The 57,671-nt window shown below is 40.3% G+C and carries 46 protein-coding genes, 1 tRNA gene and 1 pseudogene (1 of these 48 running past the window's edge); 31 read left to right on the forward strand and 17 right to left on the reverse strand.

What is annotated here, in order from left to right:
• From ACTXGL_RS10815 to ACTXGL_RS10855, 9 genes are all read left to right on the forward strand, one after another.
• A partial coding sequence (locus ACTXGL_RS10815) for a copper resistance protein B (protein ID WP_443526824.1) occupies positions 1-276 on the forward strand: 276 nt, incomplete at its 5' end.
• Positions 277-303: 27 nt separating this feature from the next.
• A complete protein-coding gene (locus ACTXGL_RS10820; protein WP_443526825.1) occupies positions 304-789 on the forward strand; it encodes a DUF305 domain-containing protein in 486 nt (161 codons plus the stop codon).
• A gap of 476 nt (positions 790-1,265) precedes the next feature.
• Positions 1,266-1,499: a DUF5676 family membrane protein gene (locus tag ACTXGL_RS10825; RefSeq protein ID WP_443526904.1), complete on the forward strand. Its 234-nt coding sequence runs from the start codon at positions 1,266-1,268 to the stop codon at positions 1,497-1,499.
• A 140-nt stretch (positions 1,500-1,639) separates the two neighbouring features.
• Positions 1,640-4,309, forward strand: a complete 2,670-nt coding sequence (locus ACTXGL_RS10830; protein WP_290176788.1) for a copper-transporting P-type ATPase — start codon at positions 1,640-1,642, stop codon at positions 4,307-4,309.
• A 77-nt stretch (positions 4,310-4,386) separates the two neighbouring features.
• On the forward strand, positions 4,387-4,659 hold the full coding sequence (gene tatA / locus ACTXGL_RS10835) for a Sec-independent protein translocase subunit TatA (protein ID WP_240216650.1): 273 nt from the start codon (positions 4,387-4,389) through the stop codon (positions 4,657-4,659).
• A gap of 58 nt (positions 4,660-4,717) precedes the next feature.
• A complete protein-coding gene (gene tatB / locus ACTXGL_RS10840; protein WP_240216649.1) occupies positions 4,718-5,089 on the forward strand; it encodes a Sec-independent protein translocase protein TatB in 372 nt (123 codons plus the stop codon).
• 113 nt (positions 5,090-5,202) lie between these two features.
• Positions 5,203-5,919: a twin-arginine translocase subunit TatC gene (gene tatC / locus ACTXGL_RS10845; RefSeq protein ID WP_443526905.1), complete on the forward strand. Its 717-nt coding sequence runs from the start codon at positions 5,203-5,205 to the stop codon at positions 5,917-5,919.
• 147 nt (positions 5,920-6,066) lie between these two features.
• A complete protein-coding gene (locus ACTXGL_RS10850; RefSeq protein WP_240216647.1) occupies positions 6,067-7,359 on the forward strand; it encodes an ATP-grasp domain-containing protein in 1,293 nt (430 codons plus the stop codon).
• A gap of 342 nt (positions 7,360-7,701) precedes the next feature.
• Positions 7,702-8,124: an ion channel gene (locus ACTXGL_RS10855; RefSeq protein ID WP_371532716.1), complete on the forward strand. Its 423-nt coding sequence runs from the start codon at positions 7,702-7,704 to the stop codon at positions 8,122-8,124.
• Positions 8,125-8,244: 120 nt separating this feature from the next.
• Here ACTXGL_RS10855 and ACTXGL_RS10860 read toward each other — a convergent pair whose 3' ends face one another.
• Positions 8,245-8,742 (reverse strand): hypothetical protein, encoded by a 498-nt coding sequence (locus ACTXGL_RS10860; RefSeq protein WP_443526826.1) that lies wholly within the window; start codon positions 8,740-8,742, stop codon positions 8,245-8,247.
• Positions 8,743-9,006: 264 nt separating this feature from the next.
• Between ACTXGL_RS10860 and ACTXGL_RS10865 the strand changes: the two genes are divergently transcribed.
• On the forward strand, positions 9,007-9,396 hold the full coding sequence (locus tag ACTXGL_RS10865; protein WP_290176786.1) for a DUF6122 family protein: 390 nt from the start codon (positions 9,007-9,009) through the stop codon (positions 9,394-9,396).
• A gap of 209 nt (positions 9,397-9,605) precedes the next feature.
• Here the strand turns inward: ACTXGL_RS10865 and ACTXGL_RS10870 are convergent, their stop codons facing one another.
• The 5 genes from ACTXGL_RS10870 to ACTXGL_RS10890 all read right to left on the reverse strand — a co-directional run bounded on the left by ACTXGL_RS10870 (position 9,606) and on the right by ACTXGL_RS10890 (position 17,310).
• Positions 9,606-10,199, reverse strand: coding sequence for a hypothetical protein (locus ACTXGL_RS10870; RefSeq protein WP_290176785.1), 594 nt, complete (start codon positions 10,197-10,199; stop codon positions 9,606-9,608).
• Positions 10,196-13,261 (reverse strand): tyrosine-type recombinase/integrase, encoded by a 3,066-nt coding sequence (locus ACTXGL_RS10875; protein ID WP_443526827.1) that lies wholly within the window; start codon positions 13,259-13,261, stop codon positions 10,196-10,198. Before ACTXGL_RS10875 ends, ACTXGL_RS10870 begins: the two co-directional genes overlap by 4 nt.
• Positions 13,261-15,798 (reverse strand): hypothetical protein, encoded by a 2,538-nt coding sequence (locus ACTXGL_RS10880; protein WP_443526828.1) that lies wholly within the window; start codon positions 15,796-15,798, stop codon positions 13,261-13,263. Before ACTXGL_RS10880 ends, ACTXGL_RS10875 begins: the two co-directional genes overlap by 1 nt.
• Before the next feature lie 118 nt (positions 15,799-15,916).
• The gene (locus tag ACTXGL_RS10885; protein WP_371532758.1) at positions 15,917-17,092 is read right to left on the reverse strand and encodes an Arm DNA-binding domain-containing protein; all 1,176 of its coding nucleotides are present in this window, start codon (positions 17,090-17,092) and stop codon (positions 15,917-15,919) included.
• 2 nt (positions 17,093-17,094) lie between these two features.
• Positions 17,095-17,310, reverse strand: a complete 216-nt coding sequence (locus ACTXGL_RS10890) for a hypothetical protein (protein ID WP_443526829.1) — start codon at positions 17,308-17,310, stop codon at positions 17,095-17,097.
• A 136-nt stretch (positions 17,311-17,446) separates the two neighbouring features.
• Here ACTXGL_RS10890 and ACTXGL_RS10895 point away from each other — a divergent pair, with 136 nt between their 5' ends.
• The 4 genes from ACTXGL_RS10895 to ACTXGL_RS10910 all read left to right on the forward strand — a co-directional run bounded on the left by ACTXGL_RS10895 (position 17,447) and on the right by ACTXGL_RS10910 (position 23,330).
• Positions 17,447-17,656: a helix-turn-helix domain-containing protein gene (locus ACTXGL_RS10895; protein WP_057762347.1), complete on the forward strand. Its 210-nt coding sequence runs from the start codon at positions 17,447-17,449 to the stop codon at positions 17,654-17,656.
• Between the two features lie 225 nt (positions 17,657-17,881).
• A complete protein-coding gene (locus ACTXGL_RS10900; RefSeq protein WP_371532712.1) occupies positions 17,882-18,160 on the forward strand; it encodes a hypothetical protein in 279 nt (92 codons plus the stop codon).
• Positions 18,161-18,191: 31 nt separating this feature from the next.
• Entirely contained in the window at positions 18,192-18,512 is a 321-nt protein-coding gene (locus ACTXGL_RS10905) for a hypothetical protein (RefSeq protein ID WP_427568370.1), read from the forward strand.
• Between the two features lie 138 nt (positions 18,513-18,650).
• Positions 18,651-23,330 carry an NACHT domain-containing protein gene (locus tag ACTXGL_RS10910; protein WP_443526830.1) on the forward strand — a complete coding sequence of 1,560 codons (4,680 nt, stop codon included), beginning with the start codon at positions 18,651-18,653 and terminating at the stop codon, positions 23,328-23,330.
• A 298-nt stretch (positions 23,331-23,628) separates the two neighbouring features.
• Here ACTXGL_RS10910 and ACTXGL_RS10915 read toward each other — a convergent pair.
• Positions 23,629-23,705 (reverse strand) — tRNA-Arg (locus ACTXGL_RS10915).
• A gap of 367 nt (positions 23,706-24,072) precedes the next feature.
• Here ACTXGL_RS10915 and ACTXGL_RS10920 point away from each other — a divergent pair.
• From ACTXGL_RS10920 to queF, 4 genes are all read left to right on the forward strand, one after another.
• Positions 24,073-24,738, forward strand: coding sequence for a c-type cytochrome (locus ACTXGL_RS10920; RefSeq protein ID WP_443526831.1), 666 nt, complete (start codon positions 24,073-24,075; stop codon positions 24,736-24,738).
• 311 nt (positions 24,739-25,049) lie between these two features.
• Positions 25,050-26,012 carry an ABC transporter ATP-binding protein gene (locus ACTXGL_RS10925; protein ID WP_319051738.1) on the forward strand — a complete coding sequence of 321 codons (963 nt, stop codon included), beginning with the start codon at positions 25,050-25,052 and terminating at the stop codon, positions 26,010-26,012.
• Between the two features lie 29 nt (positions 26,013-26,041).
• Complete coding sequence (locus ACTXGL_RS10930) at positions 26,042-26,815, forward strand: ABC transporter permease (RefSeq protein ID WP_319051792.1); 774 nt, start codon at positions 26,042-26,044, stop codon at positions 26,813-26,815.
• Positions 26,816-26,904: 89 nt separating this feature from the next.
• Positions 26,905-27,789, forward strand: coding sequence for an NADPH-dependent 7-cyano-7-deazaguanine reductase QueF (gene queF / locus ACTXGL_RS10935; protein ID WP_443526832.1), 885 nt, complete (start codon positions 26,905-26,907; stop codon positions 27,787-27,789).
• A 100-nt stretch (positions 27,790-27,889) separates the two neighbouring features.
• On the opposite strand, the gene ACTXGL_RS10940 is transcribed toward queF, so the two are convergent.
• On the reverse strand, positions 27,890-29,608 hold the full coding sequence (locus ACTXGL_RS10940; protein ID WP_443526833.1) for a proline--tRNA ligase: 1,719 nt from the start codon (positions 29,606-29,608) through the stop codon (positions 27,890-27,892).
• A gap of 579 nt (positions 29,609-30,187) precedes the next feature.
• Between ACTXGL_RS10940 and ACTXGL_RS10945 the strand changes: the two genes are divergently transcribed.
• Positions 30,188-30,928: a DUF4230 domain-containing protein gene (locus ACTXGL_RS10945; RefSeq protein WP_443526834.1), complete on the forward strand. Its 741-nt coding sequence runs from the start codon at positions 30,188-30,190 to the stop codon at positions 30,926-30,928.
• A 21-nt stretch (positions 30,929-30,949) separates the two neighbouring features.
• Here the strand turns inward: ACTXGL_RS10945 and ACTXGL_RS10950 are convergent, their stop codons facing one another.
• Positions 30,950-32,572: a cryptochrome/photolyase family protein gene (locus tag ACTXGL_RS10950; RefSeq protein ID WP_443526835.1), complete on the reverse strand. Its 1,623-nt coding sequence runs from the start codon at positions 32,570-32,572 to the stop codon at positions 30,950-30,952.
• Between the two features lie 263 nt (positions 32,573-32,835).
• On the opposite strand from ACTXGL_RS10950, the gene ACTXGL_RS10955 reads away from it, so the two are divergent.
• From ACTXGL_RS10955 to ACTXGL_RS10985, 7 genes are all read left to right on the forward strand, one after another.
• Positions 32,836-33,507, forward strand: coding sequence for a phosphoribosylanthranilate isomerase (locus ACTXGL_RS10955; RefSeq protein WP_443526836.1), 672 nt, complete (start codon positions 32,836-32,838; stop codon positions 33,505-33,507).
• A gap of 129 nt (positions 33,508-33,636) precedes the next feature.
• Positions 33,637-34,911 (forward strand): tryptophan synthase subunit beta, encoded by a 1,275-nt coding sequence (trpB, locus tag ACTXGL_RS10960; RefSeq protein WP_319051732.1) that lies wholly within the window; start codon positions 33,637-33,639, stop codon positions 34,909-34,911.
• Between the two features lie 141 nt (positions 34,912-35,052).
• Positions 35,053-35,877, forward strand: a complete 825-nt coding sequence (gene trpA, locus ACTXGL_RS10965) for a tryptophan synthase subunit alpha (RefSeq protein ID WP_443526837.1) — start codon at positions 35,053-35,055, stop codon at positions 35,875-35,877.
• A gap of 383 nt (positions 35,878-36,260) precedes the next feature.
• Entirely contained in the window at positions 36,261-37,205 is a 945-nt protein-coding gene (accD, locus tag ACTXGL_RS10970) for an acetyl-CoA carboxylase, carboxyltransferase subunit beta (RefSeq protein ID WP_443526906.1), read from the forward strand.
• Between the two features lie 181 nt (positions 37,206-37,386).
• Positions 37,387-38,745, forward strand: coding sequence for a bifunctional folylpolyglutamate synthase/dihydrofolate synthase (locus ACTXGL_RS10975; protein ID WP_443526838.1), 1,359 nt, complete (start codon positions 37,387-37,389; stop codon positions 38,743-38,745).
• Positions 38,746-38,992: 247 nt separating this feature from the next.
• The gene (locus ACTXGL_RS10980; protein ID WP_443526907.1) at positions 38,993-40,174 is read left to right on the forward strand and encodes an SPOR domain-containing protein; all 1,182 of its coding nucleotides are present in this window, start codon (positions 38,993-38,995) and stop codon (positions 40,172-40,174) included.
• Positions 40,175-40,478: 304 nt separating this feature from the next.
• Complete coding sequence (locus ACTXGL_RS10985) at positions 40,479-41,012, forward strand: DUF2726 domain-containing protein (protein ID WP_443526839.1); 534 nt, start codon at positions 40,479-40,481, stop codon at positions 41,010-41,012.
• Between the two features lie 149 nt (positions 41,013-41,161).
• On the opposite strand, the gene ACTXGL_RS10990 is transcribed toward ACTXGL_RS10985, so the two are convergent.
• From ACTXGL_RS10990 to ACTXGL_RS11000, 3 genes are all read right to left on the reverse strand, one after another.
• The gene (locus ACTXGL_RS10990) at positions 41,162-42,127 is read right to left on the reverse strand and encodes a DUF1853 family protein (RefSeq protein WP_443526840.1); all 966 of its coding nucleotides are present in this window, start codon (positions 42,125-42,127) and stop codon (positions 41,162-41,164) included.
• 390 nt (positions 42,128-42,517) lie between these two features.
• On the reverse strand, positions 42,518-43,441 hold the full coding sequence (locus tag ACTXGL_RS10995) for a hypothetical protein (RefSeq protein WP_443526841.1): 924 nt from the start codon (positions 43,439-43,441) through the stop codon (positions 42,518-42,520).
• A 568-nt stretch (positions 43,442-44,009) separates the two neighbouring features.
• Positions 44,010-44,747 (reverse strand): helix-turn-helix domain-containing protein, encoded by a 738-nt coding sequence (locus tag ACTXGL_RS11000; RefSeq protein WP_443526842.1) that lies wholly within the window; start codon positions 44,745-44,747, stop codon positions 44,010-44,012.
• A 558-nt stretch (positions 44,748-45,305) separates the two neighbouring features.
• Here ACTXGL_RS11000 and ACTXGL_RS11005 point away from each other — a divergent pair.
• The 4 genes and pseudogenes from ACTXGL_RS11005 to ACTXGL_RS11020 form a co-directional block, all read left to right on the forward strand.
• Entirely contained in the window at positions 45,306-46,253 is a 948-nt protein-coding gene (locus ACTXGL_RS11005) for a retron St85 family RNA-directed DNA polymerase (RefSeq protein ID WP_443526843.1), read from the forward strand.
• Positions 46,237-47,871: a retron Ec78 anti-phage system effector ATPase PtuA gene (gene ptuA / locus ACTXGL_RS11010; protein WP_443526844.1), complete on the forward strand. Its 1,635-nt coding sequence runs from the start codon at positions 46,237-46,239 to the stop codon at positions 47,869-47,871. The genes ACTXGL_RS11005 and ptuA overlap by 17 nt, the downstream gene beginning before the upstream one ends.
• Before the next feature lie 5 nt (positions 47,872-47,876).
• On the forward strand, positions 47,877-48,545 hold the full coding sequence (gene ptuB / locus ACTXGL_RS11015) for a retron Ec78 anti-phage system effector HNH endonuclease PtuB (RefSeq protein ID WP_443526845.1): 669 nt from the start codon (positions 47,877-47,879) through the stop codon (positions 48,543-48,545).
• Positions 48,546-48,697: 152 nt separating this feature from the next.
• Positions 48,698-48,802 (forward strand): annotated as a pseudogene (locus ACTXGL_RS11020) (IS1/IS1595 family N-terminal zinc-binding domain-containing protein); the annotation flags it as partial.
• 114 nt (positions 48,803-48,916) lie between these two features.
• Here ACTXGL_RS11020 and ACTXGL_RS11025 read toward each other — a convergent pair.
• Genes ACTXGL_RS11025 through ACTXGL_RS11040 form a run of 4 tightly spaced genes read right to left on the reverse strand, consistent with a single transcriptional unit; the run spans position 48,917 to position 55,456 of the window.
• Entirely contained in the window at positions 48,917-49,324 is a 408-nt protein-coding gene (locus ACTXGL_RS11025) for a hypothetical protein (protein WP_443526846.1), read from the reverse strand.
• A gap of 4 nt (positions 49,325-49,328) precedes the next feature.
• A complete protein-coding gene (locus tag ACTXGL_RS11030) occupies positions 49,329-50,642 on the reverse strand; it encodes a GIY-YIG nuclease family protein (protein WP_443526847.1) in 1,314 nt (437 codons plus the stop codon).
• A gap of 9 nt (positions 50,643-50,651) precedes the next feature.
• On the reverse strand, positions 50,652-52,718 hold the full coding sequence (locus tag ACTXGL_RS11035; RefSeq protein WP_443526848.1) for a DEAD/DEAH box helicase: 2,067 nt from the start codon (positions 52,716-52,718) through the stop codon (positions 50,652-50,654).
• A 2-nt stretch (positions 52,719-52,720) separates the two neighbouring features.
• A complete protein-coding gene (locus tag ACTXGL_RS11040) occupies positions 52,721-55,456 on the reverse strand; it encodes a DNA methyltransferase (protein WP_443526849.1) in 2,736 nt (911 codons plus the stop codon).
• Positions 55,457-55,925: 469 nt separating this feature from the next.
• On the opposite strand from ACTXGL_RS11040, the gene ACTXGL_RS11045 reads away from it, so the two are divergent.
• Complete coding sequence (locus ACTXGL_RS11045) at positions 55,926-56,861, forward strand: tetratricopeptide repeat protein (protein ID WP_443526850.1); 936 nt, start codon at positions 55,926-55,928, stop codon at positions 56,859-56,861.
• A gap of 535 nt (positions 56,862-57,396) precedes the next feature.
• On the opposite strand, the gene ACTXGL_RS11050 is transcribed toward ACTXGL_RS11045, so the two are convergent.
• Positions 57,397-57,671 carry the 3' portion of a hypothetical protein gene (locus ACTXGL_RS11050; protein ID WP_443526851.1) on the reverse strand. It continues 535 nt past the right edge of the window, so only the last 275 of its 810 coding nucleotides appear in the window; its start codon lies off the right edge, out of view; its stop codon occupies positions 57,397-57,399.

Raw genomic sequence — 57,671 nt, forward strand, 5'->3', positions numbered from 1 at the left:
GAGTATGAATGGCGTTTGGATCAGCATTGGGTAGTCATACCAGAAGTAGAACTAAGTGCATTTAGTAAAGATGACCATGATAATGGCATTACCAAGGGCTTTAATGAGATGGAAGCTGAGGTTAGGCTGACTTATGAGACGTTTAGTCGCCAGCTAGCACCTTATGTGGGTGTTAGTTATGAGACAGCGCTTGGCAAGGCTCGTGGTCAACGACGTCAAGAAAATGAATCGGTTGATAGCAGTAGTTTGACTGCGGGAGTTAAGTTCTGGTTCTAATATTATTAAAATAATAGGGGATATACTATGAATACTTCAGATCAAAACACCATGAATCATCAACAGGGCATGAACCCGTATGTAAAGTTCACCCTGATGATTGTGACGTCTACGATTGTGATGTACATCATGATGTATTTCAATACTTATCAATGGGATCATATTTACTTTAGTGAGACCCGAGCTTATATGGCGCTTTACATGGGTGCCGGTATGGCAGTGGTCATGTTGGCATTTATGACCACTATGTATAAGAAGACCAAGGTCAATTTGATGATCTATGGTCTGAGCGTGTTGATGTTTGCTGTTGGTATTTGGGGTGTTAGATCACAAGCAACTGTCGATCAAGTCGATTGGATGCAAGCGATGATACCCCATCACTCGATTGCCATTCTCACTAGTAGTCGCGCTGATATTGAAGATCCGCGTGTACAAAAGCTTGCTGACGATATTATTAAAGCGCAAAAGCGTGAAATCGCTGAGATGAAGCAATTGATTGATGAGCTTGAATAACGATCTATACTGATAGGAATATTTTAAACAAATAAAATAATGGTCTATCAAATGATAGACTTAAGCATATAGGTCTTTTTATTCAAAGCTACTTTCACTACAGAATCAAAACATTGCTCATGAAAAAGCAATAAAAGGCTGAGTATGCATGGTTCACTTTCCCTACTGGCCTTCTGGCTGCTGCAATTGTTGTCTCTTTTAGTGCTTACTCCTATATCAAAATCTCTAACGCTTACCCGTCAGCTGGCGGTGCTGCGACGTACTTGCATCAAGTATATGGAGACTGTTTGACGACCGGTTTTAATGCTCTACTGATGTAATTTTCTATAATTATTGCGCAAAGCTTTCTGGCTCGGATGCTCGGGTCATATACCATACCGTTGTTTGGTAGTGACGAAAGCGGTGTATAGCATCCACCAAGGAGAGTCAAGATAAACGAATTGAATTCAAAAGCGAATACTTTAAGAATTGGTCCTGTGGGCAATAGCGTTTCTCTGTTTCTGCTCATTAGCTATCTCTTGTGCATAGGCTTTGGCCTACTCGCACCTGAGCAGATAAGCATGCATGAGGCTTGGGCACCGCTGCTACCTGGTTTTGAATGGCTGACATGGTCAGGTTTCCTAATTGGATTTGTCGAATCCTATCTTTATGGTTGGTATTTTGCGATTGTGTTTGTACCGCTATATCGCTGGTTTGCTAAAGCAGGATGAGTCTAGCGTAGCCATTGAATCTTCGGCTCAGATAGGTCAGCTATGCTGAGAAAGACGAACAGTGCACCAATCTTGAATGGGATCAAAAGCTAGCGACTTAGCCCTAAACTATCATTGCAATCAATAACGGGAACATAGTCATGAAACACGATACGACAAAAAATACTTCGGACAGCGAAGCCCCTGATTGCTGTGACAGTACAGCGAATACAGGCATAGAATCTAATAAAGATACCACTTACGATAAGGTGCCAACTTGCTACAGTGGAACCATTTATACCTGTCCGATGCATCCGGAAGTCAGAGACATTACAGATAGAGGCTGTCCCATATGCAAAATGTCTCTTAAACCTGAAGACACTGTTGCCGAGATGGTAGCAATGAAAGATGACCATGCAAGCTGCCATAGCATGTCAAATACCGATGCCCATCCTACTAAAGAGAGTAATTACGACAAAGTACCTGAAAATTATAGCGGAACCGTTTATACCTGTCCTATGCATCCAGAAGTGAGAGATGTGGAAAAAAGCGATTGCCCAATATGCGGTATGTTTCTCAAACCTGAGAACGAGGTTACTGATGAAGACAGTCATGCACACTGTCATGGAAAGGATACTTCTAACAGCACTGATGTAAAATCTATCAAAGGCGGTAAATACGACAAAGTTCCTGCTGATTATGATGGCACGGTCTACACCTGTCCTATGCACCCTGAAGTCAGAGATGTTGAGAATAGTGGCTGTCCAATATGCGGCATGGCACTTGAGCCTGAAACGCTTACTATCGGTGAAGAAGATACCTCAGAGCTCGATGATATGACTCGTCGATTCTGGGTTTGTACAGTACTGACTGTACCGCTATTAATATATGTGATGAGCGGTATGTTTGACGTAAACGTAGTTAATTTCAGTCAGTATGGTATCTCATCACAGATCTTACAATGGGCTGAGTTAGTGCTTGCGACCCCTGTCGTGCTTTGGGGCGCCGCCCCGTTTTTTGTCCGTGGTTGGCAGTCTATAAAAAGCCGCAATCTCAATATGTTTACTTTGATTGCGATAGGCGTAGGCGCTGCTTATATTTTTAGTATTGTCGCGACCTTTTTTCCCAATATTTTCCCAGACAGTTTCAGAGACGCTAATGGTCAAGTCGGTGTGTATTACGAAGCGGCAGCTGTCATTGTAACCTTAGTACTTTTGGGTCAAGTATTAGAGCTCAAAGCCAGAAGTCAAACTTCAGGCGCGATTCGAGCATTGCTTGAGCTCGCACCGCCGACTGCAAGACGTGTCGATGAAAATGGCAACGAAGTCGAAGTCTCGCTTGATGAGGTCGTCACTGGCGATAAGCTACGGGTTAAACCGGGTGAGAAACTACCCGTAGATGGTACAGTGATCGATGGCAATAGTAATGTTGATGAATCAATGGTAACGGGTGAGCCAATCCCTGTGTCAAAAGCACAAGGAGATACGGTTACTGGCGGTACGGTAAATGGCACTGGAACGCTATTGGTCGAAGCGGTCAATGTTGGAGCAGATTCGGTATTATCCAAAATTGTACAAATGGTTGCCGAAGCTCAGCGTAGCCGCGCACCTATACAGAAATTGGTAGATAAGGTAGCTGGGTGGTTCGTACCGATCGTGCTTATCTGCTCCGTCATTACCTTTATTGTCTGGGCGATATTCGGCCCTGAGCCCGCTATGGCCTTTGCACTGGTCAACGCTATTGCAGTGTTAATCATCGCTTGCCCTTGTGCTTTAGGACTCGCCACACCTATGTCGATTATGGTCGGTACTGGCAAGGGTGCTCAGAATGGCGTGCTTATCAAAAATGCTGAAGCGTTAGAGAGTATGGAAAAAGTCGATACTATTGTCGTCGACAAGACCGGAACACTGACCGCTGGTAAGCCCGAGCTTACTGCAATTGACGCGCAGGTAGGTCAAGATGAAGACGAGTTCCTCGCATTGGTAGCCGCAGTAGAAAGTGCAAGCGAGCATCCTTTAGCAGAAGCTATCGTTAGAGCGGCTCAAGAAAGATCACTCATTATTCCTAAAGCTACTGACTTTAATTCGACTACTGGCGAAGGCGTACAAGCCGTGGTCGATGGTAAGAAAGTCGCTATTGGTAACTCTAAGCTTATGGAAAGCCTAAATAGTTTTGATAATGAGCTGTCCATTAAAGCTGATGTCCGTAGAAAAGACGGTGAAACGGTAATGTTTGTGGCTATAGATGGTAAAGCTGCTGGTATTATTTCAGTTGCTGACCCTATTAAACCAAGCACCAAAGAGGCTATTTCACTGCTTCATGACGCGGGACTAAAAGTCGTCATGCTAACGGGTGATAACGAAAAAACCGCGCAGGCAGTCGCCAATAAATTAGGTATCGATGAAGTCCATGCCGACGTCTCACCAGAGGACAAAAACCGTATCGTCAAAGAGATGCAAGATAGCGGTAAATTGGTAGCAATGGCAGGTGACGGTATCAACGATGCGCCCGCACTAGCGCAGGCTAATGTTGGTATCGCTATGGGAACGGGTACCGATGTGGCGATGGAGAGTGCGGGTATCACCCTGCTAAAAGGTGATTTAATGGGCATTGCTAAAGCTTATAAGCTTAGCCACGCCACCATGCGCAATATCAGACAGAACCTGTTTTTTGCCTTTATTTACAATGCACTTGGTGTCCCAATTGCCGCAGGTGTGCTCTATCCCGTATTTGGGCTTCTACTTAGTCCAATGATAGCAGCGGCAGCTATGAGCTTGTCGTCATTCTCGGTGATTGTTAACGCGCTTAGACTACGTAGGTTGGACTTGTGATATGAATGTTAGGAAAAATTGTCAAAACGTAATGCCCAATACGGGTTTTATTAGAATTTAAAAATAAGGATACTGTTATGGGTAGTTTTTCTATTACACATTGGCTGATTTTGTTAGTAGTCGTAGTGGTTGTATTTGGTACCGCTAAGCTCAAAAACGCGGGTAAAGATTTAGGCGGTGCGGTAAAGGGCTTTAAAGAAGCGGTAAAAGATGAAGAGACCGAGCATACTCGCAAAAACCGCGCACTTAGTCATGAAGGCAATCTGCCAGTACCAGATACTGACTCAAATACACAGGCTGATGATATAGAAATCAACCCTGCTACCACTGATAATAAGCAGAAAGTATGAAATGCGCCGCTATAGATGGCGATACTCAATAGCCTATTAATTAATATATTTGTCTGTTATGTTTGATATCGGGTTTTCCGAGTTACTCTTGTTTGGCGTCATAGCCTTAATCGTATTGGGCCCAGAAAAACTGCCGCAGGCCGCACGTACGGCTGGGCAATGGTATGCCAAACTGCGCCGTACAGTATCCATTTTACAGTCTGAAATAGAAGCTGAGCTTGATCTGGCTGAAACGCGCCAACAAATGCAAAATGAGCTTGCAAAAATCCGTCAGACTGAGTCAGATATGAAGCGTGAACTAGCAGAGATGCGCGGTAGTATGCAAAAGTTTGAAGACTCGCAGAATCAAAGCTTAGACGCTTCACATCAACCAACCGATCCTCATCAGCCAAATATTTCTTCTTCACCTATAGAAAAGGTGAATGAATGAGCTTATTTAAACGCCAAAAAAATCGACAAAAAAAGTTAGCGGATACAAATATTAAAGCCCCAGACACTGCCCATAGTGATGAGGCTGATAATGTGCTGAATGCGCTCAGTGATATGCCTATTACTGAACACTTGATTGAACTACGCAAGCATCTCATCAAAATATGCGTAGCCGTTTTGATTGTTTTCTTAGCATTGGTAGGGTTTTCGCGTGAACTCTACAACCTTTTATCAGACCCTCTAGTTGCACAGTTGCCTGCGAACTCGACTATGATTGCCACTGACATTACCTCAAACTTTATGGCACCTATTCGCTTGACAATTTTCGTTGCTGCATTTGTAGTGATGCCTTATATTCTGTATCAAATTTGGTCATTTATAGCTTCTGGCTTATATAAAAAAGAGAAGAAAATTGCCATTCCTGTGCTGTTTTCTTCGATATTTCTATTTTATACGGGTGTTGCCTTTGCCTACTTTGTGGTACTCAAAGGCGTATTAAAGTTCTTTATCCTATTCGCTCCGCAGAATGTCATACCTATGACCGATATTGATAGTTATCTGAGCTTTGCACTCAAGTTGTTTATGGTGTTTGGACTGACTTTTGAGATTCCAGTGGTTACTTTACTATTGATAATGTTCGGTATCGTATCCACTCAGAGTCTAGAGAGTAAGCGCCGATATATCATTGTTGGTTGTTTTGCTGTGGCAGCTGTAGTTACACCACCCGATGGTGTCTCAATGCTATTGCTAGCGATTCCGATGTGGCTACTGTTCGAGTTAGGTTTGTTTTTAGCAAAAGTGCTAATCAAAGAAGAGCATAAAACTGTTTAACCTCGCAAAGTAGCTATGGCGCACAATGACTATTTTATAAAACAACTATAAAAACAACCTTATCTTAAACATTTCAAATACCTTTTTTACTTTGGCTGTCTTCTAAACCTTATCAGCATACCCACTAAACTTAGTAATGAGATTTAAATGGAACACCTAAGCAATAACCAAGATAAAGTGAATGACAATCTTGCAGATCAACTTAATAAAGAGTGCTATTGCCGTACTTTAGATCGTAAAGTACTTAATACTAGCCTTCAAAATCAATTGTCAGACACTAGAGACAACCCAATAGGAGCTAATGAGCTTAATAAAATTTTTTCAGCAACACCGGTGTTTGTCCCCAAAACAGAGATAGAGACAATGGTGCGAATTGTCGCAGCTATTGAGTCGGCTGCTAGACTTCCATCTTACCAACAGCAAGTATTGTCATGGGCACCCAAAATTGCTGCTTTCGATCCAGGGCCAATAGGAGCCTTTATGGGTTATGACTTTCACTTAGGTAGCGATAGCCCTCAACTTATTGAGATCAATACTAACGCTGGAGGCGCATTTTTAAACGTAGCACTTGCCCGCGCACAAAAACAATGCTGCCACCCTTCCGAGCAAAGTGCTGATACTACTAAAATGCTTGATGGCTTTGAAGAAGCCGTCACTAACATGTTCATACAAGAGTGGCAGCGACAATCGGCTACTGCCATGCCTAATCGCATAGCTATTATCGATAATGATCCCAAAAGTCAGTTCATGTATTTAGAGTTTCAGCTGGCTTGCCGACTACTTCAAGCTAAGGGCATTGATACCGTTATACTTGATCCGTCTGAAATTAACTATGTTGATGGCAAGCTGACAGCGCATGGTAAGCCCATTGATATGATCTATAATCGGTTGGTCGACTTTGCATTTGAAAACCCTAACCACGCCGTGCTTAAAAGTGCCTATCTAGAGGGTGCGGTAGTAGTAACGCCTAATCCTCATGTCCATGCTATATTTGCGAATAAGCGCAACTTAGCCTTACTATCCGATCCGCAAACTTTGCAGTCGTGGGGACTAGATAATGATGATGCAAAATGTCTAGAAAGGGCAGTGCCAACTACCAAAATGGTTATAAAAGAGGATGCAGCAGAGTTATGGCGTACTCGGGGACAATTGTTTTTTAAGCCAGTTGCTGGATATGGAAGCAAAGGCGTCTATCGCGGTAGCAAGCTCACTCGACGCGTTTTTGAGAACATTCTGGATGAGGATTATATTGCACAGACCTTTATACCTGCTACAGAGCGATCAATAAAAATCGATGATGTTGTGACGACCAAAAAAGTAGATATACGTCTTTATACCTATGCAGGACAGCTGTTACTAACTGCTGGGCGTATCTATCAAGGTCAAGCGACTAATTTTCGCACACCAGGGGGTGGATTTGCGCCTGTTTTCCAAGTGTGATCATTTGGGTTTGGCTTTTAAGCAGTGTTTACTATTTGGATTATTCTAAGTACTAATGCAATAATCAAAATATCATGCTGAACTGGAAAAATGATGATTCAACTCTTTATTCATTACTTTCTGCATCAAAATAATTGGCTTAGGATTACTATATCCGATACTGAATAAAAGGGATACGTTATCTTATGAGGCGAAACGGGCATAAGTTTTTCTGGCTTATTGTGCTTACACCGATAGGAAGAAACAACTACAGTTGATAGATAGAGCGTGGTAATCTGTGCCGTTCCTTCGACTATAACATGACTTTCTTGAAGAGGGTAAAAAGTGGTTCTGGCAATCATAATGGCAGCGATTCTGATCGCTGTCTGCACGACAATACATTACGGCGCGTTAAAGTTCTCGTCACAGTTTGTGACGCCGTCTCGCCGTCTAGGACACTGTCTTGGGGTCGCAGTCGGCTCAATCGTACTTGCCCATACGTTCGAGGCGTTGCTCTACGCTGCTGGCTTCTGGTTTGCTGTGCACGACCTTGAGGTCGGTAACCTCGTATCGTCCTCATCTAGCGATGGTAGCTCTCTTAATTTTATGGACTACTTTTACTTTTCGCTAGTCAACTTCACAACGCTTGGGCGAGGCGATCTCATGCCCAACGGACATCTACGATTCATGACTGCTATGGAGGCTTTCCACGGTTTCCTATTGATTACAGTATCCGGAACCTTTGTTCTTCAGATCATGAGTGGTAAAAAACCCCTTTCAAATTAGCTAAACGCCCTCTCAACGATATATCGAGCAGAGTTTCATACCTCAGGTCAGGTCAGGTCAGGACATGGATGTTGACTGTTCCGGAAGCGCTTTGAGAGAATGTGGTTGTCTTTACTCGATCTACTCGCGTTCGGTACGCTTCGAAACCAGCCACCTAAGGAACATCCATTTGACAGCGTAGATTAATATTATCGGAATGACCATCCACTGAAAGAGCGGCAACGCACCTATGCTTAGTAACGGAACATCAGGCATCAGACCACTATAATTCCACCTTTGGCCAGCTCCAGTTGCCCAGTATTCAAAGAGTATTGTCACAATCAGGCCAACGCCAAGGTATATCGATAAAGTCGACAGAAGCCACTGCTTTGAAATCCAGAACCAGTCTTTTACAAACAACGCCCCAAGCACGTAGGCGCCAAAGGCAATATTGGCATCACCGAAGGTCGCACGTGTACAAAGCCAGACCACCTCCCAGTGGCTCGCTTCTGCCATGCCTGAGAAGAACGGTACCTGTGCCATCTCCCAAAAAAAATGGAGAAAGAAACTTACGCTCCACACCATCAGGGCAAGCACAGCTAACGCTGCTGCTCGGCACGATTGGTTTACAAGAGTCATAATTCCTCCAAAAATAGCCATAGCAATAAATACAGTTGCATGTTTACTCGTTCCTCATTACCAGACCGAGTTACCGTTTACTGGCGTCTCTCAACGGTAGATTAGCATGTTACCTGCTGCGCGTGTTTATCACGGTCAGATGACCAACTTCCGTATGCCAGGTGGTGGATTCGCGCCTGTCTTTCAGGTGTGAAGGTATACCTCAGATCGTGTATGATACTCTTAGAACACTTTCTAAAACACCCTCTTAAATCGGAAAAAGCGATGACTCAAACCGTTATCCATTATTTTCTACACTTTGGTATGCCGTTTATCATCGCCTATATGTTTTTTCGTAGTGACTATAAGCGAGTTTATTTGATCCTATTAGCAACCATGCTAGTTGATTTAGATCATCTGCTAGCGACACCTATCTTTTCGCCCAATCGTTGTAGTATTAATTTCCATCCGCTACATACTTATTATGCGATGGCAGTATATGCGGGCATGTTGTTTTTACCAAAGCCCTATAAGGTAATTGGTTTAGGGTTATTACTACATATGTTGACTGATTTAAATGACTGCATAATGACCTATATTAATTGTCCGCAGTGTTTGAGTCAGGCTCCTGCCCGTGAGTTGGTAGCGTGGTTAGGCAGAGCTATTAAGTTTTAATACGGTTGTGAATACATCCCTTTGTATCTCTCTCATAAATCATCTCTTTAATGACTCCTAGAAGTAGATATATCGCTATCCAATCCTGAATAAGTCCTCGCATTAGATCGCTTGTGTTCCAATTCGAGGATTAAGGTTGTCTAGCTTGTTACTCTAAGCTTAGTGAGATAGCTCTGTTTCTAATCAGGCATAGCGGAAAGAACTAACCGCTACTTCTTTAGTTTAGTATGACTATTCAATGTGCCACGTGTTGTATCAAGCAGATCGGCGACGTTATTTAATAAAATGTAATCTTTTGGGGTTTTTGATTCCCTATTGAATATTTCACTCCATATCTGACTTTTATACTCTTGCGTTATTGTTTTAAGACTTGGATACATAAGCCCAGGTTTAGCTAACGAGAGTATTGATATTGCTCGGATAAAGTCCATGTATATAAAGTCAATCACATCCTGATCAAATTCTTTCTTAACTTGTTTCTTATGCTCAGGCTTAGAGTCTTTTTTAGAGGTTTTATAACTTAAGAAAATAGTGTTGTTGTTATTAAGATCTTTTAGGTTAAATACAGGTAAAAAACAACCACCAATGAGTAAATACTCATTCACATCATTATTCACTAACGATACATTATGAATAGGTACACTGTTATAACAATCAAACTTAGTATGCATAGATTTAATATAGGCTTCTTGACCACCAATTAAGTAGGCTTTCACTATTAGCTTATTTAGTTGGCTAGCCAACGGATGAAGACTAATTTTAGTGCTATTGTTAATGCTGATAGACTTTGCTGACAGATTCATGGCTTGTGATCTCCTAAATTAATTCTTTGCCCTATCATAATGAAAGCGTAATGACAGAAAATTTGTAAAGTTCTAACGGTCCATTGCTTGATTGGGAGATTTGATTTCTCTCTATTATTAAGCCTAGTCTGCTCAGTTTGGCTAGATAGTGATAATTCAGCACGGATCTTCTTTTTGTATACGTTGCCGTTCAATTTATCTGCTACATTACAATTTTTTATTTGAGATGAGGCAAGTAATTTCATTACAGGTTGCCATTCCTTTTTATCGTCATCTTTAGCTTGTGCATAATGGTATATTTTTAAATTAATATTCTTCTTTAAGACTAGTTGTCTCAGTATTTGTATATAACTATATAGATCCAGAGCTTCATTAAAACTAATATGATTTTTGTAGTATTGAGAGTTCGTAAGCGTAAGCCCTACAAACTGAAGCATAGGTTCTCGATTGTCTTTTATCTTATATAAGTCACGAAATTTATTGGTCATCTGCATGAGCATGTGGTTGTCTTCAGCATACCTATCGAGAACTGGTAATAAACTCCTGTTATCATCAGAGGCAAACAATCTGGAATTACCGTGTGTGGTTTTAAACGCAGAATCGTTTCTGAGCCGTCTAGCATTCTCAAGCCACATTTCAAAAGTATTTTGATCAAGTTTATAAACATCCATTTTTTCCTTGAAATCTTCCTCTCTATTATGTACCTCTAGAATCTGACGAACTTCATCGAATGAGTATCTTTTTGGCTTTGTAGATTTTTTATCTGCTCTCTTTAGTCGTTTACTATGTTTTGGTTTAGGCAGTGGTTTAAGTTTGAGCTTGTTAAGCAGATAGTCATTAACTGCAACAGGTGAAGCGGCTAACTGCTTTTTCAAACGTCTAGGAATGCTTATTAATTCATGGTGTTTAGACGTTAGGTGGTAATCCATATGCCAAAGTAACAATCCAATCTGAATGTCAGTCAAATGAACATAAGATTCAAAAGTGGTACTAGGACTGGCATGACCAGCAACCCCTGCTAAGGCATAGATTTTTTTGTATTGTAGTGATGTCTCAATATAAGCTAATATTTCACAAGACTTTTCTTCGTCATAAGGTAATAGGTCTTTTAAAGCCTGAGTACATTTGTGTCCCTTAAAATTATTAGCTTGGTCATACATAAATGACATTAATTGAAAATTAGTCAAAAAGCTGTGTCTTAGATGATGAGTCGTAAGATGAGGAAGTCCTGTAACAGTTTTAATTAACTGAGATAAAATTTTAGATAAATCACTGGCACGATAAGCCATACCCGCTTGGTTAGCGATTAAGGTGTCACCTTTACCCTCACCACGAATAAGCTCGACTTTTCTAAAAAACAACATATCTGAATCTGTCAAAAGTTGTTCTAACAACGTCCGTCTTAATGCAGAACCCGTTTTATTATTACCATATTTGTTGTCACGCACCTCTAGATAAGCTGAAGTTATAGCCACATCTTTTAATCTAATCTTAACTATCTCACCTATTCTAAGTCCACAGCGTTGACCTAAAATCAGAGCGAGCTTTACCGCTTCTAGCTCATCTTTAGTCATTTCAAGATTGTCAGCACTGCTAAGAATAGCCTGAAACATAGTTTCTGAAAGATAACCTGTCCTATGATGTGCTCTCTTGGTAGACGAAAGAGGTGCAATAGGTTCAATATTATGTTGATTAACTAAATATTCATGAATCTCATCAATACGAGTAGCAATAGTATTCTTAGCGTCTTTTGACTTCCCAAGTTCAATAAGTTCGCTATAAAATTGAATATAATCCTCTTCAGTGTGCTCCTCAAGAGCAACACCCTGCGTCAGAGATAACCAACGATTCGTAATAGTGCCGCTGTAAGTCTGAACACTACTTACTTTTTTGCAAGTTACTGTTTTCGTCAGTAACCAACCTACAATTGCGATCTCACTTAAAGGAGCATCGCTCGTGGATAAACGTTCATATAGCTGTTTGAGGCCAGCTGAGAATGTAGTCATTGAGATTTTTTCATCTTTATTCTTTTTGAATAGCTTAGCAATCTCGACAGTGATAGTAGGGTTAGCTTTTCTAGGCTCTACAACGACATCGTTATGATACTCAATGCTAGTAGTTACATTGGCAAGGGTCTCATGAGATATGTTAAAGATTAGAGACTGCCAATTGGCTGTTGACAGACCATAGGTAGAGTCCCAACCAATTAATAGATACCAAGTATGTTCTGGCAGATCTAAAAATAGATAATCTTCTAAAACATAGACTGCACCTATTAAAAACTTCTTTAAAGTCATAGATAGTTGGTTTTGACTAAGAGATTTAGTCATCTGCAATGTTTGGTATAGCTTATGAATATCAGTACTAAGCGATACCTTTTTAGTCTTGCCCTTTTTGTTATAGAGCTTAATTAAATAGCTCGTTAATGGCGATAAAAAGACTTTTACTTCATGTACAGCTGTTGAATCGTTGTAAGTGTTAGTATGGTAGCTATCGTCATCAATAATGAGTGTTGTCACAGGCAGTTCAAATATGCTTTCTATAGTTAATGATTTGTCACTGATGCGAGATATAAGCGTTTGTAATATTAGCTTTTTTAATACAGCACTATGGAAAATTAACGATAGCATTAAATCTGTGATAGTAAGCTCATAAGCTTTGCTAGCTATACCATCTATCCAATACAAATAAAAATCTAATATTTGTTGGTTTTCAGAAAAGGTTACTTCATTTCTAAAAGACTTTGGACGGTATGAGGTAACAATAAGCTTTGGAAAACCAATATCAATGTCCTTATTTTCAATATAATCTTGACAGCACTTTACTGCTTCGTTATATCCTTCTACATAACCAAGATAGCCCTGAAAATGTTTGTTTTCTAATAATCTTTTATCAAGCTGCTCCCACATAGCATTAAATATTGTTTGAGGATCATTTGATGCAATAATTTTGTCAAAATCTATAGACTCTCTAACTATTCGTTTAGACAAGTTTTTACGCTTTAAGGTTTCTTTGCTTCTATTCTCTGCACGCTCCTTGATACCTGATTTACGCTGAGCCATTAATTATTCTCCAAATAGATAATTTTAAAGCCGTTATACTCAAGTATTTTATTAAGCTCATAAGCAAACCTGCGCAACTCACTTCCTTTAAGACCACTATGCTTATCGTAGTAATCGAAACCAAGTTCATCAGCATGCCCCATCCAAGCTCCAATAACATCATGACCAAAACTATCAGATAATGATGAACTGCTTTTAGCAGAAAAGATTCCAACTTCTGGGCTTTTATATGAGCGTATAAAATGACGATGCCAGTTTGACGGTAACTCTAAAATCCTAGATAGTCTTTCTTGAATAAATGTTTGAGTGAGACTGACTTCAGTAATAGTATTAGTTTTTTCATCCAGCTTTAGATAACTGATAAGTCCAATATTGCTAGCAAGAATATTTGAATAAATATCGCATAGACTATTATCTAGATTATTTAAAATAAAGACATTTGTCTTTAAATACTTGATGTACTGCTCAATCTGATGATTTGCTATATCAGGTAGATAAATATATCTACCTCGAGTATGTTGGCGGTTTTCCTTGTCGCTGATGAAATATTTCTTGGTTCTAACATCTATATCTATAAGCCTACCAAAAGGTTCACGCACTGGACGATAACCACTTGAAACCGATAGCAAAATATATAAGTAATCAGTAAAGGTATTATGTAGGTCAACTATAGATCTAGAGTTTAGGGTATTCCTATCTAGCAATGAAGAATTGATCCGAGTGATTAAATCGCTAACTATAGATGTTAAGCGGCCTTCTTGTACGGCTAAAACACTACCTATCTGTTTGTCCCAGTAATTTATTTCTCTATCATCAGGTAATTTAAAAAATAGATATTCCTGATTTTTTTTTGATTCATCGTTGACCTTATCAAATGTTATTTCATACAAATGCTCATTAAAGTCGTCCTGGCAAAGGAATAAATCTAGTTGGCTAACATTGAAATAAGGAAGTGCCGAAGAATGGTGTATTGGTTTACTAATTAGGACATTGATTAAAGCGTGATCTCGTCCACTGTGTATAAGGAAGTGCTCTAAATAATTCTTAATTTTATTAATAGTTAATCTAGTTTTGCTTTTCTTATTTAGAGCTTTTAAATTTTCATTAGCCTTGTTTCTAATTTCTTCTAGATCCTTTATGCTTATGTCATGTAATAGATAATAGTGTATATCACCAATAACGGTAGGGTAGATAAGATGAAGGATGGAACTATTTTCTGCATATAGTTTAGAGTCCCAGCTTTCTTGAGCTTTACTACGAGTAGGTGTGAATTCCAGTGGATACCGATAGCACAGGTAACTCTTCTTTAAATCTTCGGATATTAATAATTGAGGTCTACCTGTCAATAGAACTATTAGTAAATACAAAGAAGCTTGATGGTCCAGATCATATTCAATATTTGAAGGTTTTTTTTCGCTGTTCTCATTATCATTTATCCTTCTGAGATCTAAACTCATCAGATTTCTCAGCAAGTATTTGACTAAAACCTGTATTTCATCAGCATGTGCAACATTTACATCAGTTACCTGACTTAAAGTCCGTTGATGTCTACAGTTAACTTGTTGTTCAGCTCTAATTTTATCTAAATAGTAGTTTGTAGGCTGCTCGAAACTGACTTGTTCAAATGATTGCTCTTCATCGTCTTGTCGTTCTCGATCTTCAAATCCGTTTTCTTCGCTAGTATTTTCTGATATGTAGGTAAGATCGCTAACGGTATTACCAGTGATGTCATCCTTATCTTGTAAGATAGTTATAATCTTATGAGTCTCAGTCGTTACTCGGGTAATACCTGAGTCATTTTTAAAGTAGTTTTCGAGTGGTAGGATATACTCATACAGATATTTGGCTATACGTTCGTTAATCTCAAACTGAGCATCGCTAGAGAATAATGAAGCTCCTGCGCTTAATAGCTTATTCTTATATCTTCGCACCTCTAATTCGAATGTTTTTGGAGATCTATTTAGCCATCTAGTGTAGTTATCATCTTCTTGCGTTTGAATAAGACGCTCTTTAATATCTTGCAGATTTTTCGACTGAGTGACGTCTGGTAAAAACGGAACTAAAAATTCACGAGTTTTGTTCGTTAAAAATCTGCATTCATCGAGCGTAGTTTCAATTCGACTATCATAGTCAGTTAACTCAACCATCCTTAAACATAGAAAAAAGTAGACAGCACGGATAGTATTTATTTTAGACGAGTCTGCTCGATGGATTAAAAAGGTAATTAGATAGAGCTCTTTTAAATGCAGATGAGGCTTTCTAATATTTTCTAAAAATACTTTATGAGCAATTCCATTTTCGTATATCTGTAATTCATGCGTCTTCGTCAAATTACTATCCACATCTAATGTTTTTATCCATTCAGACAATGTTCGATACTCATCTTTCAATTCTGATCTAAATTGCTCAGGTAAGGTATCTTTTAAAAATTTTAGCTCGATAAGTAATATTTCAAGATCATGGCCATTAGCGAAATCAAGGAGATTTAGCTTCAACCAATCCTTAATATTTGTAGAGTTACTATCTTTACTAGCCATTATTCTGCTACCGTTACAAGGCATTCAAATAACTGTAGCTTCATTAATGTAAAGCATCCAGCATTAAAATCGAAAAAAGACATCTATTTGGATGTCTTTTTGTTAAACATAGGTATTTTCATGGATTTTGTATTATACCTCGCTCTATCAGTAGCTTATCTAAAGCACTCCCATCCTGACGAGTTAGATTGGGCACATAACGTGAATACACTGTGAATAACATTGTAGTGCTGCTATGACCCATTTGCGCAGCAATCCACTCAGGAGACTCGCCTGCAGCAAGCCAAAGAGTGGCAGCCGTATGTCTACTTTGATAGGGATTACGTATATCAAGCTCTAGATATCGCAATAACGGATACCAAACTCTCTTTGTCACATTGCGATGACTCAAAGGAGTACCTGCTTTTGTACTAAAAACAAACTCACTTCGATGTTTAGTCAAGCTCTGCTGCTCAATCAATGCATCGTAAACCAGTTGATTCATGTGGATAATACGATTAGAGCTGGAAGTTTTAGTGTCACCTATAACACCTCCAACAATTGCTTGATCAATAACGATTTGTCTACGTTCAAAGTCAATATTTTTCCACGGTAAACCGTCAATTTCACCTGTCCGCATGCCTGTAAAAAACCGTACTGTGAAATATGGCTTATAGTCTACTCTGACGTTGTCAATGATGAGCATGACTTCCTCTAAGGTAAAAGGACTAACATTACTTTTAGGTACACTTAGTGGCTTTATATTCTTCCAAGGGTTCTCAAAATCAAAACGCTCAGATGCTTCGGTAATCACCATACGTAATGGCGTCATAATGTGGTTGATTCGAGATGCTGATAAAAGTCGTCCACTATTTCCTTCCTTGACTAGATTACCCCGAAAAGCCATTATTTTAGCTTTGTTAATGGTATTTAGTGGCACATTGCCAAAATAGGGAAATAGATAAATCTTAAGTATGTTTTCTACATTAGTTATCTGAGAGCATCGCCATTCCGGTTTTTTTTCCTCTAACCAAACTCTGCTAAAGCAATCAAATCCTGAGCTTGAGTCCTTATGGCTATTCGTTGATCTCATGAGCTCTAAGCTTTGAAACTGCTCAAGCTTTTTACTCTGCGGAAAATAGTTTTCATATCGAAAACTACCTAGTTGAATCTCTGCTTGCATTTTACTAACGAAATTTTCTAGACGCTTTCGATTAGGCTTAGTGTCTGCCAGTAAGGTTTGCTCTCTACAACGTTGGCCTATGTATCGGAAATCTACATATAGGTTGCCATTACGGCTATTGATACTCGCCATGATTACGCTCCCGCTGCAAATGGAATGTTATCGTCGTAGCCTGTCAGCATTAACTCTTCAATCTTTTGCCATATGAAAAGAATTTTTCTATCTCCAAATGGTTTGATGTAATGAACGCCCTCAATGAATACCGCATCCTTAAGTTGATTGCGTATTGTCTTGCTGTCATATTTAATACGTTGTGACAGCTCTTCGGTTGTTAAATAGGTATAACTCATAGTAAAATCCTTACTAAAGATTAAAGTGTTATTATCTAATAGCTTTATGACCTGCTATAGAACATAATTTACACTAAAAATCATCTTTTGCAAGACATTTTTATCTACAGTAGGTTATTTTATTATGGAGGAGGTTATGGTGAAATGTAATTTATCTAGAATTATGGGCGAAAAAAGACTTAAGATTGCCGATGTGTCTAGAGATACAGATGTCAACAGAGGCACAATCACACGTATGTATAACGAAGAAGCGACCAGAGTGGATCTAGAGGTAGTAGAAAAGCTATGCTTATATTTGGATATTGAAGTGGGCGACCTTTATGAGCTAGTTAAGGAAGAAGAATAAACTTTCCTCCTTTTAAAATTCAAGATAGTGCTGCGCTTATCAGTTATTACACCAAATAATACGCAGCAATATAGTTTCTCAAATGAGTTAAATGTTCTATTAAGTAATAAAAAGTTCTATAGAAGGTTATTTTGAGTTGCATCAGCTCAAAATATATGTATAATTCAATCTGTAGGGAGTCATTACGACTAACAGAAAGAAATATTAATCTACAGGAGATTATACATGAACACCTTTATTAAATCGCCGCATGCTTCAATCTGGTTAAGCGCCGAAGCGATATCGCTATCTACCAAGCTTATGGTAAATCTGCAAATACAACAGGGCTCGCAGTTAGCAAGAATGCTAGGGGTTAACCCCCTTTTCTACAATGATGAAGCGGTTAGGATATGGGTCCAACGTGAGCTCAATGAGGGGTTAGTGCTAAATCATTATGCATTAACGAATCTTGAAACCAAATTTTTGGCCATTATGAATCATTACGAGATTCCTTATTCGTTGTGATTACTATCAACTATTTGGTTTGGAGATAACCATGAGCTTAAAACTTATTTTTAGCGCCAATGCAGATCAGTCCGACATACAACTATGTGAAGACTATTGGGCATACGGGCATGATGGATGGTATGTAGAGCATATAGAAATGCTCTGTAGACAGTATAGTGTTGATTATCATGTTTTGTTTGGTGTATTAGCAGAGTGTCAGGCTTACTTAGATGATGTGCACTGTGAGTACTGTGGACGGCCGTATCAACTTGATGTACCAGCGGATATACCTTATATCAGAAAACGATCATCTTGGTTCTGCGAATCATGTATTAGCTTTGCTGGTGGTCAGCTTACAATGGGCAGGTAACAATTTGAAATGTACTTGATAACCAGATTGCTAATGCTCTCTGGTTTTTTTGATTAAGGATTTCTATATTTATCTTCTCTAAACATTCTTTCATGCTACTATTTTCAGTATACTGATATTAGTGAAGGTAGTTCAGCTATGGCATTAGAAGGTGGTGGGTTTGCAGATAAATTCGGTAATAGCTACGAAGAATTTTGGGTTGCTGAGCAATTATTAAGACTAGTTGAGGAAGAGATAACCTCCGTAACTGTAGAGCCATTAGGTGAAGATGAAACAGGCGTAGATTTGATTGTTGAAAAATCAAACGGATCTAGAGAGTTTCATCAATGTAAATCTAGTCACAATAATTCGGATGTATGGACCTTATCATCACTAGAGATTTCGGGTGTATTGATAAAAGCCTTTAATCAAATACAGAGAACAGATTGTACCTTTAAAGTCGTATCTCCATTATCATTCACTCAGCTATCCCAACTAAGTTTGAGCGCTAAAAATACAACATCTAATCCTCAAGATTTTATTGAACTTCAGGTTGACCAGAGCGGTAAACGTCGAAAGTTATTTGAAGATTTGTGTCATAAGTTAGGTTTAAACATTAATGTAGAGATTGATATTGCAAAAGCTATTCAGTTTTTGAAAAATTTTGAGGTTATTGCTTTTCCTGCTAACTCTGAATCTCAACGTAATATTATTGGAAAAATCGATAAGAATTTTAGTAGTAACTCTAATAACATAGTTGACTACTTAAAAAATTATCCCACTGATAACAATTTACGCTCATCAATTACATCGTTTCAGCTCCTCGAAAGTATGAAAGGCCAAGGTTTTAACCAAAGAATTTATGAAAACGACACAAGATTATTCCCTATTATAGAGCGTGTTAATCAGGCTTTTCGAGATTCAATTACACCCTTTTTAATTGAAGGTAGTTTAATTGAGCGTTCTGAAATGGCAAATTGTATTGACTCAATAGATAACTATCCAATTACCTTGATTAAAGCAGAAGCGGGTATGGGTAAAAGTGCTTTTCTATTGCAGTTGTGCGATGAGATGCAAAAGAAGGGTCATATATGTCTACCAATACGATTAGATCGAAACCGTCCTAAAAAAAATGCAGATGCTTTTGGAGATGATTTAGGTTTTAGCCATTCACCTGTATTTAGCTTAAATAAGTTTGCAGGCGCTAAAAAAGCTATTATTATTTTGGATCAATTAGACGCCATACGTTGGACAGCTAGTCACTCAAGCAGTGCTTTACAAGTCTGTCAACAAATTGCGTATCAAGTGATTCAACTAAGGAAAGATAACTATGATATTAGTCTAGTTTTAGCTTGTAGAGACTTTGATTTAAACGAAGATATTCAATTACAAAGTTGGATTTCAAGTCTAAATAATAAAGTAGCGCATATAACAATAAAAGAGCTATCTGTTGTAGAAGTTAAAAAATTACTTTCACCATACGAAAATTATGACTCGTTATCACCTGTCAAGCAGACTATTTTGAAAATTCCAATATGGTTAAGTTTTTACATACAGCTTATAAAGAATGATCAGGGCAGCCTCAATTTTAACAGCAAAAGCGACCTTATAAGTTTGTATTGGGTTGATAGATTGAAGCAACTAAACAATGCTATAAATGATTTAAGTTCGGCTAACACCATTATTGATGACTTTATAGAAAAAGCAAGCCGAGAGATGCAGTTTTCTATATCAATTAACGCTTTATGCAGTCACAATCCCAATGTTCTTGAGGCAATAATATCTGTCGGTATTTTTAATAAGACAGGTAATCAGGTTAGCTTTCAGCATCAAGCACTATTCGATTACCACTTGGGAAAACGCCTTTTTGATATTGCTCGACAGTCAAGCGACGACTTTCTTAAAGAAATTGGCTCTAAGTCTGAACAAACACTAATACGAAGAGAGCATATCAAATATGCCTTAAAACTATTATCACAATCCAGACAATCAGTGTTTTGCGAAAATATTTCAGCATTGTTTGATAGCTCCGAAATTCGTTTCCATATCAAGTACTTAGCTATAAATATGGTTGGCGAGATCAAAGTTATTAAAACGCCTATGCGTAATTTGATTACAAGTCTTATAAATAATGAAGAGTTAAGTCAGCCTTTTATTGACCATGCTTGTTTTGGACATTCACAACTAGTTACGGTGCTTTCAGAAAAAAATATAATTTCCAGATGGCTGAATGGATCTGACTCGGAAATTGGTTTGGCTATTCGATTGTTAAGCTCTATAGCTGACAAAGCACCTGATATTGTTTTAAAAGAAATTGAGCCATTTATCGGTATATCTGAGGAGTGGAATAATAGATGCTATTCTGCTTTGAGCTGGAACATTCAAAATGATTCAGAAAAGATGTTTGAAGTACGCAAAAAGCTTTTACAACTAGGTTGTGCAGTCAATTACATTGATTGGAATGAGTTAGCAAAAAGCTATCCGAGAAAGGCGATTGATTTAATACAGTTAATTTTAGAAGGTTATAAAGAAGAATTAACAGACTCGAGTCTGGATATAAAGGAGTCTGAAGAGTCGGTTAAGCATCTACACCGAAAGGTATGGAGAGAAGGTCAAATCGAAGACTTAGAAAGTATCTCAGAAGCTCTGCCTTACGATGTTCTTAAAGAGTTAATGCTTCAGGTCTTCGAAATAATTAATAGCTCAATTAATGAAAGCTCTTATACAAGAATATGGCTCTACAGCGCAAGACATTCATTTAATGAACATAGAGATTCTTTAGTAAGAGGTGTATTAGGTATTTTTTTCGAAGCAGGTAAACAGTATACAGATAAACCAGATGAGCTATTCAATTTACTGACGTTATATTTAACGAATAAGCATCCAGTTGTAGAGCACATTATTGCAAATCTGTTGCTCAATCTACCCATTGGGTATTCTGATCAAATTATTAAATGGCTCCTAGATAATCCGACTACTAGGTTAGCTTGTGGGAATGATTATGAAGAGCCGAGATGGGTACTGGCTGGAAAATTGATTGATAAATTTTCACCATATTGTGAGGACGAGATTTTTAATTGCCTTGAAATTGTAATATCAGGTATCGGGCTTAGTAAAGATCTTGAGAGTATAGAGTATGCGTTGGAGATGAGAAGAAAATTTGGAAACTTTTGGACAAGTTATTGGGGAGAAGCTCAATATTTCTTACTTAATAAACTTGATGATAATCGTATCAGCAAAAAATCCATAGACTTATATAATGTTTTACAAAGAAGATTTAAAGGTTGTAGCGATACTTATTTTTATTCATATGATTCTTCATATGGTGGTGCAGTTGTTTCACCTATACCACAAGCGAATAAATTATCTGATAGAGCATGGACAAAGCTTATACTCACAAACGAAGAACGTTTCAGTACTTGGAAGATGAAACCTTTAGATAGGGGGAATATTACAGAATCCAGTATACGCGCATTTTCTAATAGTCTAAGTACAGCTGTAAAAAATGAGCCTGAGAGGTTCGCAAAACTATCATTAACACTGCCAAAAAATATCAATGAGAAGTTTATTGAGAATATTTACTATGGACTGGCAGATAACAATTCATCTAATTTAGCGGAAGATTTTAAAGAAAGCTGGCAACCTTGCCTATTAGACCTTCGTTACAAAGTTATTAGACATTTTGAAGGTTTTGATGAGAGTCAAGCACTGACAAGATTATTAACAGATACTCCAAAGATTATAGACCATCCTGATATGCTAGATAAGCTTATTGATATTGCTCTTCACTCATCCAATCCGAACAATAACAAGCTCAATGTATATGACCCTCAAGAGGGAGAAGGTGCTGAGCACACTACTGCTGAGAGTCTAATGCAAAATTCTATAAACTGTTATAGAGGGATTGCATACGGTGGTATTGCCAAAATATTTTGGGATAATGAAGAGTATGCACGGGATAATCTGAGTTTGATTGACTCTGCTATAAATGATCCTCATCCAGCTGTAAAAATAGTAGCAGTCAGATTATTGACTCCTTTCTTAAATTACGACATAAATTATGCATTGCAAAGGTTTCTAGATTTATGTAAATCTGACTTAAGAATGAGCTGTGCTTATGAATCTTATAATTTTTTTAATTCAGCTTTCATAGATAAATTTAAAGATCAGTATATAGATTTAGTTAGACTTATGCTTACTTCTGAGTACGAAGAGGTTCGTAGGCAGGCTGGCACACAAATTTTCGCCCGTTACTTCTTTAACGATTTATTTGCAAAAGAAATATTCTCTGTTTTAATGGCTGATGAGTCAGTTAAGCTAGGTGTTGCTCAAGTTTTAGTTCAACTTCTGACCACGGATGATTATGCAGAACAAGAACATAAACTAGTTGAAGTATATAGGTCCTTACTTAACGATGATTCACAGAAAGTAAGAGGAAATTTGCTATCTTGTATTCGAGAAAAGAATTTTTGGAATAAAGGTATTACTGAAGAACTAGTTGATATATATATGAACTCTCAAGTAGTGAACAAAAAGCTATACCATTTATTTTACGCTTTAGAAAACCATGTTTTATGTTTAAGTGATTTTAAAAGTATGTTATTACAGTTATTTATTGAAATAGCTACAGCCAGTCTATCTGATGAAACTAAACAAATTGTTTACAGTGAAATGGATAAATTAACCAAAATATTGCAGAGAATATATGATGAAGCGGTCGATGATGAGGATGATGTTACTCTGAGTCTATGCTTAGATGTTTGGGATAATTTATTAAAGTCAGATAGCTATGAGGTGAAGCGAGCAACTAGGTATATTGAAAATGGGTTGCTAAGTTAGCGATTAACTACCTCGACAATGGAGTCGATAACCATCACCGACCTTCAACAACCTTGGTCACAAAATGGTCACCGTTTGGTCACCGAGCAGGTGGTCACCAATTTTTAAAGGGTAGAGTGCATGCCCACAAACTTATCGCGATTATGTTATTAAAGAGTAGACTGCTTCTTAAGGGTTGATGAAGACACAATAGCTAGGCTTTATAGATAAAGGTTTTAAAGGAAATTATAGACACAAAAAAACCTCAAACAATATAATGTTTGAGGCGAAACTTGAATAAAACTTAAGCTATAAATAATGGTGCGCTCGGCGGGAATCGAACCCACGACCCTCGGCTTCGGAGACCGATACTCTATCCAACTGAGCTACGAGCGCATATGATAACGTTATGCCAGATTGTCACGCTTAGATCAGCATGATAACCAGCATAAGATGCCTATAAATAAAGACCGCTTAGTCTAACAAATAAAAAGCATAAAGCCAATGAATGACAGCTGTGATTGAGGTTTTTTGAGAAAAAACAGTCAAGTCATTAAACAAGCATGGCAATTTACCTGCCTTTTCCCTTATAATGTTGGGGAGAATTCATATTTATAATCACCGATTACAAGTGCGCTGGCACGCGGGATGGCTGTCTGCTATTGAGGACTTAGAGGTCGTCAAAGGAGGACAGACAGAATGTCCGAGCCGTCTCAGCCCTTGTATACGTAATAAGAGAACGTGACGAATGAGAAAAGTAGTTATGTTATCGGCAGCTGCCATTCTAGGAATCGCTAGTATCGCGGTGAGCCAAGCTGAAGATATTGTAGACACCCCTGTATCTGTGTCTGATGTAGCAGAAGGACAAGATGCTGTAGAAGAGGCGCCGCAAACGTTAGGTGGTGAGCCTATAGCTGCTGCAGATACCACAGATGGCGCTGCGACTACGGACGAAGCTGCACTAGCAGACGGCGCAGAGACGGCAGCAGCAGATGGCGAAGAAACAGCCGCTGTAGCACCTGCCGCTGACGAAGAGCCGATCCCGCAAGATACGCCACAAGTCCAAAAACTGATCGCGCTGTACCCGAATCTAATTGCTCGTATTCAGCCTGTTGCCAATATCTGTTTTGAAGACGATGAAGTTTGTGATGTAACAGCACGTGCTGCTGGTCCATCAGCGGGTGATGGTCCTCGTGATGGTAAAGCTGTCTATAACGCGGTATGTCAGACTTGTCACACAGCAGGTTTGCTGGGTTCACCTATCTTTGGTGATGCTGGTGCGTGGGGACCACGTATAGCAAAGGGTAAAGAAACCTTATACACTCATGCTATCAACGGTTTTAATGCGATGCCTGCCAAAGGTGGCGCGGACATTCCTGACGAAGAAGTCCAAAACGCTGTAGATTATATGGTTGCAGAAGCCAGCTAATTCTTATTAACTATCTCTCAAAGCTTTTAGGATAGTTATCTATAAAGCGCCTATTTCAGCAATGAGGTAGGCGCTTTTTCATGATGAGTATTATTAATACGGTACTTCGAATATAAAGCAGTTGAAATTCATCATTGGTAGCCTCATTTTATGAGATTGTACCGTCTCTTCTAGGTAGTAGAGTGTGTTGAACATTCTCATACTCTTGCGTTTCTATATGGCTTTTGCCCATATGACAGTCGAATGTTCAACACAGCCTATTATTCTAAAATGGCACTTTATATACACCGATAACAAATAAAGAGGTCTTCATGTCTGATGTACCAGCACTTTCTATCCAAGGCTTATCCAAGACCTACGATAACGGCTTTTCGGCTCTAAAAGGGGTCGATTTAATGGTACCACAAGGTGGGTTTTTTGCGCTGCTCGGCCCAAATGGTGCAGGTAAATCTACGATGATCGGTATTATCAGCTCACTGTTCAAGCCAACCACAGGCAGTGTGCATATCTTTGGGACAGATCTACTAGAAAACCCTTCGATTGCTAAGCAATACCTTGGCGTAGTACCGCAAGAATTTAATTTTAATATGTTCGAAAAAGTCGAAGATATCTTGATTACTCAAGCGGGTTACTTCGGTATTCCTGCCAAAGAAGCCAAACCACGGGCGAAAAGGCTACTTACCGCACTTGGGCTGTGGGATAAGCGCGACAGTAAATCACGTGAGCTGTCCGGCGGTATGAAGCGCCGTCTGATGATCGCACGAGCATTAATTCATAAACCAAAGCTATTGATTCTTGATGAGCCAACGGCGGGTGTTGATATCGAGCTGCGCCGTTCCATGTGGGAGTTTATGCAGCAGATTAACATCGAAGAAAACACTACGATTATTTTGACGACTCATTATTTAGAGGAAGCGGAGCAGCTATGTAAACGCATTGCTATCTTGGATCATGGTGAGATTCGTATTAATACGGAAATGAAAGACTTGTTGGCACAGCTGTCAGTAGAGACGTTTGTTTTTGATTTGGACACGCCGCTCACTGAGCAGTTGGCTTTGACTGGGGTGACAGATATATTACAACCGGATGAGCAAACACTAGAAGTCACATTGACAGAAGGCGAGTCATTGAATGGTGTCTTTGATCAGTTGTCTGATAAAGGCATTAAGGTAGGAAGTATGCGTAATAAAGCCAACCGATTAGAAGAGTTGTTTATGCGCTTGGTAGACAAAAATATTGAAAGTGCAGACAGCATGAAGGAGGCGGGATTATGAGTCAGGAATTAACCGATCATAATAAAACCATGTCATTGAGCAAAAAGTGGATTGCGTTTCGTACGATATGGTTCAAAGAAGTACGCCGCATTTTGCGTATTTGGCCGCAGACGTTACTACCGCCAGTGATCACGATGAGTCTGTACTTTGTCATCTTTGGTAAGATGATTGGCTCGCGTGTGGGTGAGATGGGCGGCGTGCCATACATGCAGTTTATCGTACCTGGTTTGATCATGATGTCGATCATTACCAACAGTTACTCGAACGTGGTGTCGAGCTTTTTTAGTGCCAAGTTCACATCTAGTATTGAAGAGTTATTGGTATCGCCTGTATCCAAACATGCCATTTTGATGGGTTATATCAGCGGTGGTATTTTCCGCGGACTGGCTATTGGGGTCATTGTTTCGATAGTGGCGTTATTCTTTACCGATCTTGGTATCGAGCATTTATTTGTAACGGTGTTTACGGTGCTTGGCACGTCGATTTTGTTCTCACTAGGCGGTTTTATCAATGCGGTGTTTGCACGCTCATTTGATGATATCTCTATCATACCGAGTTTTGTATTGACCCCATTGACCTATCTTGGTGGTGTTTTTTATTCGATGGAGAACTTATCGCCTTTTTGGCAAAATGTCTCGCTACTGAATCCTATCGTGTACATGGTCAACTCATTCCGCTACGGGATTCTTGGCTATTCTGATGTCAATGTTTGGTATTCGATGGCAGCGATTTTTGTATTCTGTGCGATATTCTATACGATTGCTTATCGCTTACTAAGCAACGGTTCGCGCGTGCGCTTGTAGTATGTATGATGCAAAAGGGTAGTACAGATACTATCCACTGAATGTATTAGTTATAGCAAGTTTTTAACAGTCCAATATTAGGAAGACAGATGAGTATCCACGGTATCTTGGGTGAGCAAACCACAGACTATCCTACAGAGTATAGTCCAGAGACGCTATATCCTATTGCACGTAGTATGGGTCGTGATGCGATTGGCTGGCAGGATGACAAGTTAACGGTTGGTGTGGATTGGTGGCAGGCGTTTGAGATGTCTTGGTTAAATACACAAGGTATCTCGCAAGTGGCTATTGCGCGCTTCGGTATTCCTGCCAGCTCGCCCTTTATCGTAGAGTCAAAGTCACTTAAGTTGTATTTGAATAGTATTAACTTTACTGAGTTTGCTAGCTGGAATGATGTACAGACGTTGATTGCCAAAGACTTATCAGCCTGTCTGCAAGCTGACGTACAAGTAGAGCTATTTGGCTTGAATGACGACTTGAATGACAAAGCCACAGGATTGCTGATTGCTCAGCCTGAAGGGGTTTGTATTGATGATGCTCTCGCGAATAGCAGTGAAAAAGTAAGGTTAACTGAGCATCCTGATGCGTCATTGCTGAGTACTAACGAAGTAGAGGCGAGCGGTGAAAGGATGGTAAGTGATGGTACGCAGCCGCATACTTTTTATTCCAATCTACTGCGTAGTAATTGCCCAGTGACTAATCAGCCAGACTGGGGCACTTTGGCCGTATACATAACGACTGAAAAGGGTTTTAATAACGCTAATATGCTGCGTTATATATTGAGCTTTCGTCAGCACAATGGTTTTCATGAGCAGTGTGTTGAGCAGATATTTGCTGACCTGAGCCGTTACTACGAGCCAAGCGAGTTGATGGTTCGCGCATGGTATACACGCCGCGGCGGTATCGATATCAATCCTTGCCGTGTGAGCGATATTAGCCTATTACCTAAGCCTAACCGCTTGATTCGTCAGTAGTGCTAGCACTACTAGGGCTAGAGTACGAACCATGCTAAGCCAACAAAAAAGCGCCTATCTCATAAGATAGGCGCTTTTTTTATCGTTCTTATTGATACTGCTATTTGCTGGTTACTTTTGCCATGACTTCTTCGCGGCTTAGCATCTGCTTCTCAGCTTCGCGGCGGTTGACGTACTCGTACTTGTCTTCAGCAAGGTTACGATCAGAGACGACAATACGATGCGGAATACCAATCAACTCAAGATCAGCAAACTTGACGCCTGGACGCTCGTTACGATCGTCGAGCAGCACATTGATACCTTGAGACTTCAGCTCTTCGTACAATGCTGTTGCTGTTTGCATAACGGTTTCTTCTTTTGACTTCATCGGTATGATGGCGACTTCAAAAGGTGCGATTGAGTCATCAACCGTTGGCGTTTTTGGCCACATGATGCCATTGTCATCGTTGTTCTGCTCGATTGCAGCAGCAATGATACGACTGACACCAATACCGTAGCAACCCATCATAAGAGTTACAGGTTTGCCATCTTCGCCAGAGACCGTGCAATTCATCGCTTGTGAGTACTTATCACCCAATTGGAAGATATGACCCACTTCGATACCGCGTTTGATTTTTAGGCTACCTTTACCATCAGGAGAAGGGTCGCCTTCTTGCACATTGCGTACATCAACGACACGCGTGATGCTGGCGTCGCGTTCCCAGTTCATGCCGATAGTGTGCTTATTGATTTCGTTGGCACCGCAGACAAAATCTGACAATGCTGCTGCTGAGCGATCAACGAATACTGGCATATCTAAATTGACGCCGATATAGCCTTTATGCAGACCCGCTGCCTTTAGCTCTTCGTCAGAGGCGAGCGTTAGTGGAACGTTGGCTTCTTCAATCTTTTCAGCCTTGATCGTATTGAGCTGATGATCGCCACGTAGCACAACAGCGATTAGCTGTGGCTCATCGTTTTCGGTATGACCGTGTACGATTAATGTTTTGACCGTGTTTTCTAATGGGATGTCTAAGTGCTCAGCGACCATTTTACAAGTGGTCATCTTTTCTGTTAGTACGTCTTCACGATCCATGCTAGGTGTCTGACGCTCAGCGGTGCTGACAGATTCAGCCAGCTCGACGTTGGCTGCATAATCAGAAGAGTCTGAGAAAGCAATATCATCTTCGCCGCTATCTGCCAATACATGAAACTCATGTGAGGCAAACCCGCCAATAGAGCCTGTGTCTGCTTGTACCGCACGGAAATCTAAACCCAGACGGGTGAAGATACGGGTATAAGCGTCATACATGTCATCATAAGTTTTGGCCAATGAGGTTTGATCCACATGAAATGAATAGGCATCTTTCATGGTGAACTCGCGTGCACGCATCACACCGAAGCGCGGACGAATCTCATCACGGAATTTGTTTTGAATCTGAAAGAAACTTATCGGCAGTTGCTTGTAACTACGCAGCTCACCTTGGGCAAGGTTGGTGATGACTTCTTCGTGCGTTGGACCCAGCACAAAGTCGCGATCATGACGGTCTTTGAAACGCAGTAGCTCAGGACCATAATCATCAAAACGTCCAGTCGTCTGCCAAAGCTCAGCTGGCTGAGTCATGGGCATCAGTACTTCTTGCGCCCCAATGTTTTGCATCTCTTCACGAACAATACGTTCGACTTTTTGCAAGATGCGCAAACCCATAGGCAACCAAATATATAACCCAGAAGCGATCTTACGGATAAGACCAGCACGCACCATCAATTGGCTTGAGGCGATGTCAGCATCACTTGGGGTTTCTTTTAGTGTAGCAAATAAAAATTGACTGGCTTTCATAAATAAAGCGTAACCTTATCAACGATAAAAAAATAAGAAATAGTAGGATGTTGAGCGTATGGCTAATCGTTTCACTGCCGTCGCAAGCTTACCTTTATTACTTAGCAATAATCTAGGGTATTTCCTAGTTACTGATATGCCCATATAAAAGCACATTAGTAAAAACCACTCTTGTAATAGAGCGGCAAATTTAGACTGATATATCACGATGTCGAAATGCAAAGTATTCATGATAAATACTCAGGTCAAAACCCGAGAAGCACACTTATGCTGACATTTTATACATACAGTCTGACTATGTTAGGTAAAGTTAGCCTAAGACGCAATGACTTTTTGACTTTTCAGACCGAACGTTACGCAAAGGTTTGAATAACAGCCGAATAATTAAGTTATCCCTATGATTTTATGGCAAACCGTAAGATGTTTTATGGACAGCTCAGCTAGATATTATGTAGAGGATTGGTAGTCATTACTTGAATTTACTGCACAATAGTCGCATTTATACCGTGAGTACTTGCTCCGGCTGTACAGCGCCATTGGCCTTATAAAAACAATGCAGCATCAATAAAGGGAATCTCTATGAACAGTCCTGATAACAATCATACCAATGGCACTCAAAAATCAGCTAAGAGACCTATTGCTATGATGTCTTGGGTGATACTACTCATTGGCTTAGCCACAATCGTTTTTGCTATTTATAGTGCGCAAAACGTGACAGAAGAGGAGCCAATAGAGACCATCACACGAGAGGGCGTGGTAACACAAATCCAGCAGCTTAACCGCTTACATACCGTTGCGTTCAGTGTGGATACTGTGATTACCAGTGAGCGACCGGGCAGTTGGATGAAGCTGTGGCAAGATGAACAAAAAGCATTGTTTATCGCTCATGGGCGTGTAGAGGCAGGGGTTGATCTGAGCGCGCTAACACCTGAAATGGTACAGGTCATTCAGCCCGTTCAAGCTGATGACGCGCAAGCCGTGAACAAAGTACCTAACTCACCAGCTGCCACTATGCCGCAAATCAACATCACCTTACCGCCTACAGAGATATTTTCGGTATATTTGGATGATATCGAGATTTATGATTGGCAGACCGGTGCGTTTGGCATGATGCAAGTCGATCCTAAGATATTAGATGAAGCGCAGCGTATGGCAAAAGCAGAAGTGCTAGAGCGTGCTTGTAGAGGCGATGTGATGAATATGGCGCTACAAAACGCTCAAACGCAATTGCAGCAACTATTTGCGCTAACAGGTGCCGTCGTCACTGTTAACAATCAAGGAGCGGGCGCGTGTCGATTGCCTGCAGCTACGAATGGCTAGTCTGTTAGTTATTTTTTAAACTTAAGCTTCTTTCTTGAATTCAGCGATAGCCAGTTTTCGGACTGATTTGTGTTCGACCATTGGCGCAGGGTAATCAACATCGGCAAACTCCCCATTTTTTGACAGTGCTTTACGCATCTTGTCTTCACTATGCAAGGTGCTTGCGGGGATATTTTTTAGTTCCGGTAGCCATGTTTTGATGAACAATGCTTTTTTGTCATGCGTACTGCCTTGACTAAAAGGATTCATGATACGGAAGTAGGGCGCTGAGTCGGTACCTGTTGATGCGCTCCACTGCCAGCCGCCATTATTGGACGCAAAGTCACCATCGATGAGCTGCTGCATAAAGTAGCGCTCACCTAAGCGCCAATCAATCAATAAGTCCTTGGTCAAAAACATCGCTGTGACCATGCGCAATCGGTTGTGCATAAATCCAGTCGCATTTAAGCAGCGCATCGCCGCATCAACGAGTGGCACACCGGTCATGCCGGTATACCATGATTTAAAATCATCTTCATCGTATGACCAACTGACTTTGGTATCGGTATCTTCTTTGTACGCTTTATGACGAATCAGGTTGGGCTTGTCGACCAGCACATGACGATAAAAATCACGCCATGCGAGCTCACTTATCCAGCGGTTGATGTCTTCATTATCGCCATCATTGCCATGCAGTTTTTCTTGAGCTTTGCTTGCTTGTAGATAGCAGAATCTAGGGCTGATAGAGCCTATAGTGAGATAAGCCGATAGCTGACTGGTAGCATGCAGATGTGGTACATCACGGCTGACATCATAATCATTGATATCATCAGCGATAAATGCCTCTACACGCTGGCAAGCAGCAGATTCGCCTGCAGGATAGGCGTCTCTTGCGGCAGTCAACTGGGTTTCTATATCGATATGCGCTAATGAGTCTTCTTTCTCTAGCGTCTTTTGATAATCATTGAGCATTTTTTTACTGAGTGTTTCGATATCATCGATTGTAGTCGCCATATATTTCGACGATTTTAGATTGAGTTTATCATCGCAGTCGACCGCTGATGCGTCATGCATTTGGATAGTGCTCACGTCCAAGGTGTGTCGCCATTTCTTATAAAACGGTGTAAAGACTTTATACATACTGTCGCCGTCATTGGTCGTAATGCTCAGCGGTGGCAAGATACATTGATCATGCCAGCGGACGAACTCGATGTCGTCTTTTGCAAGCTGGCCTTTTACCTGCTCATCACGATCGATCTCATTGCCCTCATACTCATGATTGGCCATAACGCAGCTGATATCATTGTTACTGCATAAGCTTGTTAGAGCCTCTATACAGTCAGAGAAACTAGGACAGAGCTGTACGATCAAGGTAATATTGAGTGTTGATTGCAAGTCCTTTGCTAGATTAGGCAAGGTGCGAATAATATGATCGACTTGGACAAGAGAAGTGTCATGCTCTTGCCACTGCTCAGGTGTCAAAAAAAACACAGCAGATACTGATGCATTGTCCTCATTAGCGCGTTCGCACAGCGCTGCCAATGCGGTATTATCATGAAGGCGTAGGTCCCGACGAAACCACATTAAGTAATGCAACGGACTATCGCTACTGCTACTGTCGCTATTCTTATTATTGCTACCATCGTTGTTAGTAGTCTTAGACATCAAAGTATCCCTATATTAATCAATCGCAATCATAAACAAAACTGGTGATAAAAGTATGCTAGGATAAGTTTTTGGATGCAATGGCTTTGCCGTTTGAGTAACAAATCATCATCATATCTAACGATTTACCTTTAGCTCAAACCTATCTGATACCGTTATAATCAGTGTCATGCTTAGGAAGATGAAGTCTCAAAAGATAAGCAGTCTTAAAGAAGTCGTTAGTCTCAAGAAAGAGAAAGTACCAAAAAATCAAAGGTCACGACATGCACGTTAAGTTTTGCGGGTTTACTCAGCTTAGTGATATACAGACTGCGGCACAGTTAGGTGCTGATGCGGTCGGTTTGGTGTTTTATCCGCCAAGTCCGCGTGCGGTCACGATGGAGCAAGCACAAACTTTAAGCGCTGCCGTGCCTGCTTTTGTGAGCGTTGTGGCATTAGTGGTCAACATGCCTACAGATGAGTTGATCGAACTGGCAAATGATGTACCTTTTGATATCATTCAGTTCCATGGTGACGAAACGGCTGAACAATGCGCGCAGCTGGCAAATATGGTCAATAAGCGCTGGATCAAAGCGCTACGTATCAATGCAGAGCAAGACACGCCCGATAGTGTTCGTGCTCAGATCGCGCAGTTTGCTAGCGCAGGTGCCAGTAGTATCTTGTTAGATGCTTATCATCAAGCGACATACGGCGGTACAGGGCAGCGCTTTGACTGGAGTCTTATTCCACAAGACAGTACGCTGCCAGTTGTATTGGCTGGTGGTCTCGATGCGCAGAATGTTGCAGAAACTTCTAATCTACCTATCTATGGCGTCGATGTCAGTGGCGGTATCGAGAGTGACAAGGGCAAAAAAGACACTGCCAAAATGCGTGCCTTTATGAAAGCAGTCAAGCGTGATCGATGGCAAAACGAAACGGTCACTGACGTCGCTTAAGTTTTTTATGATAGGTGATTTTCTATATATAATAGGCTTATCTGATCGTTATTCCGATCTTTCTGTTTGAATCTTATTTTCCCTTTATATTTATTCTAAAAAATACCACTTATTACAGTAGGAATTATCATGAGTCATGTCGCTAATAAAGATTTATCTGATACAGCACAGTCTGTAAACACCTTTACCAATCCTGAAAATGTACAGGACTTTAACCAGTATCCCGACGTACGTGGACACTTTGGTGTACATGGTGGCCGTTTTGTCTCTGAGACGCTAATGGCTGCCCTAGAAGAACTAGAGACGCTCTACACTAAAGTCAAAGCAGATCCAGCGTTTTGGGAAGAGTATCACAACGATTTGGTCAATTATGTCGGTCGTCCAACACCGCTATATCATGCCAAGCGTTTGAGCGATGAGATTGGCGGTGCGCAAATTTACTTTAAGCGTGAAGACCTCAACCATACAGGCGCGCATAAAGTAAACAACACGATCGGTCAGGCATTGCTTGCCAAGATGTGCGGCAAGAAACGCATTATTGCTGAAACTGGCGCAGGACAGCATGGTGTCGCAACGGCGACGATTGCAGCACGCCTAGGACTAGAATGTATCGTCTATATGGGTGCCGATGATGTCGAGCGCCAAAAGATGAACGTCTATCGTATGCGCTTGCTTGGTGCAACAGTAGTACCAGTTACTTCCGGCTCACGTACGCTCAAAGACGCAATGAACGAAGCCATGCGTGACTGGGTAACTAATGTCGATAGCACCTACTATATTATCGGTACGGTGGCAGGTCCGCACCCTTATCCGCTATTGGTTCGTGATTTCCAAGCGATTATTGGTAAAGAAGCCCGTATCCAGCATTTAGAAAAAACAGGCAAGCTTCCTGATGCATTAGTCGCTTGTGTGGGTGGTGGTTCAAACGCTATTGGTCTGTTCTTTGATTTCCTCAATGACACTGATGTCAAGATGTATGGCGTCGAAGCCACGGGCGATGGTATCGAATCAGGTCGCCATTCTGCGCCACTGGCGGCGGGTCGTATCGGTGTATTGCATGGTAACCGCACCTATCTTATGGCAGATGATGATGGTCAGATTCAGGAGACACATTCTATCTCAGCGGGTCTTGACTATCCCGGTGTTGGCCCAGAACATAGCTTCCTAAAAGACATGAAACGGGTTGAGTATGTCGGCTGTACTGACAAAGAAGCGTTAGAAGGCTTCCATGAAGCCACGCGCAAAGAAGGTATCATCCCTGCGCTTGAGACTGCTCATGCCGTCGCTTATGCATTGAAACTGGCTAAAACTATGACTCCTGATCAGACGATCGTCGTTAATATGTCAGGTCGCGGTGACAAAGATTTGCATTCAGTAATGAAGGCAGAAGGGATCGAGATGTAGTAGCGACTGCCTCTGTAAGCTAATAATCTTACAAGTTACTAGACACTCCCTCATAAGAAAAATAGCTTAGCATCCTTTGTCTGACAGATACTGTTAGATAAAGGGTCAAATAAGCCAGTTTATAATAACTAAGAGATCACTATGACCCGAATTGAAAGTACCTTTGAAACCTTAAAATCACAAAATAAAAAAGCCCTGATTCCTTATGTGATGGCAGGCGATCCTAATCCTGCAACCACTGTCGGTCTACTGCATGAATTGGTCAAGCACGGCGCCGACATGATCGAAGTTGGCTTACCGTTCTCTGACCCAATGGCAGATGGTCCGACTGTTGCGTTGGCAGGCGAGCGTGCATTAGCCGCCGGTACCAGTACGCGTGATGCGCTCAAGATGGTGGCAGAGTTCCGTCAAACCGATACGCAAACGCCGATTATCCTAATGGGTTATCTCAACCCTGTGGAAATCATCGGCTATGACAACTTTGTGGCACTATGTGAGCAGTCAGGCGTTGACGGTCTATTGATGGTAGATTTGCCACCAGCCGAGGCGGGCAGCTTCACTCAGCATCTAACTGACCATGCGATGAATGAGATTTTCTTGCTATCGCCAACGACATTACCTGAACGCCGTGAGCAAGTATTGACCCATTGCGGCGGTTATATCTATTATGTGTCGCTAAAAGGCGTGACGGGTTCAGCCACCCTAGATACAGATGACGTTGCCACGCAAGTTCAGGCGATCAAAGCGGAAACAGACTTACCAGTATGCGTTGGTTTCGGTATCCGTGATGGTGCCTCTGCAAAAGCAATCGGTACTCATGCAGATGGTGTTATCGTCGGTAGTGCATTGGTACAGAACTTTGCCGATATTGATGCTAACGACACCGCAGCAGTTGCCAATGCCCAGCAGAAAATAATGGAAAAAATGGATGAGCTACGTAGTGCGCTGGACAGTTTGAGTGCTTAGTAGCTATTGCCTTAGTATTGCTGTTATCTGAAGAAATAGTTATTTGAAACGGCAAAGTCAAATCGTCGCTATTGTCTTCTTAAAGACTTTACTCAAATGCTTTACGTGAAGACAATACTAAATAATGACTTTGCTAAATTTAGTTTACGAGTGTAAACTAACATGATTATTATATGGCGTCTGATAGCAGTGTATTGTGAGTGATTATCCTCATAATTGCATCGTCTATCAACAAGCATACCGCCAGAGTACCGACATATTAGCTTAACCTCTGATATGTCGCATAACTGCTCATGTTATGACTAGGTTTGACGCTTTGTTTAGACGACCATTACACTCTCAATGACAAGCCAATGAGCAAACTTGTCAATAAGCCTTTTATGATGGCAAATAATATGACTGATACAATAACAAAATCTGAAAACAATACTGCTAACGCTGAGCCAAATAACACAGGCAAGCAGTCATGGTTCAATCGTTCTATCCCAGGTATCAAGCAGCAACTGACTGCACCACTGACGGCGGTAGAGACTGAGCCATCAACTAAGTGCAGTAACTGTCACTCGATGATTACTAATACAGCACTAATCTTTAACTGTTATGTGTGCCCGCATTGTGATCATCATCTACCAATGAGTGCTCGTGAGCGCTTAAACTGGTTACTTGATCAAGTAGATGGTGAGACTGGTCAAGAGTTCACGGCAAAAGACCCGTTGAGCTTTGTGGACAGTAAGCCGTATCCTGCACGTATGAGTGAAGCACAAGAAAAAACAGGTGAGTCTGAGGCGCTGGTTGCTATGTATGGCAAACTGCGTAATCTTGATATCGTCGCTTGTGCCTTTGATTTTCGCTTTATGGGTGGCTCGATGGGATCAGTCGTCGGTGATCGGTTTGTCCAAGCTGCCGAAAAGGCGCTAGAGCAAAAGATACCATTAGTATGCTTTGCAGCCTCGGGCGGTGCGCGTATGCAAGAGGGTCTGTTGTCATTGATGCAAATGGCACGCACGGCAGCGGCGATTGAACGCTTAAAAATCGCTGGTATTCCATATATTGTAGTATTGACGAATCCTGTCTATGGCGGTGTCACGGCGTCGCTTGCGATGCTGGGTGATATCCATTTAGCAGAACCAAAAGCCATGATCGGCTTTGCTGGTAAGCGTGTGATTGAGCAGACCGTTCGTGAGACATTAGAAGAGCCATTTCAGCGCGCTGAGTTCTTGTTAGAGCACGGTGTGGTAGATGAAGTGGTGCATCGTCATCAATTAATTGATACGATCTATCGCTTACTCGCAAAACTATGCCGTGTACCCAACGTAGATGCTCAGTAGCATAAATGGCTTGGTAGTCTGAGCCATTTATTGAGTGCATAACCGCACAGCTGCGTGCTACTATCTACAGCATATGCAAGACCCCTAATAGCATTTATCGTCATTGCACGGTAAATGCTATTTTTGGTTTTAGCCAACACATATAGTTTATCTCTTATCAAATTTTATATAGGTTTTATTCATGTCTGATTTTTCAGCGTCTAATCTTAGTAGCCCTAACGACAAAGTTGGCTTGGCTAGCTTGACCGAATGGCTAAACTATATGCAGCAAATACATGTGTCTGCGATAGATATGGGACTGTCACGCGTACTGCCTGTCGCTGAAGCGCTAGGCGTAGTACAGTCAGCCAAAGATGATGCTTATGTATTCACTGTAGCAGGCACCAATGGTAAAGGCTCTACGACCGCTGTCATCGCTGAAATGTGTAAAGCCGCAGGTTATAAGACAGCGCTATACCAGTCACCGCATCTGAGTGTCTTTAACGAGCGCGTGCGTATCAATGGCGAAATGGTCAGCGACGAGACACTGATTCACGCATTTAGTAAGGTAGAGTCAGCTCGATTAGCGTGTGACTTGACCTTGTCGTTCTTTGAAATGACGACGCTTGCAGCACTACTGATATTCGCTGAGGCTGACTGTGATGTTTGGGTGTTAGAGGTGGGGCTCGGCGGCAGGCTTGATGTCGTCAACATCATAGATCCTGATATGACGGTGATTACCAATATTGGTATCGATCATGTCGACTGGCTAGGTGACAATGTCGAGGATATCGGACGCGAAAAAGCAGGCATCTTACGACAAGGCATTTCTCTTATTTATGGGGCTACTGAAATGCCGTCCAGCGTGCAGCATGCTATCGATGAGAAACAGGCAACTTGCTATCAGATTGGACAAGATTTCAGCTACCGCGATATTGACTCAACGACTTGGCAATACAGCAATGCGGCTGTCACCCTGCAATTACCTCGTCCTGCACTATCCCTGACAAATACGGTCAATGCCCTATCGGCAGTGCTCGCAAGCCCGCTAGAGGTTGATATCAGCGCTATTGAGCACGCGCTACATACGGTCAAACTGGCTGGGCGCTTCGACTATCGTGAGAGTCATGGTCGACATTGGTTATTTGATGTGGCGCACAATGAGCAAGGCGTTGAGTTTTTGATCGCGCAGTTGCTACCATTTTGGCAGCAACATGTAGCAAAACACAGCAGCCAAACTGATAAAGGTATGCCAAAGATAAACATGCTGTTCTCTATGTTGGGTGATAAAGACATCGATATGGTGGTGCAGCGTCTGACTCAAGTAGGTCTACCGATTAGTGATTGGTATCTGGCTGAGATTGACTATCCACGTGCTGCGAGCACTGAGCAGCTAGAGGGTGTGTTGGCTAAGTATATTGATAGCGACAACATTCATGAGTGCGATGGTTTGCACGCCGCGACTCATGCAGTGGTAGAGGCCAGCCAACCGCAAGACCTCATTGTAGTATGTGGTTCGTTTCATACCATTGGCGAGGCATTGAGTGCACTTACCGTATGATAATTTAAGTTAAAATAACGCCAGTTTAATGTTAATCTTAGTCGTAGCCTGATAGCAGACAGCACAAAAAATATGCTTTATAATCAAAATGATTTATAAGACTGGTAGGCGATAGTCGACATAAATCTTGAACACTGATGGCATTAACTGGCGGCAAGCGATACATCTTGTATCAATGGTACTATTGCTACAAGACAGTCAAAGTACCGCTCAATCAACCTTATCACCAACTAAGAGACGTAAACGGATGAACTTTTCGAGACAAGCCTTATTGGGCATTGGGATGATTCTAGGCGGTAGCGTGATGCTATATGCTATGGTGCAGCAGATCGGTGAGAGCAATCAGCCAGAGCCTGTAACCGCGCTGATAGAAAAGCCAAGTGTTGAAGAGGAGGCGCCGCAGCCGCTAACGACTGATATAGAGACAGAAAAACGTATCCTTGCGCAAAAGCAAAAAGAACGGGCTGCGCGTGTCGCAGAGCAAGAAAAGCGTGCAAAAGAGTTTTTGACTGAGCAAGAAGTTGCTGAAGCAGAAGCACTAGCCAAAGCCCGTGCCGAGAGTCAGCAGTATGTGCAGAACATTGCTGCGACAAGTGAGCAGACCGATGAATCAGCAGATGCAACCAACACGCAAAGTAATGCGACAAGCAAAGAAGTACAGGATGCTGATAAACTGATCAAAGCTGCGGACGATGCAGTAAAAGAAGCACAGGCGAAAAAGCAGCAAGAGGCTCAAGAGCAAGCCGCAGCCAAAAAACTGGCAGAGAGTAAAAAAGAAGCGGAAGCGAAGAGACAGGCTGAAGCTAAAAAACAAGCTGAGGTGCAAGCAGCCGCTGAAAAAAAGCGGGAAGCAACCGAAACGGCTAAAAACGAACCACCAAAATCGCCCTCTGATTATCAAGTAAAAAAAGGTGATGGACTGATTAAACTGGCAAGGCAGTACAATATGCCTGTCGAAGTATTGGCTCAGGCAAATAATATCTCACCATCGACCTCACTAAAGCTGGGTCAAGAAATTACTATACCATCTCGTAGCCAAGTACAACGTCTAGAGCGCGAAGCGGTAGCAGCTGAGCAAGCGCGTGAGAAGAAGCGCGAACAAGAGGAAGCGCTTGCGAAGAAATCTGCCGATGCCAAACGTGACGCCCAGAAAAAACTTAGCGAAGCGCGTAAAGAAGTGAAAGAGACCGATGCAAAAGGTAGCTTTGGAGTACAAGTGGCATTAGCAGACAACCAAGCCAAAGCAGATCAATTAGCGAAAACATTCCAATCCGCAGGCTATCAAGTAAAGACCAGCCCTACCAGTCGTGGCGTACGTGTTGTCGTCGGTCCTGAGCGCGGCAAAGTTGCTGCATTGGCACTAAAAGACAAGATCAATAGCGATCCGAATGTCAACACGACGAGTGCTTGGGTACTATACTGGCGTTAAGCCATAGACTAAAAGGCGTAGCGATGCAGTTGTGTTTGGATAAATGAAACACGCGTTATGATGCCGAGCTAATATGTGCTGGTCTAATATCTACTGATTTATCAAAACACGACATCTACTGTCGTGTTTTTTGTTTTATTGTTTGCCGATTGAGGTAAGCTTGGGTACGATGAGCACCATTTTATTATTTGTCTTTGTATAACTTGTCAGCCTATATAGGTTGCCGCGTTGTGATTGGGCAGTCATCGATGCCTTTTGATGCGAATGACTGACAGATCATATTCATATTGTATAAGGTAAAACCATGTCGTTTGGCGTTATATTTTTAATTTTGGCCGTTGGGTTTTTAGGGCTGATTACGTTACCGAAACTGTCAGCCAGACGACGCCCAATCGTTGAGCCTGACCCAAAGCCTGTGCGCGGCGACGAGCTGGCCATCTGGCCATTTGCACCGATGCCGATCATGACAGATACCGAGGTCATCTTTTTTAATAAATTAAAAAACGCATTGCCTGAGTATCATATATTTGTGCAGGTTCAGCTGTCACGAATCATTGAGGCCAATAGTAATGAGACATCTGAGCGCAGCTTTTGGTTCAATCGTATCTGTCGTCAGAGTGTTGATTATGTGATTGTAGACATTGATGCTCAGACCACGCTGCTTGCTATTGAGCTGGATGACTGGACTCACAATAGTAAAGCGCGGCAAAAAGCCGATGACAAAAAAGACAAAGCCCTTGCGAGTGCAGGTATCGCTATTGTCCGTTTTCACGCTGAGCGTATGCCGAGTGCCGATATGCTGAGATATGAGCTGATGCAAGTCATCGAGAGTTATTGAGTAGCTCATTAGATAGATCTGACGCTTGAAACAATATTGTTATTTAAGCCATACCGTCCAAACCATGTTCCTCATTACAGTACTATTTGAGCTATTAGCCTTTAATCTATCTACGCTAACTAAGTTGGTTTATCGATTTAATCTGGGTTTTATTCTGATTCTGTATCTGAGTTTAGCCTTCTTGGGTAAATGACGACGGGTCTATCACCCTCAAAGTACAAGCCTGTCCTAGGTAACTCGCTATCTGACCAGCCTAGCTGCTGCTGACGGTCATTGTAAAAGCTGCGCTGAGTAAACCACTCAATATAATGCGCAGCTCGCAATGCAGTGGTGTCAATCGTAGCAAGACCTACCTTGTCCCTCTTGTCACACCATTCATGTATTGGAAAGCTGGGTGTAAGCCACAAAGGCCACTCATAATCGCCAAGGTCAGTCGTGTTAATCGGCAAAAAAAATCGGCCTTTAATGACGCCATAGCGCTTATCGATTTTGACCTTTCCTTGATCTTCGGTATCTACCCACACCGCTCTAAACTGCTTAGTCTGCATGTGCGTCATCTTACGCTGTAGATTGTCATTGGAGTTAATTCCAACCCAATTCTCAGGTTCAAACGGCGCTGAGCCCATAAAAAATTTAATCGCCAGCTCCCAATGTTCGACCAGCTGTTCTGCATGATTGTACAAAATCAAATCAAGTTCACCGACCGTCTGCTTACCATTATACAGCTGCACATTATTCGCCAGTGTCTCATACGGATGCAGGTTACGCGCATAGCCATCCTCTAACCAAAATGACAGTAACCCCTCAAAATGAAAGCCTAGTCGATTGGGGCTAGGGCGCTTGAGTAAATAGCGGGTCAACTCTTGATAAGCGGTAGTGGTGTCTAACTCTATGAGTCTCTGCTCATACGCCTCAAACTGCGCCTGCCAAAAACTGGCGCTATGTACTGAAACAGCATGTGTGTTCTTATGCGGCGCAAAATCTAGCCACTGTGTCAAAACATTGGGGCACGCCAGCACATAAGCCAAATCACGTACATAAGGTCGGCGGTAACGCTCCCAAGGGGCGTTATCCATAAGACGATTAGATGTGGGCTGATTGACAGGGTTGGACATAAGATAAACCAGTGTAAAGGTGTAGCATTTACCCTAACGGCTCGCTCTATAAAAGTCTATAGATGACAAGTATCGGTTAGGGTAGTGCCCAGTTTTTTGGCGTTAAAATATGATATTAATGTAATGGATGTGAATGTTGATATCAGGCGGTGATAGCAAGTAAGGTAGAAGGATGCTAACTATTGCTTTAAGTATTGGTAGTAGCCGTTTTGATATATTGTTAGGCGCGTTGTGCGGTGGTTGGTTTTGCTGGGTCATGCTCATAGCTCCATGTTGTGTATTGAGCCGTAAAGTATTTTACGGCTTTCGACATGGTTGTATGATATGTGGTGGGGTTGTTCGATAGTTCTAGTTAGCAGTTTAAGACTTCTAACTAGAAGCTAATTAAAATTAAATACTATTTTCATGAGCAAGTTTTAACCAGTAAGCAATAACGTCTTTACTCACGCTATTACCTTGTTTTTCAATAGCTCTTTGTATTCTCCCATTACTATCAGTTGCATAAGGTTGTGTTAAGTCTATGCTTAACAGCTCACTAGTAAGTGCTCCTATAATTTTACTAGCATTATTGGCTGTTCTAGGGTGCATTGGCTCATTTTCACTTGATAAAGACTTACCTTCTAAATTTCTTATTTTTTCTAGTAAATCTTTGACTTCATTTTCCTTTTTCTTCAACTTTTCAATAGCACTATCATATATATCAGGGTCAATATTTTGGCTTCTAGAAGCTTTTTTTTGTTCTGCTACTAATCTCTCCTTAAATTCCTTTCTTTCTCTAATATAGCGAAGTGTAGTACTAGGAGAGCTATTTAATGCTTCGTAGCATTCTTCAAAAGCATTGACATCTAACCCTATTTTGAATATACAATCTAATGATAGGATATCTTCAATTTTCCAATATTTGTCATTGAAGATGTTTTCTACGTGATCATCTAAAACTTGTTCTAAAAAAAATTCTGTTGGATATTGATCTTCATTGCCACAGTCATTATATTTTTGCTTATGAAATCCATATTCACTAATTAGCTCGTCTAAGTTTGGGATCTCATGTAAAGAGAAACTCCCATCTTTGTTATAAGGTATTTTAGGATTTGCCACTTTCGAAAAGAAGGAGTCGTAAATATAGTAGTCTAGCTTCAAAAACTCATCATCGCTTATGAGGTAGTTAGCAACCATTTTTTCGCTATCATCTCCATATAAAGCAATAATAATTATGAACTCATAAAATAGAACGTAGCTTTTATGCTCATTATCATCGAAGACTTCTTTTTCACTTTCTTCCATTTTACGCATCACTTCGTAAATAATACCCATAGCACACACCTCTAAAAACCACTAAATCAAAGTATATATAAGACAAGCCAGCCTAAAGCTATATGGGTGACTGGCTTTAGATTTTTCATCATGCCTGGCGAGATTTTTATTATTTGCTCAATCAAAACATCATACAATTACTAACCAAATTTAGCACAAAAAAAGCCAACCATTGAAAACAATGATTGGCTTTTTGCTTTACTGCTATGTTTGGTCGGAACGGCAGGAAGTAAAGTTTTATATTTAAGCTTTGTTAGTAAAGGCTTTATGATTTATTGTAATAAAATATACCGCATTATACAAAAGTCACTTCCGTTTTGAAATTTACTGGAAATACTATTAAAACCTTATTACAAAATAATGTTATTAGGTGGACGACTACCAGAATATTGGATAAATATATTCATGTTGTGGCAAGTATAGATCTAGTTATCTCAACAACCTTGTAAACTTGACTAAGTGGGTTAAGTATATCCGTCTTGATTTTACGTTTACCATGCGCTGTTGATGGATAATTCTCTAGCTTTTTAGCACGATTACAGGCTGATAGGGCAATCAGTTTAGATTGCTATCTACCTATCATTACTGACTTCACAATACCGATTATCTCTATATTCATATTAGTTGCAGAAATTGGTTGAATGCAGTAAGAAGTGTCTATTGGAATGAGTACTGGTTGCACGCCTGGTTCCTTAAGCACTGTTCTTAAGCCTGGATCATTCTCTTCACTCCTTAATCTATAAATAATATCGCTTCCTGATGGAATATCCTCTATCATATTTGTCCCTGAATCGAAGATTATGATTGTGCCTGCTGGATATGTGAGATTTAGTGGTAAAGCTCCTGGATATTCTACTGCCCTATAATTTTGGAAAGATGTTTTGATAATTGGTACAAATTTACTCAAGTCAGAACAATGTGATTTGTATTCAGGGGAAGCATTATAAGTAACTCTGTTTGCCAAGTTTGACCTACCACCAAGTTTAACCCACTTTTCAATATAGAGAAGATCAACTTTTTTTATAAGATTAGCAGCGTCATATTTAGAATTTTGCTCTGCTATAAATTTATTCATTTCTTTATCTATGCCAGTAGCTAACCAGTTGGGGTCAACTTCTAGCTTTTGAGCTAATCGATTAATCGTATCCTCTCTAGGAAATGTACGACCATTCTCATACGTTGAAATTGAACGCTTATCTACATTAATTGCTTGTGCTAATTCTTCTTGAGTAAGCTTTTTCTCACGTCGGAGGTCCAATAAGCGCGAGGCAAAAGCTTGGTGTGGGCCATCAATAATATGTACCATATATAAAATCCTTTAAAGGTTTGAAACAACATAATATGATTAATATTAATCATATTATGTTGTTTTACTGTAAGTATTTTAGAATTAAGTACATATTGTCATTTCTAGTAGAAAAACAATAGATTACTGAAGCTCATCTTTTTAATGCAATATCGTAGCTGCACGTTTAAAAAATCCGTAGTTCGGAAGATGTCACAGTAAAAAGAACGGAAAAATCTGATACTACATGGTAAAGACTAGGCCAGCCTTATCGAAAATAATCTCAATAGCTTTCTTTAATGGAAAATGTATTTGTAAAGCATGATGAAGAGTAACAACATAAAATTGAATAAACTCATGAACTTGATATACAATACTAAGTACCCTTTAGCTTAAGACGAATCCGTCTAGTCGGGTGTTTAGCCAGACTCTAATTTATTGAACGGCTTTATGGTTGCGATAGGTTCGCAACCTGATTTCCTCACGTCGTTCGTCAATCAGGTTGCGACCCTATCGCTTCCTTAAGTAAAGGGCTGAGCCCAAGAGTGCTGCTCTTGGGCTTTTTTTATGGGGCTAAAAATGACTTTAATCAAACAGTTAGCACTAGAGTTGAAAAAGAGTGAATACGAAGTCGCTCGCTTTTTATTGAATGCGCCTAAAAGGTACAAAGTCTACACTATTCCTAAGCGTACTTCTGGACATAGAGTTATTGCTCAGCCTTCTAAGGAGCTGAAAGAATATCAGCGAAAGTATTTGGAACTTCAGAATTTACCTATCCATGACTCAGCGATAGCTTATAGAAAGGGAATGAGTATTAAGCAGAATGCAATTGCTCATAAGGATAATCCATATTTACTTAAGTTAGATCTTGAGAACTTTTTCAATTCTATTTCTAATACATTATTTTGGACGGTTTGGGAGTCGTTAATAGCTTTACCTTCAGACCAAGATAAGAGGACTTTAGAAAAATTACTTTTTTGGTGTCCAAGTAAAAAAACGGGAGGTAAATTAGTTCTCAGTATAGGAGCGCCAAGTTCTCCCCTAGTATCTAACTTTTTCATGTACCAATTTGATTGTGTTCTTAGTAAGCTGTGTATGGAAAAAGGAATTATATATACACGGTATGCTGATGATTTAACCTTTTCAACCAAACACAAGGATGTTCTTTTTGTCCTTCCACAACTTGTAAAAGAAAATCTGACTAATCTATTTGGTAATGCGATAAGAATCAATAGAAAGAAAACTAGGTTTTCATCTAAAGCTCACAACAGACATGTTACAGGTATAACCATCAGTAATGATGGAACGCTCTCTCTCGGGAGAGAACGTAAGAGGTATATAAAGCATTTGGTACATCAAGTTCAAATAAATAAACTTGATATTGAGGAGAGGCAGCATCTTAGAGGTCTTATTTCTTTCGCTAAACATATAGAGCCTACATTTATTGAATCTTTGAGAAAAAAATATTCTGCTGAGTTAATTACTCAAATTGTTGAGGAATCAAATGACTATGTCACGCAAAAATAAGAGCAGGTCTGTCAAACATCTAATTCAAAGCTCAGATAAAGGTAATTTTCAATCTTCATATCAATTGTATCGAAACTACTTTGAAGGGAAAAATGTAGAGCAAAAAGATGAAGACTTATCTTATCAATATTTGGCGAAAGTAGAATCTGCACTTCTTGATAAAAAAATTGTTTTATCGTCAATGCATATGACTGATTTTAGAAGGTTTATAGATTTAGATATTTCTTTTAATGAGAATATTACTGTTTTAATAGGTGCTAATGGTGCTGGAAAAACTAGTATTGCAGAAGGTATTGCAAAGACATTGTCATGGTTGAACAATAACTTAGAAAAAACAGATGTAGTTGGTAGACCAATTACAGAAAGTGATATTTATGTTGGTTCTAAAGAGTTTAGTGAGGTAGCGACAAGATTTAAGTTTGACGAACAAAATACTTTTAATGTAAGTATTGGTAATACTGTTTCTGGATATAGTGGCAGTTCACCTACTGATGTAGTAGATATAAGACAAGTTGCTGAGATGTATAAAAGTGTAGCCTACAATCCCTTGATATATATTCCACTTTTAGCATTTTATTCAGTCGAACGCTCAGACCTTTCGTTATCTTCAACGATTACAGAATCAGCTTCAAGCGATAGCGTAAGCAACAGGTTTTCCGATATTAAGACAGCTTTGGACGGAAGCGGAAAACTCGAAGACTTTTCCAAGCTGTATATCGAGCTAGTTAATCAGGCGAAAGGTGAGAAGACTAAAGAAGTTGAAGAGCTAAGGGTTCAGATAGAAACTCTGCAGGCTACTATTGATGATGTATATGCAGGTCAAATAACTCCAGAAAACGATCCCTTCAATGCTAAGTTGAATTCTAAAAAACAGGAATTAGCAGATTTAATAAAGATTAGTTCTTTTACAAAGTATCAACGACACTTAGAACTTGTTAATCTAGCAATTAAAACGCTTGTTCCAGAGATAAAAAATATTGAAGTAGATCGAAGCTCAGGAAAAGCTAGACTAATGGTTGATAACTTTGGTAATAGAGTAAATATAGCTCAGTTATCACAAGGTCAGAAGATGTTGGTAGCCCTTTCTGGAGACTTGGCAAGACGCTTAGTCAAACTGAACCCTAACTCTGAAAATCCTTTACATAGCCATGGGGTTGTAGTTATTGATGAAATTGAATTGCACCTACACCCTAAGTGGCAACAAGAAGTATTAATCAATCTTCAAAAGACTTTCCCTAAGCTACAGTTTATAGTGACTACCCATAGCCCTCAAGTGCTGTCTACTGTTGATAAAGATTGTATTCGTATACTTAGATTTGATGGTGATGGGAACGCTTCTATAGATATACCAGAATTTCAAACTAAAGGTGTTTGCAGTGCTGATGTCCTAGAGCAGATAATGAAAACCTCTGCTATTCCACCAGTATGCGAAGCAAATTGGCTTTCCGACTATTCAGTCTTAGTTAAGGAAAATCTTTGGAAGTCTGAAAAAGGAATAGGGCTATATAATAAAATAGTCCAACACTTCGGCAAAGACCATCCAGAGATTGTAAAGGTTGAAAGCGATATTAGAACTCAAGAGTTCAAATTAAGGGTCAAAGAGTTAAAAGGAGATTGACTTTAATGAAGAAGCTGATTCGTGGCGATGCCCCCCATTGCTTAGCCGAATTTAAACATGGTAAAGATAATTGGTCTGTCATTAGAGATAACGGCTTAGGTAAAGATATTTGGGAAAAGCTCGATATCATGCAGAACGGGTTTTGTGCATATTGTGAGTGTAGCCTTTATAAAAATAACTCCAAAGGTCATATTGAACATTTTATTCAAAGAGATAAAAACCCGCGTCTGACCTTTGACTGGAGCAACCTATTTGGTTCATGTAATAATCCAGATCGTTGTGGAAAATATAAAGACGGCAATCCAGTAGCTAAGGCAATACACTTAAATAAAGTATGCAAGCCTGATAAAATAGATTCTAGAAAGTTAATGCTTTTTCTTAACTCTGGCAAAGTCAGACCTAGAAAAAAATTGACTTCTCTAGAGACAGAAATTGCTGATAATACTATTGCCGTTTTTAACCTTAATGGGGATAGTAAATTAGAAAACTCTCGAAAATTTGCCATCAATGCAGAAAAGAGTTTAGCAGATGAGTATTGGGAGGAGTTAGCTAAGGATGATGGTAGTTTAGCCGAGCTCTTACAAGAAGTATTAACTGAAGCACTGCTTAGAATTAAGGAATTAGAGTACTCAACAGCATTAGAGCATTTATGGACAGATAACGAACAGTTCTGAATAGGTAATCAGGCTGTCAGACGAGAAATAAATTTAATAGTTTTTATTAAAAATAGGTGGTGTATCAGAAATTATGCTGAGGAAACAATGGAAGGGTGATAGCCGAAACAAGATGATATATTTGAGGTTATGAAGACACAAATAGGTATCATCTGCCCGACTGTCACATTACCAGCTTAAAGAAAAATGACATAAGAAGCTTTGGTAAGCAGAACTACCAATGTAAGGACTGTAAGCGACAAATCATTGACGATCATCTTTGAAGCTACTAGGGTTGTCATTCTCAAATAGAAGGCTCAATTCGATACCTGTACGGCATACCGTTCATGTGCTTCTATATTCTTCAGGTAAATGAGATAGGTAAGTGTCTTCTAATACGAATATTGTAAATCAGAACTCTCAAGCTTATACTGAACATCATCAGCTATACTTTCAACTTCTTGAATCTCGCGCTGTAAGTCATCGACATCACTTGATAATTTATAAGCTAAATCATCCACTTCTGATTTTGATTCAACAAACATTAATTCTATTTTGTAGGAGTCAAGTGAATTAGAGGTAGATCTAACATCAGCTAATTCGCTTTGTAAACTTTCAATTTCGGATTTACTACTTTCTATAACTTCTTTATATTCTTCAATAGTTGCTTCAAGCTGCATTATTTCGTATTCATAATCACGGCTTTGAGAGTTTTGACCGTCAATATAAGTCCATCCTAAAGTGACAATAACTAGTCCGACAACGCTAATAAATATATTTCTCTGCTTTGTGTTTTTCATTTACTCACACTCTATTTTTCTTTCTTACCAAGGTTGTAGTGGTGTTATCTATTCTATAGTTGACGATGCTACCATCAATAATACGTTTAACTACTTCTCTTACAGTATCTAACGGCACGGAAAACCACTCCTGCGGATGATAAGATCTTCCATTTTTCCCAGTCAAAGTGACATTTAATCGCTGTGCATGAAAGAAGCCATGGATTAACGTTTCAAACTTATTAGGGTTAAGGTTATAGCAATCCATTGCTGCCAATATTCTTACAGGTGCTTCTAGAAAAGCAGTATCTCGCATAGCGTTTTTTGTGCGTTGCTCAACCGTATGTTCTGTATATCCAATCTTCACTAGATTCGGTATAGATTTAAGAATAGGGTTTTCGCTTTTAGTCGTCACTATATATATTTGACCAGCTCGTTTGTCTTGGTCACTCACGGTATTCGAGTCATCTATCTGGGAGTTTGTTTGGTGGGCAATTTTGCGGCCAGTCTCGTCTAACCAAAGTCGCTTGCCTAACGATCTAAGTAGTAAGTTTGACTCAGTACCATTTTCAAATATGACTCGCATTCTTGGATCATAGCGGCCTTCGCTATTCTCTCTATATTCACCTATCTCTGCAATTAAACAGATGACCCCTTCAACGATGAACACATCACCTTCATTCATTTGCGCTTCGTTTTTATAACGGACGCTTTGCATCTCACCTGACTTTAGATTGGAGTGTATGTTGGTAAATATAGGCTCGAACTTATAGAAATCTTTACAAGCTTTTCGTCGTGCAACTTCTTCTGGTTTTTCCCTACTATCGATAGATGGGACATGAGTCATCTCAAATAAACTTTGATCGCCAAAATCCATCTGAGAAAACATATCACTATTAAAGATGTCTTCTAAAGAAGCAGCTTTTTCAACTGCTACATCTTCAATGCCGGCACTACGACTTTCTTTAATCTCATCGACAGTATTCTTCTCAGCACCTGTTAACTCAATATCAGTATTTTGTAGTGGGTTGGCTTGTGTAACGGTAGAAGTGAGTAAGTTATGTCGATCATAAGCTCGAATAGCTTCATGCGCTTGTGTATTGTCAATATAGCTTTGCATTCTACGCGCCAGCAACTTTTCGGGTAACTCACCAGTAAATTCGGGTTGTCTTCCTTCTTGATCAATAAACGTATTAATCTCTTCAAATTTTGAAACCTCTGGCGGTGATGAGCTGCCAAGTCGCTTTGCTTCAACATTGAGCAATCCAAACTCATCTGGGCCATTAAGTATGTCGTCTAAAGAAAGTCTTTTGCGCTTTGCATGTCTGATAGATAACATAATGTATCCTTATGCCTTCTGAGCTTGTGCTTTGTGTTCTTGCGCTTTGCGTTTGAGGTAGGCCACACCTTCAGCCAACCGCTTTTCATAACCATCACTAGACATTACAGAAGGCTCACGACCTTTCTCTCTCATGAATACTTGGATGCGGGGCCAAAGCGCGACGGCTTCTTCTTCTGACATGCTAGCGCGCATACCGATGACAGTATCTTGAATGGTTTTAAGCGTAGAGGGTGTTACGGCCTTAGATAGAATCTCATAAGCACCTTGGAATGGATTAATTTGACGAATCAAATCAATATTCAGATATTCTATATTTATAAATTTTTTGCCTAGTTGAACGAACTTACGATTTGCTTCAGGCTCGCCGTTACTGACGCTAGGTTTATTACCACCTCCAGTAGCAGTCGATTCAGGGGATGGCTGCTCTTCTTGCTGTATATTATCTGGCACCATGATCTCAGCGTCTTCTGGTAGATCTGACTCATCTACTAAGCCGCCGGATGACTGTATAGACATAGAGGTATGTACCGCATCAGAGACAGTTCTAACCTCATCCTCATCCATATCTGGGTATAGTCTTTCTATTATTTTTGGTATCTCAACTTCTATCATGAGCTCTAAATCAGGCTCGCCAGTCACTGCTGGTGCGATGATTTCAGGTCTTTGAAGAATGGCGGCTTTGATATTATCTAAGTTTGATAGTGCTTTAAGTACCTGATCTGAAACAGGGGCAGTACTATCTTCGATGATAACAGTCCCAGGCGGTACTTGCTCATCATAGAGCATGCGCGAGCGTGGTTTAAAATTAATAGCAGGAGCCAGTACTTGCTCCATCAGCAACGATACTGTGATCGCTTTAAGCATATTGTTGACCGAGACTTTAACGTCGTCATCTTCAGCATCAGGTTGGGCGATTAGGTTAGTAAACTGGGCGTGCGGCTTGCCAGCACAATCACGGGTCGCGCGGCCAATAATCTGCACAATTTCAGTAAGGGAAGAACGATAACCGATAGTTAGAACATGCTCACACCATGGCCAGTCAAAACCTTCCTTTGCCATGCCCAAGGCAATGACAATATCAACATCATCCGCTTTACTAACGTTGCGCAGATAGTTCTGCACTTCGATTCGCAGTGGATTGTCATCTACTAAGTCAGCTACTTTAAGCAGTCGCCCACTCTTGTCTTCAACAGTAATAATGCCTGTTTGCATATCACGCTCTACAACGTCACCAATAACGTCAAGAATATGATCAACTTCTGAGTACTTATCCTTGGTAGATTCTATAGAGTTCACGTTAGGAATATGAATGATTGTTTTTTTGCTGGTGTCGAGTACTTCAGGTAAAGCGCTAAGATAACGGCCTGTATAAAAATGATAGCCGATACCCAGCGATTTTAGATATTGGTAGCCATTTAGCTGCTCATAGTATGAATATGTTATCTGAGTGAACTTCTCTTCGTCTTCAGGTAGCAAGATAGGCACGGCATCGCCGCGAAAGTATGAGCCGGTCATTGCAATAATATGAGCGTTAGATCCTCTCATCACACCGTCTATCAATTCACCCAATCGGTTCTCACCGTCTGCCGAAGTATGGTGAAATTCATCAATGGCCACTACTGTATCGTTAAACGCTGCTGGCTCTAATTTTTGATAAGCAAAGCGTAAAGTCGCATGCGTACAAATAATAGTATCGGCGTTTGGATCGGACATAAAGCGAATAAAGGCTTCTACCTTTTTACCTTCGCCACCAGGTATGCAAAGGTTATAACTTGCCGGCACATACCAGTCAGTAAAGAAGCCGTTAGCTGTCAGCGCTGTATCTTTGAATGAAGAGCCGATGGACATCTCAGGTACTGCCACAATAACTTTTTTTAGGCCCTGTTTGTGTAGCTTGTTTAATCCTAAGAACATCAACGCCCGTGATTTACCAGATGCCGGTGGTGCTTTTAATAACAAGTACTGAGCATCACGCGCTTCATACGCGCGCGCCTGCATTTCACGCATGCCCATTTCATTAAGGTTAGAGCTCTTACCGGTCTGCTTATATTTAACGGTTAATAAGTCTGCCATTATTATTTAGTCCTTTTGGCTTTCTTCTTAGCTGTCGCACCCACTTTCTCTTTAGCGATTAGTTTCTCATAGCGTCCAAACAAATGCGTCAGTCGTTCTTCAGCATCTCTAAATGGAGTATCTCTATAAAGCTTCTCAACGGCTGCGTCCAAGGCTTTATGAGCTGCGATAAGTGGCGCAGGCATCTTATCAGGGTCATACAATTCTGCTAACGTTTTGTTAGGATAGTCTTCTCGAATAAGTAAAACCTCTTCAGCTAAGCCTTCGATATTCTGACGCTTTGGCGCTGTAATAATAGGCCAAGGAAAAGTGTTGTAGACTAGAGTAGATGAGTAACGATAGCGGCTTTCTAGCCTGCCTGCTACTGCTCTCATCCAGTCGTTATGCATCTCTGAAGTCAGTATAGCAAACTCGAATAAAGTTGCATTTGCAACTAAGAAGTTTGGACCAACCACTATATCTTGTGAGTTGTAAAAACCTATGGGAATATACTTTCTTCTTTCAGAGCTGACAGTGGGTATAAGAAGATAAGACCCTTCAGAAGGCTGTCTCACTTCTGAAAAAAGATGAGGTGTATTAGCTTGTAGTCTAGTCTGTATTTTAGTGCTAGCAAGTCTCGAGTTCTCTACTTGCTCTAGACGTTGAGCAATGAATGGAATATTAATTAAACTTTCTAATTTTTCTCCTTCAAACCATAAGCACCAACGCTTTGTACCATTTAGCATTTCTTCTGCACCTATTAATAGTCGAACCCAACGTTCAGCTAATGGTGACTCAGATAATAGCTTGTTTTTCTCGTTTTCTGTTAAGATTAACCCCCCTCCATCTTTAAGGTAGTTTCCTAGTGCTATAGGGATCTGTTTTGTGAGTGGTTTACTTGAGCTAGTTATTATAATATTACTAGCCCCTACTAGATAAGGGTTGATATTGGTATGTACAGTAGTCATCAAAGCATCGTCATCATGCTTAAAGAGTTTGGCAAAACCAGGTCTCTTAGTTAAACCGATAATAATTACATGAACCGCAGCATTGTTTTTTGCCGAGTTTTTCCATGGGAAAGTATTATAAGCAAATTTAATCCTTACTCCTTCACTTATAATAAAGGGCCAAAGCATTCCTACTTGCTCACCCTGACAGATAGAGTTTGTAGAAACAAAAGCGCATTCAATTAATTTGTTATCCATATAGTTTGTAGCTTTCCAAAACCAACATGAAACATAGTCAAGGAAACGGTGCTTTTTGAATCCATGGAAAACAAAATCCATGTTTTTATTTTGAAAGTCAGTTCTATATCTATAGCCTAAAAATGGTGGATTGCCACAGACGTAAATCTCATGAGATACGCCTTTCTCATTCTCCCTAGGACATACGGTATTCCAGTCAACCGTCAAACTATTTCCAACTACAATGTGACCTGACTCCCTTAGTGGTAGTGCAGGTTCTGTATAACCAAATTTCTCTTTAAAAACTTGATTCATTTGGTGCTCAGCAAGCCATAGTGAGAGTACTGTTATTTCATGTGCAAAATCATCAAGCTCTATTCCATAGAACTGTGATAGTCGAATATTTGTATAGTAAATTACGGACTGTTTACTTGTAGCGTTAAGTGCGTCTATTACTTCCATTTCCAGCTTGCGTAGTTCTTTATAAGCAATAATGAGAAAATTACCAGAGCCACACGCAGGGTCGAATATCCTTATATTTTGTAGTCGAACAAGCAATGATTTTAGCTTGGTTTCATTATCACGAGTGTTTTCCAGAACCTCGTATAGTGTATCTAGAAATAAAGGCTGTATGACCTTCATGATATTTGGAACTGAAGTATAGTGTTGCGCTAAATTAGCTCTATGCTCTTCATCAATAACCGCTTGAAACATGGAGCCAAAAATATCAGGATTGATTTGCGACCAGTCTAAGGTACCGCAATCAATCAGAATACGTCGCGCTTGACGGCCAAACTCTGGTGTAGGCTCATCTGTCTGAAACAAGCCACCGTTCACATAAGGGAATGCTTGGAAGTGGGCTGGCATGTCCTTTCGTTCAGGTGAATGATTATCTAAATTCAATACTTTAAATAGATCGCTGAAGAAATGAGCTAAATCAGAGCCATCAATCTGTGTACTCGATTGAATAGCTGAGGTCATCTGACCTTCTGCAAAAATCCCCGTGTCTTCAGCATAAAAGCAAAATAATAGTCGAGTTAGGAATACGTTCAGGGCATGGATGTCTTCAGGAGTGGTCAGATCATTGCGCGCTTTAATTAAATCAAAAAGCTGACCCATTTTTTCGGATGCGCGAATATCGGCAGGATGCTCTGAGTGCATGATGGCTTTTTCATAACCCGCCAGCGGTAAGAAGAAGGCGTACTGCTGGGGTAGTGCCTCGATTGTGGTTTCGAGGCGTTCTTCTGCCTTTAAATCGTAAGCAACCAGTGTTTGAAAGTCGGTCACCATCACAAAGCGAATATCATGTTGAGATATGACATTAGAAGACTTTATCTCTTCTGCAATAGCTTCTATGTCATCACCGATACTTACTTTTTTGAAGTAGATTTTCTTCTTTAAAGCGATGCCATCGCCATCTGCTACATTACGATTGTCATCCTCTTTACGCAGTCGTGTGACTGTGCTTTTTGGCAGACCATACGCCAAGAGAAAGTCATAAAAAAACTCATTGATATTGAGCTCACGACAGATTTTGTCTAATGAGTCTAAGATATTCGCTTGGTTAACGGCCATACTTTGAATCCTGAATGAAAGAGCAAAAAATGATGGATAGAGTAATCCATTCATTTTAATTTTTGTAATAGGTATGTTTTATTGACTCTAAGATATTATTTGATATAACTTCGTAGTTGCGTTAGTAGTAGACTTAATTTCATTGATAGTCTATTACGTTAGCTATAAACAATGTTTCAATATTACATACTATCATCTATTATGCTATTCAAAAATAAAGCTGCCAACTCTATTAACCCGAAAGACGGGTAGCTGCCCTAACCAAACATAGGTTGTTGAGCTCGCTTACATATGGACTGATGAGGGCTGGTTATACTTAGCAGGGATTAAATCTCTCTACACTAAAGAGCTTATTAGCTGCGCTAGCAACCATCTCAAACTTCCAATTGTTTTATTTATATTATTTGATTTAGCTTATATCCATAAAGTATAGTCTTGCAATCTATTATTGGCACTGAGGCATCATTCCTTGAAGAAAATATATGCAGTAATGTTTGGGTTTCTGTTAGTGATTATAGTGATCGTAGCAAGTTGGTTTTTTAGTCTTAAACAGCCAAAAAGATCCGCTTATTTAGGCGACACTGCTTCACAACACGATTTAGCATTGAATTACCTTAATGAGAGTGATTACCCTAATACTTTCAAGTGGGCTGAAAAAGCAGCGAACAAAGGTAATACTGAAGCTCAAATGATGCTGTGTGCGTTGTATTATGAAGGACAAGGTGTCGAGCAAGATCATTATAAGGCTTTTGAATGGTGTGAAAAATCTGCAAATCAAGGTAATGCTGACGCTCAATCTACTTTAGGTCATATGTATTATGAAGGAAAAGGTGTTGAGAAGGATTATGCTGAAGCTTTTGATTTATTTAAGATAGGCGCGTATAGAGGTGATAATGACTCCCAACTTAAACTGTGTGCAATGTACGCAGAAGGGCAAGGGGTTCGCCAAGATTATTCAAGAGCTTTTGAATGGTGCGAAAAATCTGCAAATCAGGGCAATATCCACGCCAGTTTTAACATGGCGTTAATGTATCTTCGCGGTGATGGCGTTGAGGATGACCTTGACGTCGCTATAGAACTGTTCGGCAAAGCTTGTGATAATAGAATTCAAGATGGGTGTGATGAATATAAAAGACTAAGTGCTCTCAAAGCTCAAACCGTATATATAGTTCCTAGCAAGCCATATCAACCTGATGAAGTGTACGTCACACCCAATGAAGAAGAGTTTTACGAAGCTGAATTGAAAGAAAATCAAAGAGAAAAAGAGGAGGCTGAGCTAAGAGCCATTCAAAGACAAGAACAAGCTGAGTTAAACGAAGCTGAGTACAGGTCTGATCTAGCTGAAATAGAAGCTGCTCAAGCTGAGTTAAAATCGATTATGAGACAAGCGGAGTTATTAGATTAAATTCTAGCCATCAATGTTTTAAATAGGAGAGTATCCCTAATAACGCACCATATGCACGATATATGGCTGAAATTTAGCTTTAGGATAAAAGGTGTTAATGTCATTTCTGCCAAGCGTTGCTGCCATTTAAGAAGTTATCCGTTACTATAAAGAATAAGATGCTAGATATATCGAAATCGTAGATTTATTTGATAGTCTCGACTATCTCAGTGGTCGTTTGCACCTTGGCGTAAAATGAGGTGAACTTGTCATCTAAAACTGAAATGTAGGTTTGTTTATTGCTAGCTAAAACAGTACGAAAGCTGATGTCACGGCCTTTTTAGGGATCACTACGAAATATTTTTTAGTATCCCTATGTCGCTTGTTTGGTTTATCATGCTCCTGGTAGTCTTTAATGTCCTAAAAGCTGTTCATGCTGCTAGCCATTCCTTATTCTGCGACTAATGGATCATAAGCAGTTACAAGCTTTCCAGGAAAGCCTCATATCTGACGTTATATTAACTAAAGCTCTGTTTCGACTTTCCAACCTGATATATTAATTTGGAAATAAATCACAATCATCAGTGCAAGTTTCAACACTATCTATCTCTGCTAATCGCGCATGAAGTTCTGGTGTCAAACGCGCACGTGCTGCTTGTTCCTGCTCGTGAATATCACCAAGCGTAGCTAAAGCATTTAAACGACGATCTTGATCTGATTGCTTAAAGTCGTCTGATGTAATGCCGCATAAAGGCATTTCTACCTCTGCTATGATCTTCAATGACTTAGCGAGATTTCCAACTGTATCGGACAAAGATTCTGATAGTAATA

Source organism: Psychrobacter sp. T6-6 (assembly GCF_052258185.1).
Lineage (GTDB): Bacteria > Pseudomonadota > Gammaproteobacteria > Pseudomonadales > Moraxellaceae > Psychrobacter.

Coding starts and splice junctions, on each gene's coding strand:
- ACTXGL_RS10930 (WP_319051792.1), top strand. CDS start 26,042: ATGTCATTGAGCAAAAAGTGGATTGCGTTTCGTACGATATGGTTCAAA.
- ACTXGL_RS10975 (WP_443526838.1), top strand. CDS start 37,387: ATGTCTGATTTTTCAGCGTCTAATCTTAGTAGCCCTAACGACAAAGTT.
- ptuB (WP_443526845.1), top strand. CDS start 47,877: ATGAAGAAGCTGATTCGTGGCGATGCCCCCCATTGCTTAGCCGAATTT.
- ACTXGL_RS10890 (WP_443526829.1), bottom strand. CDS start 17,310: ATGAGTTATACCTATTTAACAACCGAAGAGCTGTCACAACGTATTAAA.
- ACTXGL_RS11035 (WP_443526848.1), bottom strand. CDS start 52,718: ATGGCAGACTTATTAACCGTTAAATATAAGCAGACCGGTAAGAGCTCT.
- trpB (WP_319051732.1), top strand. CDS start 33,637: ATGAGTCATGTCGCTAATAAAGATTTATCTGATACAGCACAGTCTGTA.
- ACTXGL_RS10990 (WP_443526840.1), bottom strand. CDS start 42,127: ATGTCCAACCCTGTCAATCAGCCCACATCTAATCGTCTTATGGATAAC.
- trpA (WP_443526837.1), top strand. CDS start 35,053: ATGACCCGAATTGAAAGTACCTTTGAAACCTTAAAATCACAAAATAAA.
- ACTXGL_RS10905 (WP_427568370.1), top strand. CDS start 18,192: ATGAGCTTAAAACTTATTTTTAGCGCCAATGCAGATCAGTCCGACATA.
- ACTXGL_RS10955 (WP_443526836.1), top strand. CDS start 32,836: ATGCACGTTAAGTTTTGCGGGTTTACTCAGCTTAGTGATATACAGACT.
- ACTXGL_RS10895 (WP_057762347.1), top strand. CDS start 17,447: ATGGTGAAATGTAATTTATCTAGAATTATGGGCGAAAAAAGACTTAAG.
- ACTXGL_RS10920 (WP_443526831.1), top strand. CDS start 24,073: ATGTTATCGGCAGCTGCCATTCTAGGAATCGCTAGTATCGCGGTGAGC.
- ACTXGL_RS11025 (WP_443526846.1), bottom strand. CDS start 49,324: ATGAAAAACACAAAGCAGAGAAATATATTTATTAGCGTTGTCGGACTA.
- ACTXGL_RS11030 (WP_443526847.1), bottom strand. CDS start 50,642: ATGTTATCTATCAGACATGCAAAGCGCAAAAGACTTTCTTTAGACGAC.
- ACTXGL_RS10870 (WP_290176785.1), bottom strand. CDS start 10,199: ATGAATCTGTCAGCAAAGTCTATCAGCATTAACAATAGCACTAAAATT.
- ACTXGL_RS10985 (WP_443526839.1), top strand. CDS start 40,479: ATGTCGTTTGGCGTTATATTTTTAATTTTGGCCGTTGGGTTTTTAGGG.
- ACTXGL_RS10820 (WP_443526825.1), top strand. CDS start 304: ATGAATACTTCAGATCAAAACACCATGAATCATCAACAGGGCATGAAC.
- tatA (WP_240216650.1), top strand. CDS start 4,387: ATGGGTAGTTTTTCTATTACACATTGGCTGATTTTGTTAGTAGTCGTA.
- ACTXGL_RS10950 (WP_443526835.1), bottom strand. CDS start 32,572: ATGTCTAAGACTACTAACAACGATGGTAGCAATAATAAGAATAGCGAC.
- ACTXGL_RS10865 (WP_290176786.1), top strand. CDS start 9,007: ATGACTCAAACCGTTATCCATTATTTTCTACACTTTGGTATGCCGTTT.
- ACTXGL_RS10910 (WP_443526830.1), top strand. CDS start 18,651: ATGGCATTAGAAGGTGGTGGGTTTGCAGATAAATTCGGTAATAGCTAC.
- tatC (WP_443526905.1), top strand. CDS start 5,203: ATGCCTATTACTGAACACTTGATTGAACTACGCAAGCATCTCATCAAA.
- ACTXGL_RS11005 (WP_443526843.1), top strand. CDS start 45,306: ATGACTTTAATCAAACAGTTAGCACTAGAGTTGAAAAAGAGTGAATAC.
- ACTXGL_RS10995 (WP_443526841.1), bottom strand. CDS start 43,441: ATGGGTATTATTTACGAAGTGATGCGTAAAATGGAAGAAAGTGAAAAA.
- ptuA (WP_443526844.1), top strand. CDS start 46,237: ATGTCACGCAAAAATAAGAGCAGGTCTGTCAAACATCTAATTCAAAGC.
- ACTXGL_RS10880 (WP_443526828.1), bottom strand. CDS start 15,798: ATGGCTAGTAAAGATAGTAACTCTACAAATATTAAGGATTGGTTGAAG.
- ACTXGL_RS10875 (WP_443526827.1), bottom strand. CDS start 13,261: ATGGCTCAGCGTAAATCAGGTATCAAGGAGCGTGCAGAGAATAGAAGC.
- ACTXGL_RS10850 (WP_240216647.1), top strand. CDS start 6,067: ATGGAACACCTAAGCAATAACCAAGATAAAGTGAATGACAATCTTGCA.
- ACTXGL_RS11000 (WP_443526842.1), bottom strand. CDS start 44,747: ATGGTACATATTATTGATGGCCCACACCAAGCTTTTGCCTCGCGCTTA.
- ACTXGL_RS10980 (WP_443526907.1), top strand. CDS start 38,993: ATGAACTTTTCGAGACAAGCCTTATTGGGCATTGGGATGATTCTAGGC.
- ACTXGL_RS10855 (WP_371532716.1), top strand. CDS start 7,702: ATGGCAGCGATTCTGATCGCTGTCTGCACGACAATACATTACGGCGCG.
- tatB (WP_240216649.1), top strand. CDS start 4,718: ATGTTTGATATCGGGTTTTCCGAGTTACTCTTGTTTGGCGTCATAGCC.
- ACTXGL_RS10940 (WP_443526833.1), bottom strand. CDS start 29,608: ATGAAAGCCAGTCAATTTTTATTTGCTACACTAAAAGAAACCCCAAGT.
- queF (WP_443526832.1), top strand. CDS start 26,905: ATGAGTATCCACGGTATCTTGGGTGAGCAAACCACAGACTATCCTACA.
- ACTXGL_RS10900 (WP_371532712.1), top strand. CDS start 17,882: ATGAACACCTTTATTAAATCGCCGCATGCTTCAATCTGGTTAAGCGCC.
- ACTXGL_RS10925 (WP_319051738.1), top strand. CDS start 25,050: ATGTCTGATGTACCAGCACTTTCTATCCAAGGCTTATCCAAGACCTAC.
- ACTXGL_RS11040 (WP_443526849.1), bottom strand. CDS start 55,456: ATGGCCGTTAACCAAGCGAATATCTTAGACTCATTAGACAAAATCTGT.
- accD (WP_443526906.1), top strand. CDS start 36,261: ATGGCAAATAATATGACTGATACAATAACAAAATCTGAAAACAATACT.
- ACTXGL_RS10945 (WP_443526834.1), top strand. CDS start 30,188: ATGAACAGTCCTGATAACAATCATACCAATGGCACTCAAAAATCAGCT.
- ACTXGL_RS10860 (WP_443526826.1), bottom strand. CDS start 8,742: ATGACTCTTGTAAACCAATCGTGCCGAGCAGCAGCGTTAGCTGTGCTT.
- ACTXGL_RS10830 (WP_290176788.1), top strand. CDS start 1,640: ATGAAACACGATACGACAAAAAATACTTCGGACAGCGAAGCCCCTGAT.
- ACTXGL_RS10885 (WP_371532758.1), bottom strand. CDS start 17,092: ATGGCGAGTATCAATAGCCGTAATGGCAACCTATATGTAGATTTCCGA.